The sequence below is a fragment of the Bacillus sp. AFS040349 genome, assembly GCF_002577655.1.
Taxonomy (GTDB): domain Bacteria; phylum Bacillota; class Bacilli; order Bacillales; family Bacillaceae; genus Metabacillus.
The window spans coordinates 1-45,222 of sequence record NZ_NUMC01000037.1 but is presented as its reverse complement, the minus strand read 5'-3'; the positions used below and the strand labels follow the sequence as shown (position 1 = coordinate 45,222).

The following is a 45,222-nucleotide window of genomic DNA, read 5'->3' as shown; positions in this document are numbered from 1 at the left end:
TAATCGGGACAAACCTCGGTGAATTGGATTTAGTATCTGTAGACTGCAAATTTAATGGTAATTATTTTGACTTATCAGCTGGAGAAATCAGGAAAATCGCTGTTAAAAAAGAAAGTTTAAGTGAACACCTTAGACTTGATTCTTTTAAAGTGCAGTTAACATTAAGGGGTGTTTACGACATTTCATCTTAACTTACTTACAAGCTCAATTAGGATAGACGGCTTACATATGAATTTAGCCGGTAATATGCTAATGGCTATCACTTGGGTTAAGCATGTTCGTTTAAAGTGATGAATTAGTTGAAGCACAGCCACAATCTCTTGGGAATTAAGAGGTTGTGGCTGTTTTCTGTTTTTTAAAAAAGCAAAATGAAGGAAATGATTTCTTAAGACCTAATCCTAATTACCTAAAAAATTATCTATCATACTTATTTCCTCTTTTTCTAAAGATAGGAAAATTCCACCGAAAAATACAGTAATATGTAATCATTGTTATTTTGTTACAGGGTGGAAGGAGAGAGAGTAAATGAAGAGGCTATTGATTGGTTTAGCGATATTATCGTTCATGCTGACAGCTTGTTCTTCTGGTGATGGTAGCCAGTCGGCACAAACAGATGCTGAACCAAAGGAAACAGAACAAAAAAATGACAGTGAAAAAGAAGAAACATATACACCTAAGGAAGCAAGCTATTATGAAATGGAAGATTTAGATCGTGAGCTAACAGACGTAGAAAAGGAAATGCTTCGAAAACCTGGAGTTTTTAGTGGTGAACAATATGATGAAGCGAAAGTGAAGGAAGCGCTCGATCAATTACCTGATAATCTCACAGAAGAGCAATATATGGAGGAGCTTTTATATTTATTTGCTGAAGATTATCATGAAGAAATGCAAACAATGCTTACTTTTGATTCAACGGTTGATGTTTCAATTGAACGTCCAGATGAAACTGTGGATAATCCTACTTTGAAAACAGCTCATTATGCTATTTTAGTAGATGCAAGTGGAAGTATGGCAGCAAAAGTGGGAGGTAAAACGAGAATGGATGCTGCAAAGGAAGCTGTTTTGGAATTTGCTAAGCAAGTACCGGAGAATGCAACCATTTCGTTACGTGTATACGGTCATGCAGGATCAAATAGTGAAGCTGATAAAAAAGCTTCGTGTAGTAGTTCTGGCAACTTATATAATGCCAGTTTTGATGAAAATGCCTTTCAAAAGGCACTAAGTCAGGTAAAGCCTGTTGGTTGGACACCGATTGCACTTGGGTTACAATCTGTAAAGTCTGATATCCCTGAAAATGCTGATGATGTAGTTGTATACGTTGTGAGTGATGGAATTGAAACATGTAATGGAGATCCAGTGCAAGAAGCTAAAAACCTAGTTTCAGCAGATATTCAAACAGTTGTTAATATTATTGGGTTCGATGTTGATAATGAAGGTCAAACTCTTTTAAAAGAAGTGGCAGCTGCAGGGAATGGTGAGTTCACATATGTTAATTCAGAGCAGGAACTGAAGAAATATATGAGGGCTCAGTATGAAGAAATCCAGAAAAAATGGCTGGAGTGGAAAGAAGCTGGTAAAGAGCAGGCATTCAAATTGAAGGAAGAAAAAAAGAAGCTAGCTTTTGACACAAAAGAGAGTATGAAAGAAAAGAGCATACGTGAGAAAGAGCGTTTGAAGGAAGCACAAGCTTATTTAAAAGAGAGATTCGATGATTATGATCACCCTGCATCAAAAATGTTTTCAACGATTGTAGATTATGGAAATGAAAAATGGCGTTATGCTGTGGATACAGGAAATAGACTGTATAGGGAAAGTGTAGATAGTGGAAATCAGGAATATCGTGAATATGTTGACGAAGGAAATGAAAAAATTAGAGAAACAATTGATAAGAAGAATGGAAACTAATAGATTCTTTTATTCTTAGCACATGTTCACTATAAGATCAAAGAGTTGCTTTTCATATTTTGAAGGCAACTCTTTTGGTTTTCATTTTTTTCCGAGTTTACGAATGATTGAATTATAGGTCGCAATAAGCTACACTACTGATTGAATATCTGAGCGAGGTGCAACCATGAACGTGAATGATCGACAAAAGGAATTACTAAGAACTTTATTAGTACAAAACGGACAAACTTTAAATATAGTAGATTTGTCAGGTCAATTAAGATGTTCGGAAAAAACGGTTCGTAATGACTTGAGCATAATCGAAGATCTTCTTGCTGAATACCCTAATACTTTTATAAAACGGCAACCAGGTATAGGGATTACACTTGAGACACAAGACCACGATATGTCTGAAATTTTTCAAAAGCTACTATCTACTGAACCGAAAACTCAGGAAGATCGTTTTATCGAAATGGCCTATCATTTATTGGTAAGTAATAAAGCTATTACATTGCAGGAACTATCTAAGAAGTATTATGTTCCCAAAGTAACCATAAAAAAAGAATTAGATACCATTGCTGATTGGCTTACAAACTATCAATTAGAGCTCATCTCTAAACCAAGACTAGGTAATATTGTTCAAGGATCTGAACTGCAAAAACGTAGTGCTTTGGCGCATTTAACAGAACTTCTTTCTTCCTTATCGGATCATAAAAATTACGTTCTTGAGCTTTTTTTACCCTATGAGATAGCAACCGTTAAAAATGCCCTAAATGAATTACAGCATAAATATTCGATTGCTTTTACCGATGCTGCGATGGAGAGTTTACTTGTTCATGCACTTATAATGATGAAAAGAACAAGGCAGAAATCTCCTGTAACTGTTCCTAATAAGGAAAAGGAGGCTGTATATTCTTACAAAGAATACAAATATGCGTTATCCTTTTTTGAACAATTAGAAGCTGTTTTTCGAATTAAATTTCCTGAAGATGAGCGAATCTACTTTACATGGCATTTGATTAGTGGGAAAAGAAAAAATGATATTATAGAGGATCCCTTTATTAAAAATGAACTTTTATTAAATATTATTTCTGACTTAACAACAAAGCTTAGTAGTATTACGTTATTTCCCTTTGAAAAGGATGAGATCTTAAAAAGTGGATTAATCGTCCATGTGCATTCGGTTATTAACCGAATTAAGTACGGCTTTCCTATTACAAATCCACTACTCCCGAATATCAAAAAAATGTATCCTTATTTATTTAATATGGTTTTGCTAGCTTTGAATGAAATAAAAGAAACCTATGAATTGGAAGTTCCTGAGGATGAGGCAGCTTACTTGGTTCTTCATTTTCAAGCTTCAATCGAGCGATTAAAAGAAAGTCGAGAGAAACAACGAAGAACATTAATTGTTTGTCATATGGGTGTTGGGATGTCTCATTTATTGCAGGCTAAAATTGAGCAACATTACCAGGATATACAAGTTTCTGCTTGTATTGGAAAAGCTGAATTACGTGATTATTTGCAGAATCATAAAGTTGATTTCATCATTTCTACAGTAGAGTTAGAAAAGGTGGATATTCCTTATATCACAATTTCTCCTTTATTAGAAGGAAAGGATAAGGACAAGCTAAATCAATTTTTAACTGAAATGGAAAATCACCAGCAAGCGGGAAGTAAAGAAAAAGTTCTAACACAATTAGTTAGAGGTGATTTAGTTCATTTACATGTGGATAAGGAACATCCTTTTCAAGTTATTGAAATGCTAGGAAATGTACTATATGAGAAAGGTTTCGTTCATAAAGAGTTTATACATAGTGCGCTTCTAAGAGAAAGAAAATCTACAACATCCATTGGTGGATCTATAGCTATTCCACATGGTAGTCCAACAATGGTTAATAGATCAGCTATAGCCATTGCTCTTCTAAAAGAGCCTTTAGATTGGGGAAGTGAACAAGTTTCCATCGTGTTCATGCTAGCCATTACAACTGGGGATCCAAAACTAAATCGCCATGCTGTTGGACAAATTGTAGGTTATAGTGAGACTCCGTCGCTTATCCAATCTCTAAAAGAATCAAAGAATGTAAAAGAGTTCTTGGAGAAGTTAAAATAAACAACTTTCTTTAATAAACTTCTGGTAATAATTTATTTTTACCGGAAGTTGTGGTAAAAACAAAAATCAATTCATGACTGAATTCCCATTACAATGAATGTAAGCAATTACAAAAAACATTCTTAGGAGGAAAGGTACATGAAGATCTTAGCTGTCACAGCATGCCCAGTCGGTATTGCTCATACATATATGGCTGCTGAAAATCTACAAAAAGCAGGCGAAGAATTAGGTGTTGATATTAAAGTTGAAACACAAGGATCAATTGGTGTTGAAAATGCCTTAACTGATCAAGATATTGCAGAAGCAGACGGAATTATTATTGCTGCTGATAAAGAGGTATCAAAGGATCGCTTTGTTGGTAAAAAAGTAATCGTTACAGGCGTACAGGATGGGATTCGTAAGCCAAAAGAATTAATTGAAAAAATTCAAAGTGGTGATGTGCCACTATACAGACCCGACTTAAAGTCTGCAGAAGAAATCAAGCAAAAGAGTAAGCAAAAAGAAAATCCGATTTATAAGCATTTAATGAACGGTGTATCGTATATGGTTCCATTCATCGTTGTAGGGGGACTGTTGATTGCATTAGCTTTAACTCTAGGTGGTCAACAAACACCAGGTGGAATTGTGATTCCTGAAGATTCCATTTGGAAGCAAATTGAAACACTTGGTGCAACATCATTTATGTTCATGATTCCAATATTAGCTGGTTTTATAGCTGTTAGTATAGCTGACCGTCCAGGTTTAGTTCCAGGTATGATTGGTGGGTATATTGCAGCGAATGGTAGCTTTTATGGAAGTGAAGCTGGTGCTGGTTTTATCGGAGGAATTATCGCAGGTTTCTTAGCAGGTTATCTTGCACTCGCTATTAAGAAAATCAAGGTTCCAAAAGCGGTACAGCCAGTTATGCCGATCATATTTATTCCGATCTTCTCATCTGTTATCGTTGGACTTTTATTTATTTTCGTGATCGGTGCCCCAGTGGCGCAAATCTTTGAAGGTTTAACATCAATGCTTGCTGGAATGCAAGGAGCTAGTTCTATTTTATTGGCAGTCATCCTTGGTGCGATGATTGCAGTTGATATGGGTGGACCATTTAATAAAGTAGCATTCTTATTCGGCTCTGCCATGATTGCTGAAGGAAACTATGAAATTATGGGACCAATTGCAGTAGCAATTTGTATTCCACCAATTGGGATGGGTCTTGCAACATTAATGAATAAGAAAAAATACCTTCCTAACGAAAGGGAAGCTGGTAAAGCATCATTTACAATGGGCCTTTTTGGTATTACAGAAGGGGCAATTCCTTTTGCAGCGCAAGATCCACTTCGTGTTATTCCTAGTATTGTTGCAGGTTCAGTTGTTGGATCTGTTATTGCGATGCTTGGTAATGTTGGTGACAAAGTAGCACACGGTGGTCCTATCGTTGCGGTTTTAGGAGCAGTAGATAATGTTGTAATGTTCTTTATCGCAGCCATTGTAGGTGTTCTTGTTACTGCATTTATGGTTAACTTTTTGAAAAAAGATGTAGAAAGTGCAACTAGTGGTAAGGGGAAAATGGAAAGTGCTCCAACACCACCTGAAAAAGCTGAGGAACTAGTAATAAAAAAATTGGTGGATATTACAAGTGAAGATTTAATTCATATAAATCTTGCTGGAACAACTCGTGATGATGTTATTGATGAATTAATCGAAACATTCAATTCACAAGGTATCTTAGATTCTAAGGAAGATTTTAAACAAGCAATTTTAAATCGTGAAGCTCAAAGCTCAACAGGTCTTGGAATGAATATTGCGATTCCACATGGTAAGTCAAATGCAGTAAAACGACCTGCTGTTGCTTTTGGAATCAAGCGTGAGGGTGTTGATTGGAGAAGCCTTGACGGTACGGACGCAAAACTTATTTTTATGATAGCTGTACCTGAAGAAAATGCTGGAGACGCACATCTGAAAATTTTACAAATGCTTTCTCGTAAGTTAATGGATGAAGAGTTTAGAAATCAACTATTAAAAGTAGCTTCTAAGAACGAAGCAATAGCGGTATTAGAAGAAATAAAATAAAGTAGAGTACCATATTGGAGGTAGTGTATGTATAAAGAGCCAATATTTTTAGAGCCTGTTTTTCAAGAAAGAATTTGGGGTGGCCAAAAGCTGCAAACTGAATTTGGGTATAAAATTCCCAATGAAAAAACTGGGGAAGCTTGGGTAATCTCTGCACATCCAAATGGTCCAAGTGTTATCAAGAATGGACCTTTAGCAGGAAAAACATTAGAGGAAGCTTGGGAAGAACACGGAGAGCTATTTAATAAAAATGCATCTAATAATGAAGAATATCCTTTGCTTGTTAAAATTTTAGATGCGAATGCAGATTTATCTGTTCAGGTTCATCCAGATGATCATTATGCACGAGAAGTAGAAGGTGTTCCTTATGGAAAAACAGAGTGCTGGTATGTTCTCAGTGCAGAGGAAGGTGCCGAGCTTGTTTTAGGACACCATGCAAAATCAAAAAAAGAGCTTGAAAAGATGCTTCAAAATCAAGAATGGGATTCATTTTTACGTCGTAAAAAAGTAAAAGCGGGTGATTTTGTTTATGTACCAAGTGGCACCATTCATGCAATCGGTAAAGGAATTGTCATTTTAGAAACACAGCAAAGCTCTGATATTACTTATCGCGTTTATGATTATGATCGCACTGATGCTAATGGTCAAAAGCGTGACCTACATTTAGATCGTTCAATAGAAGTGACGACAGTCCCTCACCAGGATTATGAAACAGCGCAAAGTGAAAGGATTGTAGGTGATCTTACCGAGAAGAAATTAGTAGAGGCCGAATATTTCACAGTCTATCATTGGAAGTTGAGTGGCGAGGCATCATTGACACTTCAGCATGATTTCTTACAGGTTAGTGTAACGGCAGGAAAAGGAACAATTACAGTAGATGATCATGTTTTCTTAATTGAAAAAGGAACACATTTTGTTCTTCCACATGGAGTTGGAGAATACCAGCTGTCTGGTGAAGCAGAGTTTGTTGTATCACACGTTTAATATGGGAAAGGCCAAATCATTTTGATTTGGCTTTTCATATTAAAAGACACCGCGGTTTCAACTATCTTACTTGGAGATGGTCTTCACTGGCGGAATGAAGACCACGGTTGCAGTAAATTTACTCGGAAATGGTCATCATGGGAGTAATGAAGACCAACGTGGCAGAAATTTTGCTTTGAAATGGTCATCATGAGAGTAATGAAGACCAACGTGGCAGATATTTTATTCGGAAATGGTCATCATGGGAGTAATGAAGACCATCATAGCAGAAAATTTGTTCGGAAATGGTCATCATGGGAGTAATGAAGACCAACGTGGCAGAAATTTTGCTTTGAAATGGTCATCATGAGAGTAATGAAGACAAACGTGGCAGTAAATTTACTTGGAAATGGCCTTCATGACCTTCAATATATTTTTCAAAAACGAATTAATTCCCAATAATATGTAAAGGATCTATTTCCATTTAGAAATAGATCCTTTTTCGTTTAACTTCCTATTTTTAAGGGTTAGTCGACCACAATCCCGCACCCTTAAGAACAACTCTTGGATTAAGCTTTAATCCAGCTACAAGTAGTTCTGCCAGATCTTCAGGCTGCATTACATTCTCTGGATTTCCACTTATTAAATTTGTTTCTACTGCTAAGTCTGTTGCAACAGTACTTGGTGTTAAAGCTGTTACACGAATGTTTTTCTTTCTTACTTCAAGCATGAGTGATTCTGTTAACCCTAACACAGCAAATTTAGATGCACTGTATGCACTTGTTACAGGAGCTCCTTTTTGGCCAGCTGTTGAAGAAATATTAACAATATCTCCGGAGTTTTTCTCAAGCATATCAGGTAACACAGCTCTTGTTACATTATAAACACCCATTAAATTAACTCGAATAATGTTTTCCCACTCTTCAGGAGATAAGTCAAGGAAGCCACCAAATTTAGCAATACCAGCATTGTTCACTAATATATCAATAGAACCTAGTTCCGATTTGATATGCTCTACAGCATGAGTAACTGCTTCAAGGTCAGAAACATCAGCTGTTGCAGCAGAAATTGTGATATCGTATTGCTCTAATTCAGTTGTAAGTTTTTCAAGATTTGACATAGTTAATCCGATTAATCCAAGATTAACTCCTTCTTTTGCTAAAGCAATGGCAGTTGCTCGTCCAATTCCTCTGCCTGCTCCTGTAATTACAGCATTTTTCCCTTTTAATGAAGTCATATCATCATTCCTTATACAAATTTTTATGTAGTCATACTGAAGACCGCAAGTAAAAGATTGCGGTCTTCACATACCTATTATTCAAGATTGGCATGTTTGCCATACATCTTATTTGTATCATACCCCTTTTTCTCCATGAACCTCAAGATAATAGCATCATAGAAAAGTAACAAAGTTTGTTCAAAAAGGGATCCCATAGGTTGAATCGTTTGATAATCGCCTTCAGATTGGTCTTTCGGCGATCCAGGCATTTTGATTGTAAAATCAGCTAATTGTCCAATTGTAGATTCTGGGATTATCGTGACAGCAGCAATTTTACCGCCTATGTTGTGGGCTTTTTCAGCCATCGAAACTAAGCTTTTCGTTTCTCCTGAGCCAGACCCGATGATTAAAATATCATCTTTTTCAAAATTAGGTGTGGTGGTTTCACCAGGAACATATGCATCAATTCCCATATGCATCATTCGCATTGCAAAGGATTTTCCCATGAATCCTGACCTACCAGCTCCTGCAACAAAAACCTTCTTGGCTCCTAAAATCCCATTAACCAATTTTTCAGCATCTTCATCTAAAATAAGGCTTGAAGATTGCTGAAGTTCATTTAGAATTTTAGTTAGATATTGGGTCGTTTGCATTCCTGCGTTACCCTACTGATACATTTTCTTTAATCATTTGTTGCATTTTTGCCGCTGCAGCCTTTTTATCTTCTTGACCAGTAATACCGCCACCAACAATAACAAGATCTGGTTGTACGTTAATTACTTCAGCAAGAGTATCTAATTTAATTCCGCCTGCGATAGCAGTTTTTGCGTTCTTTACAACACTTTTAATTGTTTGAAGATCTTCAAATGAATTTTTACCAACTGCTTGAAGGTCATAACCTGTGTGTACACAAATATAGTCAACGCCTAAAGCGTCTACTTCCTTTGCACGGCCAGCAAGATCTTTTACAGCAATCATATCAACAAGAATCTTTTTCCCTTGCTTTTTCGCTTCTTCAACCGCACCTTTAATTGACATATCTTCAGCTGCACCAAGAATTGTTACAATATCTGCTCCTGCTTCAGAAGCTTTCATCACTTCATAACCAGCTGCATCCATAATTTTAAGGTCAGCTAGAACCTTTAAGTTAGGGTATGCTGCTTTAACTTCCTTCACAGCACGAAGGCCCTCATTGATCACAACTGGTGTTCCAATTTCAACGATATCAATATGATCCTCAACTTCTTTTATCAATTCAATTGCTTCTGGGATATTGACTAAATCAAGTGCTAATTGTAATTCCATTTATATTCCCACTCCCTTATTTAAAATTAAGCTTACCGTACTAATGTTTCCAACGGTTTATGTAAATCTACCGGTAACTTCACCCATGATTCCATTAATAGCGGTACAACATTAGTGTAATATGTATATTAAACTTTATAAAGTACGCACTTTTTTCTTACATAGTGACAAAAAGTATACTATATGCTATTCTATGTAAAAATTGGAGGTGGTTAAGTGTCACGTATGAATGATAAGACGTTTAACTGTGAAAAAGAATTAACCCTTTCGGTTATCGGTGGTAAATGGAAAATGCTTATTTTATGGCACTTAGGCAAAGAGGGAACAAAGCGTTTTGGGGAGCTAAAAGCACTTATGCCAGGCATTACTCAAAGAATGCTTGTTAATCAATTACGCGAGTTAGAAGAAGACCTTATTGTAGAGAGAAAAGTGTACCCTGTTGTGCCTCCGAAGGTTGAATATTCATTGACAAAACAAGGAGAAACACTAATGCCAATTCTCGATTCTATGTACGAATGGGGAAAGAATTATATGAATAATGTTATTGATCCTGAAGATAAAAATGTATCGGTAAAATAACAATAAAACCCCAAGTGGCAGTGTACTACTACTTGGGGTTTTTACGTGAGAAAAGAACTTTTTCAGCATTTAGGAAGGAATCTCTGGAGGCTTTGTTTAAATTAAAGAGGAATAAACGGGCTTAGATCGAAAGAAGAAGGAAAGTAGGGAGGATATCATGTCTCACATTATTAACCGTTCACAGCCAATATATGCTTTTAGTAAAGAGCATGCTCCAATTTTGAATATGAAATCTGGAGAAACAGTGATCATTGAAACCTATGATTGCTTTGAAAACCAAATCACTTCAAATAATTCTACATATGAAAGTTTGGACTGGAGTAAGGTCAATCCCGCGACAGGTCCTGTTTATGTGGAAGGTGCAGAAGTGGGAGATGTTCTAGAAGTGACAATTGATGATATAAAATTAGAAGACCAAGGTGTGATGGCAGTTAGTCCAGGAATGGGCGTTTTAGGTGAAAAGATCACTAAATTTGAAGCTAAGCTTATTCCAATTGAAAACGGGAAAGCTATTTTTAATGAAAACATCCACATTCCATTAAATCCAATGATTGGTGTAATTGGAGTTGCTCCACAAGATGAACCAATCTCTTGCGGCACACCAGGCTCTCACGGTGGAAATATGGATAATAAAATGATTACAAAAGGAACAACCCTTTATTTCCCAGTGTTTCAACAAGGTGCGCTCTTTGCATTAGGAGATCTTCATGCTGCAATGGGCGATGGTGAGGTTTGTGTAACTGGTATTGAAATAGCTGGACAGGTTACTGTTACTATAAAGATGATTAAAGGAAAATCACTAAGTAATCCAGTTTTAGAAACAGAAGAATTTATCGGGACAATTGCATCAGCAAAAACAATTGATGAAGCAGTTAAGATGTCTGTAGAAGATATGGTTGAATTACTTCAGGATCAAACAAGCTTACCACTTAGTGAATTAACGATGCTATTAAGTGCTGTAGGACAAACTCAAATTTGTCAGGTCGTTGATCCACTAATGACAACGAGATTCTTAGTTCCAAAATGGGTTTTGGAAAAGAGCAATGTCTCCTTATTTTAATAAGGGGGTGTTGTTCTTTTTTGCATTCAGGTACAACCTATGATTCATTGATGAATTTATGAAGGATGTTCTTAAGTTGAAAGATGTTTACTTAGGTGAATATGTTTTCTTGAAAAAGTAGTTGTTTTTGTTAGTGTTAATTTTAGAATAAGAGCATTGGGAAACGCATTGTTCACTGGAATGGAAATAGCTAGTATGTATTTCCTGATTAGATCAGAAGCGAGACAAGATGAGGTAGAGAATTCGATAACCTGGGAATCGAGACAGGAATGAGGAAGAAGTGTGAAATCTTGTCCCAATAGTCGGGGAATCGAGACACACCGGAGAAAGAAAAGCGAAAATGTGTCTCGATACTAGAAGAATCGGGACAAGATCAAGCAAGAAAAGTGTAATTGTGTCCCAATAACTGGAGAATCGGGACACAGCAGCGGAAGAAGTGTGAAATCGTGTCCCGATAGCCGGGGAATCGAGACACACCAGGGTAAGAAAAGCGAAAATGTGTCTCGATACCAGGAGAATCGGGAAAAGATCAAGCAAGAAAAGCAAAATCATGTCCCGATAGCCAGAGGATCGAGACAAGACCGAGTAAGAAAAGCGAAATCATGTCTCGATAACCTTAGAATCGAGACATGATCAAGCAAGTAAAGCCAAACCATGTCCCAATACAGCTGCATGAAATACAGCAAAATATCCATATAAACAAATCAGATATTCCTCTCAATAACTAAACCACAACTAACCGACCCCTTAAACCAGAAAACTACTCTATAAAAAACATACTTCCCTCAACGAAAGAGCACCCTAGATGTAACAGTAAATATAGGAGGAGTTATGTTTGAACTTAAGTGATTTTTTCAATGCCAGGGAAAAGTTTAAAGGAATTGTTCACACCACTCCGTTAGATCATTCGAAAACTTTTAGTCATCTTGCACAAAATGATGTGTATTTAAAACTTGAGAATCTACAAAAAACAGGTTCCTTTAAAGTAAGGGGGTCTTATAATAAGCTTATTTCTCTTACAAAAGAAGAACTAAATAAAGGGGTCGTTGCAGCATCAGCTGGGAATCATGCTCAAGGTGTTGCGTATTCAAGTCAAATGCTTGGGATTCCTTGTACGATCGTAATGCCAAAGGGAGCGCCGTTAAGTAAAGTGCTAGCAACAAAGCAATATGGTGCAAAGGTCATTTTAGAAGGAGCTGTCTTTGATGAGGCTCTTGCTTATGCATTAGAATATTGTGATTCAATTGGAGGTACATTTATTCATGCTTTTGACGATGAAGAGGTTATCATCGGACAAGGAACAGTTGGAATTGAGATTATGGAACAGCTTCCAGACGTGGATGCCATTGTTTGCCCAGTTGGTGGGGGAGGGCTTATTGCGGGTGTTGCTAAGGCCGTGAAAGAAAGTAATCCAAATGTTTCAGTTTATGGTGTTCAAACTCTTGCCTGTCCAAGCATGAAGCAGTCACTTTTGGAAAAAAAACCGGTAATGGTTGAAGCGACCCCAACAATGGCAGATGGAATTGCTGTTAAAAAACCAGGACTGAAGACGTTTGATATTATTAAAGAGTATGTTGATGATATTGTTTGTGTGGATGAAATGGAAATTGCACGTACAATGCTAATGGTTTTAGAGAGAAGTAAACTGTTAGTCGAAGGCTCTGGTGCTAGTTCGTTAGCAGCACTTCTTTATCAAAAACTTGGATTGAAGGATAAAAAAGTAATAGCGGTATTAAGTGGTGGAAATGTGGATGTTAATTTTATTGCGAGAATTATTGAGCGGGGGTTAGTTGAATCAGGTAGGTATGCTCATTTTTCCATAACGCTAAAAGATAAACCAGGTGAGCTTCAGAAAGTATTAAGCGAGATAACCGATTTAAATGCAAATGTTCAATATGTTAATCTCCAGCATATAGGAAAACATATTTATCCAGGATTTGCTCAGCTCGAAATGTCAGTTGAAACAAAAAACCATAATCATATTGAAGAGCTTCATAAGGTGTTAAAAGATAAAGGCTATAATGTTCAGATGGATGAAACACTTTTCGATCAGTATCCTGCGGGATTTGGAACACCTTTAGAGTACCGTGTATGATTGTTTAGCCCCCAAACAAACGGGGGCTTTTTGACAAACCGATGTTAATAAAATTATTCAAGTGTATAATGAAAGAAAAAGATAAAATATTCGTTAAGTCTACAAAGCCTGGGGGGATTTTGTTGAGATCTAGTGAAGGTTGTAGAGTGGTCATTGTGGATGATGAACAGTTAATCAGGCAAGGAATTAAGCACTATATGCAGTGGGAGCAGGAAGGGTTTCAAATTGTAGGAGAAGCTTCCAATGGTCAGGAGGCTCTTGAATTAATTGAAAAAACGAAGCCCCATATTGTGTTAACAGATATTGTGATGCCGATTATGGATGGTGAGGAATTAACTCGAATTGTTAAGAGCAAGTATCCACATATAGAAATGATTATATTAAGTAGTTACGGAGACTTCGATTATGTGAGATCTACTTTTCAAAATGGAGCAGTTGACTATATTTTAAAGCCAAAGCTTGATACAGAATCATTGCTTACCGTATTAAAAACTGCGGCGAGCCGAATTCCCTCTTTACAAGGAGAAAAAGAAGAATCAACTGTTGAAGTAAATATTGGGCATATCATCGAAAAATTCATCTCAGGTTATGATACTCAATATGACGAAAATATCATTTTAGAGGCTTTTCCTTATTCAAGTTTCATTCTAGCTGCAATTGATTATAGGTTGATAGAAGGGAAGAGTGTCGATTATATCAAAACAATAAATTCTGAAATGGAAGTGCTTTTCACATCACATAGAAACGAAGTGAAGCTTGAAATCTTCAAAATAGAAGAAGATGTAAGCGTATTCCTGATTAATGGTCATGAAGACTATTTAAGTAAAATTGGAGAACTTGCTCCAAATAGATTGGCACGTCATTCTCAGCTTTCCGTACTTATTTCAGAGCCTTTTACAAGCTTTTCACAAATTTGGTTGAAATACAATGAAGTGATTAAGAAAATGCTGCAATATCGGTTTTATTTTCCGGAAGCTACTTTGGTAAGAGAGGAGCATCTTCAAAAGGAAGCACCTAAGATTGCTTCCTTTAACCTTGATAAATTTACAAATGACTTTAAACATGAACGCTTTGATTTGGCATTTTCTTATTTAGAGGAACATGTAACAGAATTATCATCTAGCTTTACGACAGATATCTTTGAATACAAATCATTTTTCGGAAATGTTATTTTTACGATTTCGGTTTTATTAAGCAATTTAGATTTTGATGTAAAAAATTTAGAAAATGAAAAGTTTAGTTTTTTTAATAAAATTGATGAAGCAAAGTCAGCAAGAGAAGCTGTTGATCTGCTTCAATTCTTTATTAAAATGGCAAAAGAGGTTATTTCTGCAAAGAAAACTCAATCTGGATCCAATATTCAACTGATCCTAGATTATATCGAAGAACATTATGCGGAACCACTTAGTTTGACTGACGTTGCGAATACATTTCATTTCAATCCTTCTTATCTATCAAGCTATTTTACGACGCACAATAAAGAAGGATTTAATGAGCATTTAAATAAAATTCGTATTGAGGAAGCCGTGAAACTATTACTGAATACATCAACTCCGATCTCTGAGATTAGTGGACTTGTAGGGTATTCCGATCATAGTTATTTTTGCAAGGTGTTTAAGAAACAGAAGGGTCTGTCACCTAGTCAATATCGTAGAAATCAAAAATTGAAATAAGTGATGTGATTCAGTATGAAGGTTTTTCAAAAGTATTTTAAACATAACGGATTATTTGTCATTATGTTTATGATATCTGTTATCAGTATTATAAGTGTTTCGATTATTATAACGTGGACAACGTTTCGGATGTCTGAGCAGTTTTTCATTGATAAATTTAGCATTACAAATGCAAAGGTAATGGATCAAATTAAGGATAGCTTTGAATCGTATAACTATTCAATTGTTCTAGCCTCAAATAATATTTTGCAAAGTGGAACAATTAGAAGAATTATGACGGAAGAGCAATCAAATCGTCAGAAAATGAATTCATTTTATCAAATGAGTGAGCAAATGAAGCGAATTAAATCAAATGTGGATGCCTATGAAACGGAAATTATTGTTACTGGTATAAATGGGATGAGCTATGCAACGAATCGTCCTTATTGGATGATTTCTGATGAAGAGTTGAAAACACATAACATAACAGCTGTTTCATTACAAAATCCCAAAAGGCTGATTTATCAACATGATCAACGATTAAAAGAAACGGATAACAAAGAAGATAAGCAATACATTATCGCGACGAAGCCACTAATGGAAAGGATTTCAGGAACAATATATGGAATGATGTATTTTCCTATTCATGAAAGTGAATTTAGGAAATTTTATAACAACTATACAAGCACAGGTAATGATGTGTATGTTCTTGATAAAACCGGCATGATTATTTCAAGTAATCAAACTGATATTATTGGCCAAAAAGCAGAGGAGCTTTTGCGATATGTAAAGGAAAATGAGGGTAAAAGTGAAAACTATATTGTGAAAGAGTTTATGGGGACAGATTCTATTATCTTTTGGGAATACATTCCCTCCCTTGATATGTATTTATTTAATTTATTGGATCAAAAAACAGCGGTCGGAGATTTGATTAATAAAAAGCAAATTGCGATTATTATATTTTGTATCGTTGTCCTTGCTCTTATTATTGTGTTTTTCATTTCAAGAAGAATGACAAATTCACTTTCAACATTAGTTAAGCAAATTTCTGACGCATCTAAATATGATTTTGATCAATATGTTTCGGTGAGCGGAACATATGAAACAAGGCAGATTGGCAGGGCATTTAATATGATGTTAGATGAATTGCAGGATTATTTAGAGAAGCTTGTACTTTATCAAAAGCAAAAGCGTAACGCTGAACTAGCAGCATTACAACAGCAAATTAATCCGCATTTTCTTTATAACACACTCACTTCTATTAAATTCATGATTCAGCAGGGGGGGAAGGGTGAAGCAGAGGAAACAATAAACTCCCTCATATCCTTACTTCAAAATACCGTTGGCAATGTATGTGAAACGATTACTGTTGAGCAGGAAATAAATAATCTGAAAAACTATGTTCTTATTAATCAAAAACGCTATGGAGACAGAATTAAAGTGAATTACTTAGTTTCACCTGATTGCTTGCAGCATCGAATTCCAAAGCTTATTTTACAGCCATTTATAGAAAATTCATTTTTTCATGGTTTTAATAGCAAAACAACAGGCTTTATTAATGTGATGGTTTGGCAGGAGAGGGATACACTTATTTGTGAGGTAATGGATAACGGAGATGGCATGGAGATTTCAACGAATAAGCTGCCGGCTACCAAAAGTAAGAAGCAGCATTTCACTGGAATTGGTGTGAAAAATGTTCATGAACGAATTCAAATTTTATATGGTCATCAATATGGTGTAACGATATCAAGCGAAGTTGGACAAGGGACAAGAATAAAATTGACACTTCCAATCGAAACCATTTCATGATGTAGCATAAGTTAAGAAAAATATCCTTACTACTACCTCAATCACCTAAAAAAATGACTAAAATCAAAAAAAAATACAATTCCACATGTTTTGTAAGTGGATACATTCTATAAAAAAATCACAAATTTATAAAAATATAGTCCTAAAGAAAAAGAGAATAAAGATGCTAACATGATAGGTGTAAGGGAGAGATAACGCTTACAAAAACAAAAAACATGGGGGTATTTTTATGAAAAAGCTACTCGTTTTAATGATGGCTTGCATGATGATCTTGGCTGCATGTTCTTCTGGATCAAAAGAAACAGTAGATTCAGAGTCAAGTGAATCATCAGGTTCAAACGAAATCACAATTTGGGCATGGGATCCTAACTTTAATATTAAAGCTTTGAATATTGCAAAAGAGTATTATCAAAAAGAAAATCCTGATGTTGAAATCAAGATTGTTGAAAATGCTCAAGCTGATATTATTCAAAAATTAAATACAAGCTTAAGCTCTGGTACAACAAAGGGATTACCAAATATCGTGTTAATTGAAGATTATCGTGCGCAAAGCTTTCTTCAGGCATATCCAGATTCTTTTCACGAAATTACTGGATCGTTCAATACCGAAGATTTTGCGTCTTATAAACTAGCACCAACAAGTCTTGATGATAAAAACTATGGTTTACCATTTGATACTGGTGTAACAGGTTTATATGTAAGAACAGACTACTTAGAACAAGCTGGTTACACAGTTGATGATTTAAAAGGAATTGACTGGAACGAATATATTGAAATTGGGAAAAAGGTTAAGGAAGCAACTGGAAAGAACATGATTACGCTTGATCCAAATGATCAAGGGATTATCCGTATGATGATGCAATCTGCTGGTGCTTGGTATTTGAAAGAAGATGGTGTAACACCATTTATTGCTGGAAATGAAGCACTTAAAAAGTCATTTGAAATGTACAAAGCAATGCTTGACGCTGATATTGTGAAACCAAACTCTGATTGGAGTCAATTCTTAGCGGCATTTAATAGTGGTGAAGTAGCATCTGTTCCGACTGGAAACTGGATCACTCCTTCTGTTAAAGCTGAAGCATCTCAATCAGGCAAATGGGCAGTTGTACCACAACCAAAGCTTCCTGATGTTGAATCAGTGAATGCTTCGAACTTAGGTGGAAGCTCATGGTATGTGTTAAATGTTGATGGGAAAGAAGATGCTACTGATTTCTTAGCAAAAACATTTGGTTCAAATGTTGATTTTTATCAAGATTTAGTAACAGAGATTGGAGCAATTGGAACATACATTCCTGCATCAAATGGAGAAGCATATAAAGCAGCTGATGAGTTCTTTGCGGGTCAAACGATTATTTCTGACTTCTCAACTTGGTTAGAAGAAATTCCACAAGTGAATTATGGATTACACACATATGCCATTGACGACATCTTAATTGTTGAAATGCAAAACTACCTTAACGGTAAGGATATTGATCAAGTGCTTGAGGACGCTCAACAGCAAGCTGATGCACAATTACAGTAATAATCCTGCCAACTTTTCCTCACATCTGAAGTGAGGAACGAAGCCTTGAAATTTTAATCTGCTAGAGATGCAGAGGAGATTTTCAAGGCTTCAATTCTATTGATTAAGTTAAGGAGTTGACTTTGAAATGATATCAGCAAAACCAAGTACAAACACATCCGTTTCCTATTCAACCAAGAAGCGGTTTAATAAAACAACCCTCATCGGTTGGTCTTTTATCACATTAGCTTCTGTATTAATCTGCATTTTTTACTTTTATCCAATGGTTCATGCGTTAATCATGTCTTTCCAATCAGGATCAGGGACGAATTTGAAATTTACAGGGCTTGATAACTATGCACGATTATTAAAAGATCCGACGTTTATTACAGCCGTAAAAAATACCGTTATATACCTAATTATTCAAGTGCCGGTCATGATATTTCTAGCTCTATTTTTATCAGTGCTATTAAATGATAAAAATTTAAAGTTTAAAGGATTTTTCCGTACCGCGATTTTTTTACCATGTGTAACATCGCTTGTAGCTTATTCAGTTATTTTTAAGTATTTATTTAGTGTCGATGGCATTATTAACATGATGTTAATGAAGCTTTCCTTTGTTTCAGAGCCCATTCAATGGCTAACAGATCCTTTCTGGGCAAAAATCACAATAGTAATTGCGATTACTTGGCGTTGGACTGGATATAATATGATTTTTTATTTATCATCACTGCAAAACATTGATTCTTCCATCTATGAAGCGGCAAAAATTGATGGAGCATCTCCCATTCAACAATTTTTTAAGATTACAATCCCAATGTTAAAGCCAATTATTCTTTTTACATCGATTACTTCAACAATCGGAACTTTGCAGCTATTTGATGAGGTTATGAATATTACAAAAGGTGGTCCTGGTAATGCAACAATGACAATCTCTCAATATATTTATAATCTTTCGTTTAAATATACGCCAGACTTTGGTTATGCAGCGACCGTGTCGTATGCGATTGTCATTATGATTGTGATTTTCTCGATTATTCAGTTTAAAGTGGCAGGTGATCGAAATGCTTAAGAAAGTATTTAGTTACGGAGTTTTAATTGTTGCGACGATTGTATCGGTTTTTCCGTTTTTATGGATGGTTGTTTCGGCAACAAATAAGTCAGTTGATGTGACGCAAGGAAGATTATTGCCAGGTGCACATTTTGTGGAGAATTTTAAAAATCTATTAGCTACAGTCGATATTGTTCCTGCTTTGATTAATTCTGCTAAGGTATCAATTTCAACAACAATTCTATCGCTATTAATTGCGTCACTAGCAGGGTATGGATTTGAGATTTTTAAAAGTAAATCAAAAGATGTTGTGTTTAATATTTTACTTCTATCTATGATGATTCCATTCGCTGCGTTAATGGTTCCGTTATTCCGTATGTTTGGTACGATTTCACAAACAGCCCCTTTTTTAGGGATTGATACATTAACAGCTGCGGTATTACCAACACTTACAACTGCTTTCTTAATCTTTTTCTTTCGTCAAAGTACGAAAATGTTTCCAAAGGATATTCTTGAAGCAGGTCGAATTGATGGATTAAGTGAGTTAGGTGTATTTTTTAGAATTTATGTCCCAACAATGAAAACAACGTACGCAGCAGCAGCGATTATTACGTTTATGGCGAGCTGGAATAACTATTTATGGCCTCTTGTTGTGTTGCAATCTCCTGAAAAGCAAACGATTCCATTGCTTATCTCAACATTAGGCTCAAGCTATGCCCCAGATTTTGGCGTTATTATGACAGCGATTGTTATTGCAACATTGCCTGCTGCGCTTATATTCTTCATCATGCAAAAGCACTTTGTTGCAGGTATGATGGGATCAGTAAAATAAAGAGAGAGGAAGTTGGAAATGAGGACGAATCCAGATATAAATTGGTTAACAGATGTAAATACGTTTGCCGTAAATCGACTACCGGCACACTCTAGTCATGTGTATTACGAAACAATGGAAGAGGCGAAGGGGTCTGTTCCAATGGCGATGAGAAAAAGTTTAAATGGAAATTGGAAGTTTCATTATGCGATCAATCCAAGCACACGTCCTGAACGGTTCTATCATGCTAATTTTGACTGTAGGAGCTGGAGTGATATTAAGGTTCCAGGTCATATTCAATTACAAGGCTATGGTAAACCGCAATATGTTAATACGATGTACCCTTGGGACGGAATCAATGAGATACGCCCACCTGAAATTCCGATGGATAAAAATGCAGTTGGAAGCTATGTTAAGACTTTTCATGTACCTGACAATATGAAAGGAAGCCCTGTTTTTATCTCGTTTCAAGGTGTTGAATCTGCTTTTTATGTTTGGCTAAATGGCGATTTTATCGGATACAGCGAAGACAGCTTTACACCTGCTGAGTTTGAATTAACTCCTTTTTTACAGGAAGGGGAAAATAAGCTTGCGGTTGAGGTGTACCAAAGAAGTACAGGAAGCTGGCTTGAGGATCAGGATTTCTGGCGGTTTTCGGGAATTTTCCGTGAGGTCTACTTGTACACTGTGCCGAAAATGCATGTATATGATGCCTATGTTCATGCAGATCTTGATGAAACCTATACAAAGGGAACGCTGAAGGTTGATCTTCAATTAAGTTCACCTGCTGCTGCTGGTTCAAAGGTTTTCGCTGAATTAGTGGATAAAAAGGGAGAATTTGTTGGATCAACTAGTGTTGATTTAAATGGAGAAAAACTGACGTTTACGATGAATGTTGAGTCACCAGAATTGTGGAGTGCAGAAAATCCTTATTTGTATAAGCTTTATATTCAACTTATTGATGAAACAGGAGAGATCGTTGAAGTTGTTCCGCAAAAGCTTGGCTTTAGACGATTTGAACTTGTTGATAAAGTGATGAAGCTAAATGGTAAGCGTATTGTTTTTAAAGGAGTAAACCGCCATGAGTTTCATCATCGAACAGGACGTGCTATTACAAAGGAAGATATGCTTTGGGATATAAAAACATTAAAGCAAAATAACATCAATGCAGTCCGCACATCACATTATCCAAACCAAAGCTACTGGTATGAATTATGTGATGAATATGGTGTTTACGTGATTGATGAAATGAACTTGGAAACACATGGTTCATGGCAAAAGATGGGTGCTGTTGAACCTTCCTGGAATATCCCGGGAAATAAACCAGAATGGCAGGACATTGTGTTAGATCGGGCAATATCAATGTTCCAACGAGATAAAAATCATCCTTCTATCCTTATCTGGTCATGTGGAAATGAGTCATATGCAGGTGAAGTGATTCTGAATGTAACGAAATACTTTAAATCTGTTGATTCTAGTAGACTCGTTCACTATGAAGGTGTGTTCTACGACCGTACTTACAATGATACTAGTGACATGGAAAGCCGCATGTATGCAAAGCCGGCAGATATCGAGGAGTATTTAACAAACAACCCAGAAAAACCGTATATAAGCTGCGAATATATGCATGCGATGGGAAATTCTTTAGGCGGTATGAATTACTACACAGAATTAGAGGATAAATACCCGATGTATCAAGGTGGATTCATTTGGGATTATATGGACCAATCTCTTGTCCAAAAAGATCGTTATGGAAATGAGTTTTTAGCTTATGGCGGAGACTTTGGAGACCGCCCAACAGATTACGGCTTCTGTACGAATGGAATTGTTTATGCTGATAGAAAGCTTTCTCCTAAGATGCAGGAAGTTAAATTTTTATATCAAAATATTAAGCTTGAAGCAGATGAAACAGGTGTAACGATTAAGAATAAGAATGTGTTTAAAGATACCTCAGATTATTTGTTAAAGTACACTCTTTTTCTTGAGGGGGAGAAGGTGTGTGAAAAAACAGATGAGGTGAACGTATTACCGCAAAGTGAACAGCGATTGAATATTGCTTGGTGTGATGAGAATCTTGTGAACAAATTTGGTGAGTATTATGTTCAAGTTGCTTTTCTATTAAAAGAAAAAACAGATTGGGCAGAAGCGGGGCACGAGGTGGCATTCGGGAAATATGTTTTTGATAAAAAAGGTGATGATACCCTTCCGACCCAATCTGATGAGACTGTTAGATTGGTAGAAGGTGACGTTAACATCGGTGTTCATGGTAGAGATTTTAGCATCATTTTCTCAAAGCAAGTTGGGAGCTTAGTGTCTATTACTTATTCAGGTAAAGAAATGATTGCCTTCCCCCCTGCACCATTATTCTGGCGGGCAACCACAGACAATGATAGAGGGTATGCTCAAGCTTTTGTTTCAGGCTGCTGGTTATCGGCAAGTATGGCACGGAGATGTACAAAGGTTGAGCTATCAACTCATGAAAATACCGTTGTGGTCGCATTTACTTATAAGTTTTCCATTCATACAGATATTGAAGTAAACACGATTTATACGGTAAGTCCTAATGGAAGCATTCATGTAAAGTCATCGTACAAAGGAGTAGAAGGGTTACCACAGATGCCGATCTTTGCCTTATCCTTTAAGGTTCCAGCTCGCTATGATCACTTAGAATGGTATGCAATGGGACCGGAAGAAAACTATTCCGATCGAGCTCAAGGGGCAAGACTTGGTGTGTTTAAGAACACAGTAAAAGATAATATGGCTGCGTATTTGAAACCACAAGAATCTGGAAATCGTACAGGAGTCAGAAGAGTTCGGATAACAAATGAGGATGGCGAAGGACTGATGATCGCCGCAAAGGACACTCCAATTGAGTGCAATGTCTCACCGTATACAGCTTTTGAGCTTGAAAATGCACAGCATCATTATGAACTACCTAATGTACATTACACTGTGATCACCGTTGCCGGGAAGCAAATGGGTGTTGGTGGAGATGATAGCTGGGGTGCTCCTGTCCATGAGGAACATGTGATAAAAGCAAATAGAGATATGGAATTTGAATTTGTGATTCAGCGTGAAGGGATTTAACAGGGGTGAGCTTGAAATTCTTTTCAAGCTCACTTCGGTTTCGAAATAGGTGGGATTGGGACAGGAACCGGTAGATAGAATAGGCTACAGTCTCGATACAGGTAGAATCGGGACATAAACCGGTAGAAAGATCAGACTACAGTCTCGATACAGGCAGAATCGGGACATAAACCGTCGGCTAGAACAGGCTACTGTCCCGATACAAGTAGAATCGGGACATAAACCGGTAGAAAGATCAGACTACAGTCTCGATACAGGCAGAATCGGGACAGAAACTGGTGGAAAGATCAAGCCATAGTCTCGATACAGGCAGAATCGGGACAGAAACTGGTGGAAAGATCAAGCCACAGTCTCGATACAGGCAGAATCGGGACAGAAACTGGTGGAAAGATCAAGCCACAGTCTTGATACAGGCAGAATCGGGACAGAACCCGTTGGAAAGATCAGAATACTGTCTCGAACTAGGCAAAACCAAAACCGGGACAGAAACTGTTCCCGAGACCAAAATCCATTCCCGATAACAAAGGTAATCAACCAATGAAAGACTGTCAATCAGAGGAGTTGAAACATGTACATTCATATAAACGATCAACTGCAACAATTTCACTTAACAAATGGTCAAATTAGTTATATTTTTCAAGTGTTAAAGAATGGTAGTCTTGGGCAGCTTTATTTTGGAAAGGCCCTTCGTCATCGTGAGGATTTTTCACATTTTCAGCGAAATGATCTTCCTACAGCCGCAAGCTGTCATTTTTATCAAGATGACCCAGCTTTTTCTCTTGAAACAACACGTCAAGAGTTTCCGGTACCAGGTAAAGGGGATTTTCGTGAGGCTGCGATTGAGGTTGTTGATTCTGAAGGCAGACTTGGAAATTTATTTGCATACCAAGGATATGAGATAGTAAAAGGAAAGCCAAAATTAACAGGACTACCTGCTACATATGCTGGAGAAGAAGAAGCTACGACACTTATTGTGACACTAGAAGATCACCAGGTAAGCGCAAGTCTTCAATTATTTTATACCGTTTTTCATCATTTGCCGGTTATTACCCGCACTGTAAAAATTGAGAATATAGGAGAACATACACTTTCATTAAATAAGCTCATGAGTTCATCTATTGATCTTCCAGACTCAGACTTTAAAATGGTGCATCTATCTGGAACATGGTCTAGAGAAAGACATATAAAAGAAAGAGAACTTGTACAAGGCATATCTTCCATCTCTAGCATTAGAGGCGCTAGCTCACACCATGATAACCCTTTTATTGCCTTAAAACGAGAAAATACAACAGAGCATCATAATGAAGTGTATGGATTTAATTTTGTGTATAGCAGTAATTTTCTAGCGCAGGTTCAGGTTGATCATTATGAAACATCAAGAGTGATGATGGGGATTCATCCACATCAATTTCAGTGGAATCTGAAGGAGAATGAAAGCTTTCAAGCGCCAGAAGTAGTGATCGCTTACTCTCATAAAGGGTTAAACGGGATGAGTCAGGCTTTTCATCAATTATATCGTCAGCATTTAATTCGTGATCCATGGAAAAAAGAAGAAAGACCTGTTTTAATCAATAACTGGGAAGCAACTTATTTTGATTTTAATGAAGAAAAGCTAGTGAATATTGCGAAAAGTGCTAAAGATTTAGGGATTGAGTTATTTGTTTTAGATGATGGTTGGTTTGGCAAACGAAATGATGATACATCATCACTTGGTGATTGGTTTGAAGATGAAGACAAACTTCCGAATGGCTTGGAATCATTAGCGAGCAAACTAAAGGAATTGGATCTGAAGTTTGGTTTATGGTTTGAGCCGGAAATGATAAATCCGGTAAGTCAGCTGTATAAGGAGCATCCTGATTGGATTGTTGGAAGACCTGGGGAGCACCTTGTCTTCGGAAGAAATCAACTTGTGTTGGATTTTTCAAGATCTGAAGTAGTGAACTATTTATATGAAAAAATGGCGGGTATCATCCGCAAAACAAAGCTTTCTTATATTAAATGGGATATGAATCGAAATATAACAGATGCCTACTCATCTGCCCATAACCAAGAACAACAGGGGGAATTTTTTCATCGCTATATTTTAGGTGTTTATGATTTATATGAAAAACTAACATCTGAATTTCCTGATGTTTTATTCGAATCTTGTGCTGGTGGTGGAAGCAGATTTGACCCAGGTATGCTTTATTACGCTCCACAAGCTTGGACAAGTGATGATACCGATGCAGTGGAACGTCTTAAAATTCAATACGGAACATCACTTGCCTATCCTATTTATAGTATGGGTTCACACGTTTCAGCTGTTCCAAATCATCAAACATTGAGAAAAACACCAATCGAAACAAGAGCAAATACTGCCTATTTTGGTACATTTGGTTATGAGTTAAATCCACTAGAGCTAAAAGAGGAAGAGCGCGAAATCATCAAAACTCAAGTGCAATTTTACAAAAGTCACCGTAAACTTATTCGAGATGGAGAATTTTATCGTCTTCAAAGTCCTTTTGAAGAAAACGAAACAGCATGGATGATTGTTTCAAAAGATAGAAAGGAAGTGTTGGTTGGATGGTATAAAGTCCTTGCGACTGCGAATCCAAAGAAGCAGCAGGTGCTGCTTTTAAAAGGACTTGATGTTAACTTGTTGTATGAAGTGAATGGAGAAAAAGCCTATTATGGTGATGAACTAGTTTATCGAGGTTTACCTTTGCCTGTTGAATTTAATGGAGTAAACGGAAAATTGGCTGAACGAGGCGGAGATTATCAGTCAGTAGTGTTTTATTTAAATGGAAGGGAGAAATAAACGTAATAAGTGACCCTTCCACACAGAATAAACAAGGAAGCAGAAAGAAGAAGTTCCTATGAATTTCTTCTTCTGCTGTTATACATCTTTGTATCGTTCTGAAAAGATTCATAGGTTTGAACAATCAAGTTTTCCGTTTTCTTTGATATCGGTTTTTTGGCAGTCTGAGATACTTTTCGAATAAAGGTTCGAAGCTCTTGTTCCTTTTGGAAATCCGTTTGTTTGAAAAATTCCATCATTTTAACAAGATCGTTCACCGTTAATCCTGTTCTTTTTTCAATTTCATCAAACATGAGCATACCTCCTGACAATTCCTTGATACCATTCTATTTCTTTGTTTCCCTTCTTATTACAGGTGCTACTTCAGTGGCTAAGCGTTCAATGTTTTCAACCACAGTTTTAAAAGGCATTCCTCCAATATCAATTTGCGCCATAAAACGCTGATGTCCAAAAAGTTCATATTGATGTAAAATTTTTTCGATAATTTGTTGTGAGCTTCCCACAAATAGTGATCCTTTCTCACTGGTTATCTTTTCAAAATCATTTCTTAGCCATTCCTGATTTGAATTCATTGATCTCCAATAGCTTGAATGATAGGGAAAGAATTCTTTTTTTGCTTTTTCAGCTGTTTGTGAAAGGTAGGCGTGTCCGCTAACTGCTACTTTAATCTCTGTAGGAGACACTCCATATTTATCTGCTTCTTTTCGATAGATATCTACAAGCTCTTTATAGACCCGATAATCTTTTCCAAAGGTAACGACAACTAATCCGGTACCTAATCTTCCCGCACGTGCAGCACTTTGCGGTGTACTACCAACACCAACCCATAACGGAAGTTTATCTTGAAATGACCGTGGAACAATATCTGCATGTTGCAGAGGAGAGCGGAACTTCCCCTCCCACGTTACATTTTTTTCTTTATTCAACTTTTGGAATAGGATAATATTTTCCTCGAATAATTCATCATAATTTTTTATATCATATCCAAAGAGAGGAAATGATTCCAAGTAGGCTCCTCGACCGGCAATGATTTCGGCACGGCCGTTTGATAAAAGATCAAGTGTTGAAAAATCTTCATATAAACGAACAGGATCGTTGGTATTAAAGACTGTGGTTGCGGTTGTTAGTTTTATTCTCTTGGTTACGCGAGAAATCGAAGACAATACAACAGAAGGAGATGACACTGCATAATCAAATCGATGGTGCTCACCTAAACCAAAAACTTCAAGTCCTGCCTCATCTGCAAGCTTTGCGGCTTCAATGATTTCTTCGATTCGCTGCTTAGCACTGATCGTTACTCCTGTATAGGGATTAGGACGTAAATCTGCTAAAGAATAAATTCCAAGTTCCATTCCATGAGAGTGAACAGTTTCATCATCCTTCATAATTCTCCCTCCAACATTTTCATACATAAGCTTCGTGCACTCCTTGTTTAGTTTATGTACAAATGTCATAAGTTGTAATTTGATTTATTATAAATAATCAATTGCCTATGTCTAGAAATCTTTTTTATCCCTTATTAATATATAGGGTGGTATAATCAGTTTAAGAACATAGGAAAGGAGGAGAGGAATATGGAAGAGATTTTAAGGCAAATGTTAAACGAAATAAAAGAAATGCGTGTAGATATAAATGAATTGAGAAAAGACACAAATGAATTGAAGAAAGATACCAGAGAGTTAAGAAAAGATACAAATGAATTAAAGAAAGATACTTATGAATTGCGGGAAGGTCAGAAAAGACTAGAAGCTGGCCAAGAAAAGTTGCAAAAAAACCTTGTTGATAGTTTAGGCCTATATACTGATAAGATTGTTGATTATGTTGATGATCGAACAGAAGTATTAAACAAAAGAGTCTATAAAGTAGAATCTGAAATAGAAAAAATGAGTAGACAGTAATAGTAAAAATCTTCACTTGTGAATCGATATGCCGTTCTATTTACGAATCACAATTCTACAACTTCTACGTATACCCTCATGAATAATTCCCTAGAAATAGATGCTTCATCTAAATCACTAATTGAATTTTAACTATAACAGGACACCCGAAAAGATTTTCAGGGCTTGTTTTTTGGCTTATTCTTAGTACGCAGTCCAGCCCGCGTCAGCTGCGATCACTTGACCATTTATGAAACTTTGGATAAATTCGCACCAATTTTTGCATTTAAAATAATTCGGGCTTAATATGATGATATAAAGACGTAAAAGAGGTGTTTTCATGAAAACAGAAGAACAGTATTTTAGAGAAGGCAAGTCAATTCAACAATATATGGAGGATATGGGCAATTTAAGAGAGGAAAGCTTCAATGTTTATCAATCCTTCCAACTACCAGAAGATGGGTTTGGCAACGAATTAGCAAAGCATTCACTACACTTTTTAATTATTACAGAAGATTGGTGTGGTGATGCTATGATGATTAATCCTGTGATACGAAAGCTGGCTGAGGCTTCAGATATTGAGGTTCGTGTTACATTAAGAGATGCTGATACAGAACTTATTGACCGACATTTAACAAATGGTGGACGAGCGATACCGATTGTTTTAATTTTGAATGATGAAGGTACACTAATTGGAAAATGGGGTCCTCGTGCACCAGAAGTTCAGCAGATTGTAGATGATCTCAGAGCTACACTTCCAGCAAAGGATGATCCTTCTTTTCCGGAAAAACAAAAAGAAATGATTTCATCATTACAAAGACGGTATAAAGAGGAACAAGCACTTTGGCTGTATGTTTATCAAAGTTTTAAGAAAACCCTATTATCAGTTTTAAATTAAAGTACAATTCTTTTTATTACATATAAAACTTACAAATAACTACCAAAGTAATTTTGGTAGTTATTTTTTTATTTTCCTAAAAATATAAAAATGTTGATGTTGTTGTGATAAAACTGGTTTCAGCGTTTTTTAGTAATCTAGCAAAACATAATAAAAGAAACCCTATTGACCACAAGTCATTAATTTTTTATAATGAAAGTGGAAATAAACGAACAAAAGTGGCACTAAATAAACATAATAAATAAAAAAGAAACGTTGAATAACAGAGAAACAAAAGGTTATGACCAATCAAAGAGAACTTTAAATGAAATTGAAAACGTTTTATCTTTTTGAGATTTAAAGCTATTACAATAATTTTTGGAGGGATTACAATGACTCAAAAACAAGCTTTTCTAGAGAAAACTGAGATTATTAACTACATAGATGTATTGATGGATAATCTTTCACAAATAAAAGATAATACAGGTGAATTTTTATTAAACTTTGATGGTTTAGTTGTTGATGATAAGAGCTGGAATGTTTGGAACTGGCCGCAAGGTGTTGGGTTGTATGGAATCTTTAAATATTGGAAACTAACAAATAGTCAGAAGGCATTAACTATAATGACCGATTGGTTTCAAGCTAGATTTGAAGAAGGGGTACCACCAAAAAATGTGAATACAATGGCTCCTCTATTAACGCTAGCGTTTCTATATGAAGAAACGAAGGATCAGACATTTGTTCCTTATTTAGAAAATTGGGCAGAGTGGGTTATGCATGATATGCCACGAACTGAGGAAAACGGTCTTCAACATATGACATACGGCCCTGAAAATAAAAATCAGCTATGGGATGACACCTTGATGATGACGGTTTTGCCTTTGGCCAAGATCGGAAGACTTTTCAATAAACAAGAATATATTGAAGAAGCGAAAAGACAATTTTTAATTCATATAAAGTATTTAAGTGATCGTAAAACAGGATTATGGTTTCACGGCTGGACTTTTGAAGAAAACCATCATTATGCAGAAGCATTATGGGGAAGAGGGAACTGCTGGATTACCATTGCCATTCCGGAATTTATCGAAATTCTTGATTTAAAAGAGGGAGATTTCTTAAGAGAATATCTTCTTGATACATTAAAAAGACAAATTGAAGCATTAGCTGAATATCAAGATGAAAGCGGATTATGGCATACATTAATCAATGACAAAACATCTTATTTAGAAGCTTCTGCAACAGCTGGCTTTGCTTATGGCATTTTGAAGTCTGTTCATAAACGATATATTGGTCAAGAATATAGAGAAACAGCTTACAAAGCAATTCGTGGAATTGTGAAGGAAATTAATGATGAAGGTGCTTTGCAAAAGGTATCAGTTGGAACAGGTATGGGTGATACATTAGAGTTTTATAAAGAAATCAAAACGACAACAATGCCATACGGACAATCGTTAGCTGTTTTAAGTTTATCTCAATTTTTATATGAATTTTTCTAAAAAGTTTACTCTTTGAATAATAGATTTGGCTAGTGGCGGAGTAAGCGGCTTTCAGCACAAAAGATGATAACTAGTTTAGACAGCTTTTAAGATAAGCTTGTTTTTGCCTAATTTGTTTGGGTTGTAGAAGCAATAAAAAGGCAACAANNTTGTTGCCTTTTTATTGCTTACAAGAAATTATGTATTACAGAGATTGTGGATTGTACTTTGACATCCAGCTCCAGTACTTTTGTTCTTAATGCTGAATAAACTCTACAAATTGAGAAACACCTTCTCGATGAAACCGCTGCGGCTTTTTAACGAGCCATAAGCTTCTTTCAATATGTACATCTTTAATTTTTATTTCTTGTAAATAGCCTTGTTCTAATTCTCTGGCAACAGTTAGTTTAGAAAGTATGCTAATTCCAAGACCTGACTCAACGGCACTTTTTATGGCTTGTGTGCTACCGATTTCCATATAACTATTTATCTTTTCCAAAATTCCATACTCTTTCAGGGCATTTTCTGCGATGAGTCTTGTTCCAGAAATTGATTCACGCCAAATCATTTTTTCATTTGCTAATTCCTCAATTTGAATTTCAGATCGGTCCTTCCATGGGTGATCAGGTGAGCAAACGAGGATGAGTTCATCATTGGCAAATTTCTCAACAATTAGATGTTTATCTTCAACAATTCCTTCAACTAATGCAATATCTATCACATCGTTCGTTAAATCCTCTAACACACTTGGTGTGTTTCGAATCGTTAAGGTTACTTTTATTTCTGGTGCATGTTTTTTAAATCGACCAAGTAAACTTGGTAATAGAAACTCACCAATTGTCAGAGAAGCACCTACCCTAAGATTTGAATTATACTCTCCGGTAGCCTGAAGGATCACTTCTTTAGATCTATCAAAATCATTAATAATGGCTTTGGCAAAAGGATAGAGCATTTTCCCTGTTTCTGTAACTATAAGCTTTCCTTCTGTCCGATCAAATAATAAAGTACCATAAAAATTCTCTAATTGGCGGATTTGTCTTGTCACAGCCGGCTGAGACACAAAGCTTAATCTTGCTGCTTGACTAATGCTTCCTTCATCAACGACTAAGCAAAACATTTTCAGGTTTTCTATATTCATACATACCCTCCCAATTAGACATTTTTATCTTATCTTTATATAATACCCTAGGTCGGCTTATCAGGAAAATAAACTAGCTATAACAATCTGTTATATGCTATGCATTTGTTGCAATATGCCTCCGTGAAAAAGCGTGTTATCGTATAGATAAGAAGAACTTTAAAAGTAAAGGAAATGGTAAAGATGACCATTAAAAAATATATACCACCAGGCTTAGAACAACCATATAACAAAAGTCTAATGATGAAAGATTTGATTGCAGGCTTAACCTTATTTGTGATGCTCGTTCCTCAAGGTATGGCATATGCGATGTTAGCTGGTTTACCACCCGTTATGGGGTTATATGCTTCAACCATTCCTTTAATTATTTATGCATTATTTGCCTCTTCAAGGCATTTATCGGTTGGACCAACAGCCATAACTTCTTTACTTGTTTTTTCAGGAATATCAAGCATAAGTGAGCCAGGGTCACAGGATTATATCACGCTTGTTATTTTATTGGCACTTATGGTGGGGACGATTCAATGTTTACTAGGAGTATTACGACTGGGTTTTATTGTGAAATTTATCTCACCATCTGTGCTGGGTGGCTATACTTCAGCCGCAGCTATCATCATTGGTCTAAGTCAGTTAAAGCATCTGATTGGAATCGATCTTGGTACGTATTTTCAAGCCCATCATTTACTAATTGGAATAGGTAGGGAATTGACGAACTTACATGGGATGACTGTTCTCTTAGGAGTAAGTAGTATCATTTTCTTAGTTATTCTCAAAAAAATAAACTCTCGTTTTCCAGCTGCTCTTGTCTTAATTCTGTTGTCTTCACTTAGTGTGTACATTTTTTCATTACAAGAAAAAGGTGTTCAGATTGTTGGTACGGTGCCAAATGGATTTCCGTCTCTTTCATTGCCAACGATTTCATTAGAAAGTGTGAAGCAATTAATTATACCAGCAGTCATCATTGCTTTGCTTGGCTTTATGGAGTCATTGGCAATAGGAAAAACAATTGCGGATAAAGAAAAATATAAACTTAACCCAAATCGCGAGTTAAAGGCATTAGGTTTAGCTAATATGCTAGGTTCGTTGTTTCAGATTTTCCCTGTTAATGGAAGCTTTTCAAGAAGTGCAGTGAATCATCAAAGTGGTGGCGTTACGCAATTAGTGTCAATTTTCACTAGTTTGTTTATGATCATTACATTGATGTTATTTACCTCTTATTTTTATTATTTGCCGAGTGCAGTTCTAGCTGCGATTATTATCGTTGCCGTCTATAAATTAATTGATATTGAACAAGCAAAATTCTTGTTCAATGTAAGATCAATAGATGGATGGAGCTGGATTGTCACCTTTTTTGTCACCTTATTTGTTGGAATTCAGTGGGGAATTTTAGTTGGTGCTATTTTTAATTTCTGTTTGTTGTTAGCAAGAATAACAAGGCCAAATATTATTGAAATGGGATATCTTGAAAAGGAACAAATATTTCGTGATATAAAGAGATTTCCTCAAGCGACAACACTTGAAGATTTAATTATGATTCGAGTTGATTCTTCCATTCACTTTGCAAACATTTCTTATTTGGAAGAAAAGATCAGGGAGTTTCTTTATTTAAAGCCTCTGGCTAACATGATTATTATCGATTTTTCTGGAGTTAATGATATGGACACTCCATCGTTTGAGGTAATAGAAGACTTGAAGGAACAACTAAAAAAGGAAAAAGATATTAGCATGTTCTTTGTCGGAATGAAGGGGACTGTTAGAGAAACAGCAAATAAATTAGGCTGGGATCGTAAATTTAATGAAGAAATGAATTATTATACGATTGAAAAATTACTTGAAAATAAGAAAATAAAGGTATCAACTTCTTCTGATAAAAACCATCAAACGCCGTATATGTATTATATTTAAAAGGTGAGTAGCAAAATGTATTATTTGCTACTCACCTTTTTCTTATGTTAAAGTTTTGTACTTCTTAGGTGTTATACCGGTATATTTCTTAAACACCTTTGTGAAATAACTTTGATCATGAAAGTTTAAGATTGTCGAAATTTTTAAAAGTGAATAGTCCGTAAAAGTTAACAATGTTTTGGCTTCATCGATTTTCGTTTTATGAATATATTCCGCAATTGATATTCCTACTTCTTTTTTAAAAAGAGAAGATACATAATTTGGGTGCATATCTACTAGTTCCGCAAGTTGTGTTAGGGTCAATTCTTCGTAAAGATGTGTATAAATATAATTCATACACTTGTTTATTGGCTTAGAGTAGCTTTGTTGTTTCTGCTTACGTACATGATCGGCAAATTCACTTAATGCTTGTTCTATAAAAGGATCAATCAATGAACAATCTGTTAATTCCTCTAAGCTTTGGATATACAAATCGCTAAGTGTATAAGCAATTTCATAATGAAGACCACCTTCAATTGCGGCGCGTGTTGCTAAAGTAATCGCAGTAATACCAAGGTTTTTACTATGACGTAACTGACTTTTTTTAGAAAGAATTCCAACCTTACCGTTTTCGGGACTTATTTTAAATATCTTTAAGAATTCTTCCTTCCTACCTTCTTTAATGAATTGAAATAGCCTTTTCTCATACATAAAATCATGATGAAATGAGACATTTTCCCGTTGTTGCGAAATGGTTACTTGGGGATCTTCAATTTTGAATGGAAGATCTCCAACTTTACTATTTTTTAAAATGATTTCTGCCGGGTCCAGTGTTTCCTGGTAAAGCATATAGTATATTTGCATGCTAATATTCATTAATTTCATATGAGAAAGTCGGGGAAGGGTTTCAAAATAATAAACGAGTTTTTCACCTAGACTCTTTTGAACATTCATATCATTTATGAGTGCTGTTAGTCTATCATTTGTTAGCTCGGGTGCAAGAGTTGGACCGACAATGATCATTCCTTTATACTCATTTTCCTGTCTAATTTGAATGAAAAAAAATTCTTCATAGTGTTCTGTTTTGACGAACAGTGGGAATAGAAATGTTTCTTTTCTAAAGTTAAATTGCTTGAATATGTTGTGGTGAAACGAGCTGTTAGGATTTTTAAAACTAAGAGAAGACTGTTCAAATTTAACCATATCGTTGTGATCTATGAAGGTAATAGGAATGTTAAAGGATTCATAAATCAGTTTGCAAATATAATCTACGTCCTTAAGTATCATCTTTGTCTCCTCACATTTTATTTGAATGATACCATACAGAATATAATATTAAAATATAGCTAAAAATACTAAAATAATACCAAAAATATATAGGCTTGTTATTTATAATAAAACATATAGTTTACTAGAAAGCGTTTACTTTATCTATTTTATGGAGGGATTATGGTGGCAAAAGACATTAAAGCTCTTATTTCTCAGATGACATTAGAAGAAAAAGCCGGGCTATGTTCCGGTAAAGATTTCTGGAACCTAAAAGGAATTGAACGATTAGGAATTCCATCAATTATGGTAACAGACGGCCCACACGGATTACGAAAACAAAGAATGGGGGCTGACCACTTAGGGTTATTCGACAGTGTACCAGCGACATGCTTTCCATCTGCTGCAGGAATGGCGAGCTCATGGGATCGTAATCTAATCCAGCAAGTTGGGGTTGCGTTAGGAAAAGAATGTCAGGCTGAGGATGTAGCTGTTCTTCTTGGACCTGGTGCAAACATTAAGCGTTCGCCTTTATGTGGTCGTAACTTTGAGTATTTCTCTGAAGATCCGTACCTTTCATCAGAAATGGCAGCAAATCATATTATAGGTGTTCAAAGTCAAGGTGTTGGAACATCACTAAAGCATTTCGCAGCGAATAATCAGGAGCACCGCAGAATGTCAACGGATGCGATTGTTGATGAAAGAACATTCCGTGAAATCTATCTAGCTAGCTTTGAAGGAGCAGTAAAACAATCACAGCCATGGACAGTGATGTGCTCTTACAATAAAATTAACGGTGAGTTTGCTTCTGAAAATAACTATTTATTAAATGATATCTTGAAAGATGAGTGGGGCTTTGAAGGCTTTGTTGTTTCTGACTGGGGAGCAGTAAATGAGCGTGATGTTGCCTTGGCTAATGGGTTAGAGCTAGAAATGCCGGCTTCAAAAGGAATCGGTGAAAATAAAGTGATCGAAGCGGTTCAAAATGGTACTTTACCTGAAGAAAAGCTTGATGCTGCTGTGGAACGTATTCTCCGTATTATTTTTAAAGCAGTTGAAGAAAAGAAAGAAAATGCAACATATGATCAAGAAGCGCATCATCAGTTAGCTAGAGTAACTGCGAGAGAAAGCATGGTGCTATTAAAAAATGAAAACAGCATTCTACCACTTAAAAAAGAAGGTAGTATCGCAGTAATTGGAGAATTTGCCAAAGCACCAAGATATCAAGGTGGAGGAAGCTCTCATATTAAGCCAACAAAGCTTGAAAACATTGTAGAGGAAATTGAAAAGTCTGCTGGACCAGAAGCAAGTGTTACTTATGCCCAAGGATACTATCGTGATAAAGATGAGATTGATGAAGCATTAATCCATGAAGCAAAAGAAGTGGCAGCACAAGCAGAAACAGTTGTCTTGTTTGCAGGTTTACCAGATCGTTACGAATCTGAAGGCTATGATCGTGTACACTTACACATTCCTGAAAATCAAAAGCGTTTACTTGATGCCGTTGCTGAAGTGAACTCGGATATTATTGTTGTGTTAAGCAACGGTGCACCAATTGAAATGCCATGGTTAGATAAAGTAAAAGGATTACTTGAGGGTTATCTTGGAGGTCAAGCACTTGGCGGAGCCATTGCAGATATTCTTTTTGGTGATGAAAACCCTAGCGGGAAACTTGCTGAAACATTCCCAAAAAGATTAAGTGACAATCCTTCTTATTTATTCTTCCCAGGTGAGGGAGATCGAGTGGAGTATCGCGAAGGAATTTTCGTTGGTTACCGCTATTATGATACAAAAAATGTAGAAACTTTATTCCCATTTGGATTTGGACTTAGCTATACAACATTTGAATATAGCAATCTATCAGTAAGCTCAAACCAACTAAAAGATACAGAAACACTTACTGTTACAGTAAATGTGAAAAATACAGGTGCTATTGCTGGTAAGGAAGTTGTTCAACTTTATGTAAAAGATGTAGAAAGCAGTGTAAGCAGACCTGAGAAGGAATTAAAAGGGTTTGAAAAAGTAGAATTACAACCTGGCGAGGAAAAAGCCGTTAAATTTACGTTAGATAAACGTGCTTTTGCTTACTACAATACAGAGTTAAAAGATTGGCATGTAGAAAGTGGAGAGTTCAAACTATTAGTAGGAAAAAGCTCAAAAGAGATTGTTTTATCAGAAAAGGTAAACGTTGAATCTTCATTAGAGCTTCCATTAGTTGTTCATCGTAATACAACAATTGGAGATCTGCTTGCAAACCTTAAAGTTGCACCACTAGCGAAAGAAATGTTAGCAAGAGCTCAAGAAGGAAGTCCGTTTGCAGCAGCTGCTGATGACGAAGGGGAAGGTACAGAAATGATGGCAGCGATGATGAAATATATGCCATTACGTGCTTTATCTAATTTTAGTGATGGAAAGTTTACAGAAGAGATGCTGCAGGGAATGATTCATCAGTTAAATGAGGTACAGAAGAATCCTGTTGTGAAATAGATGATAAAAAGTCACCACTCATTCTTTGAGATGAATTCCCAGCTATTAATGATTGACCATTATCACATATTTTGCTAGAATTAGCTCAACTAAATGATCGTATTCCTCAAAGGGGAGTAGCTGTTAAACAAAGTCGTCATTTCGGGATATTATTGCCCCGGCTTTGTTGGCAATTTATATTGTTAGCGAGACCTTTGCCAATTTTATTAATTGGTGAAGGTCTTTTTTTAGACCTTTACTAAATAGTAAGGGTCTTTTTTTGTGTGCCAGGCATGTTCATCAACTAGACGGTGAAAGTCCGTTATGGGCGTTGGGATAGCGAACCATTAGTCGAAGGCAAGGGTGTCCATGGCGACATGGAATCTGAAGGAAGCCCTAGGCAAATCCTTGGTCTGAGGTATACGAATCACATTAGAGGTCGTTATTTTAGGACGAGTTTGCAAAACAAAACAAAGTCCAAAATATCCTCGGTAGAATAGCGATAAATGTGGCAGATATATGAGGAGAAAGTGGATGAACTTACCCTGGGAGATCTCTTAGACACCCTTTAAAATAGGAACTTACATAGTGATATGTAACTGAACTAAGAGAAGTCAGCTGAAGTCATAGTACCATCTAACGATGGGAAGGACGGAACGAAAGGAGGAACCCTGTTAGAGTAACATGACAAGGAAACAAAGACACAGCCAATCATTAGATGACTAAAGATAGAGGTGATACTCGGAAAGTAAGAGTCTATCTTTAGAGTGGAGTTATCCTTGTGCAATCTCAAGAACATGGGAGCCAATATGAAATCAGATAAAACATTAATTGAACAAATTCTCGATAGAGATAATCTAAACTCAGCCTTCAAGAAGGTTAAGAAGAACAAAGGAGCAGCAGGTGTCGATGCGAAAGATGTAGAAGCTACTCGCCTTTATCTGAAGGAAAACGGGCTAGAGATTATCCACTTAGCGAGAGAAGGAAAATACAAGCCTCAACCAGTTAGAAGGGTAGAGATACCAAAACCTAATGGCGGAAAAAGAAAACTAGGAATCCCTACTGTGACGGACCGAGTGATCCAACAAGCAATCGTTCAAAAGTTAACTCCTATCTTTGAAAAGCAATTCAGTGAATATAGTTATGGTTTCCGTCCTAATAGAAGTGCCCATCAAGCAATTGGACAGGCAAGAAGTTATATTGAGGAAGGTTATAGGTATGTGGTGGATATCGACTTGGAGAAATTCTTTGACAAAGTGCAACACGACAAACTAATGGCACTAATCGCAAAGACGATTGATGACAAGCCAACCTTGAAACTGATTCGAAGATTTCTACAAGCTGGAATCATGGAAAACGGTGTGGTAACAGTAAATAGAGAAGGAACACCACAAGGTGGTCCATTAAGTCCACTTCTTAGTAACATTATTCTAAATGAATTGGATAAGGAACTTGAGAAACGAGGACACAGATTCGTCCGGTATGCGGACGACTGTAACATCTATGTTAAAAGCATAAAAGCTGGAGAACGAGTCAAGGTTGGGGTAACTCAATTTATTGAAAGAAAGCTTAAACTACGGGTAAATGAGGAAAAGAGTGCAGTGGGAAAGCCGAACGCACGTGTATTCTTAGGGGTGAGCTTCTACCGAAAGAAAACGAGAGTATACGTGCCAATAAAGTCGAAGGAAAGATTCGAAATTAAATTAAAGAAGCTAACGAATCGTAATTGGGGAGTAAGTATGGAATTTCGGATTATGAAGATAAATCAACTCATTCAAGGCTGGGGCAACTATTTTAAAGTGGGGGACATAAAGAAATATGCAGAAAAGATAGATGCCCATACAAGACGCAGATTAAGAGCTTGTAGATGGAAAGAGTGGAAGAAACCGAAAACAAGATACAAAAACCTAATTAAACTTGGTGTCTCAAAAGACAAGGCAAAAAGATGCGCCAATTCAAGGAAGAAATATTGGCGCATCTCCAAAAGCCCTCAACTAGATTTTGCCTTAAACAATGAATATTGGCAAAAGTTAGGCTTAAAATCTTTGTATAATGTGATTTCATAAACTTTCGAACCGCCGTATACGGATCCGTACGTACGGTGGTGTGAGAGGTCGGCGCCGTGAGGCGCCTCCTACTCGATTATTGAAAAATGAATGAATGGAGAATGTGGATGAAATCTGTTCTGAAACATGAGATTAAGAGAAAACACCTTAATATGTCAAAGATATGGTTATTAACAATACTTTTTGGACTAGCTATGAATGTAGTTGTTTTTTTTCAATTGTCACTTACCTTATTGGAGAAAAATTCATTTTCATTTGATTCAGTGTTGATACGTGCTGTTAGATCCTACTCTTCTCAGTTATTGGATCCAGTGATGGTGTTTATTACTCATCTTGGCTCTAGTACAATGCTTGGATCCTTACTTATTGTTGGAATGGTATGGTTTTACTTAAAATACAAAGATTTATTAGCTACTCTATGCTTTTTGATTGTTGTGGCAGGAGGAGGATTACTTAATTCACTATTAAAGATCTATTTCAATCGAGATCGTCCTGATGATAATAGATTGATTGATGTTGATGGTTTGAGTTTTCCAAGTGGACATTCAATGGGAAGTATGTTGCTTTATGGATTCTTAGTTTATTTGTCTCTTCGATATGATGGAAGTAAGATTCGTAAAGTTGTCGTCGTGGCTGCGCTCATTTGTCTTATCTTATTAATTGGAATCAGTCGTATTTATTTGGGAGTACATTATCCATCTGATGTTTTCGCAGGTTTTCTTGCAGGGTTTGTTTGGCTTGGTGGGTGGGTCATAGCCCTAGAACTAGCATATATATGGAATAACAAGAAACGTATAGAATACTAAAGTACTCAAGAAAAAGGGTGAAGCTATGGAAAAGGAATGGTTAGTTGTTGATAAGCTGTTGTCTAAAATTAAAATCACATCAAATCCAAATAATAAGCCTGTAACAATTCACGGCAGCTTGGATGATTTAAGATGCATTGGTGTTGGGACGGATGCTGCTGTGTTTCAATATGCACATAAACCACAATACGCCTTTAAGCTTTATGCAGAGGATAAAAAGGAAAAAATTCAAACAGAAGCAGAGGTATATCAAAGGTTAAAGAATTCACCATTTTTCGCTACTTGTTATGCTGTTCATGAACGTTACTTAGTTTTAAGCTTTGAAGAGGGTATTACTTTATACGACTGCATTTTGCAAGGAATTCATATTCCACATCAAGTTATTTTGGACGTTGAAGATGCTAGGGATTTTGCAAAAGAACAGGGACTGAACCCACGAGATATTCATTTGAAAAATATCTTGCTTCAACAAGGGAAAGCGAAGGTTATTGACGTATCTGAATATAGTAAGGATGGAAACGATCTTCGGTGGGAGCACCTGAAAAACGCATATTATCAGTATTACGATCTAATTGACGGTAAAGCCATTCCATTTTGGTTAATGCAGACTGTTCAAAAGTGGTATAATCAGAAGAATTTCGGGACGTTTGATGAGTTTATGAAGGATGTTTTGAGGTTAACGTTTTTTAGGAAGTGATACTCGTTGGATAATTACTATTATTAAATCTCCATTCATAGAGTTATTCTCTATCTATAAGCTAGCTACTATTCTTGTTGTCAAAGGAGCATAATAAAGCAATTTTTTAATAAGTGTATAGTTATTTGAGTAGAAAAGATATGAAAGAGTTTTAAATAAAATACTTTATAACATAGCTTCAGTCCAAATGGGATTGAAGTTTTTTTATTCAACTCTTTCCACAAATTTAACGAAACAAATTTCCTTTTTTCCTACATAAAGTAGCTAACTATTCTTTTCTTATTCTATTACAATATGGATAAGAAAACTGAATATTTGAAAAGGGAGGTAAAATTGAAAGCGTTTACTAAAATATCTAATAGGGGGCTAACAAAATGAAAGTGATTAACCCGATGAATGTTATTGATAATAGTAAAATTTCTTCGTTTCATGTATGGCTGATAACTTGGTTGTTTTTGGTTATTGCTTTTGATGGTTATGATGTTGTCGTTTATGGTGCGTCTGTTCCATCATTAATTCAGGAGTGGGGAATTTCAGACGTAACGGCTGGTGCAATAGGCAGTTACACTGTTATCGGAACCGCTTTGGGGGCAGTTATTTTTGGGATGCTGTCTGATAAAATAGGTCGTAAAAAAATTATTTTGCTAACAACGTTCTTATTTAGTTTCTTTACCATGATATCAGGTTTTGCAACAGGTCCAATTTTATTTGCTATATTTAGAATCATTGCCGGAATTGGTTTGGGTGGGGTAATGCCGAATGTTATTGCTCTTGCTACTGAGTTTTCTCCAAAACGAGTTCGATCTGCTATTATTTCTTTCATTTTCTGTGGATATTCTATTGGAGCACTTACAGCAGCACTTACTAGCCGTTCTCTATTACCAACAGTTGGATGGGAGCCTGTTTATTGGTTAGCGGGTATTCCACTTTTGTTTATTCCATTTTTATTAAAAAGTATCCCTGAGTCGGTAGGGTTTCTTATTGAAAAAGGCAATGAAGAGGAAGCTAGAAAAACATTAATGAAAATTGATCCAAGCTTAAGAACTGGTGGGGAGTTTGAATTTGTAAAGCCACCGGCAAAAGAACCAGGTTCACCAGTTGTGAAGCTATTTGAAGATAAACGTGCGTTAAGTACCATTATGTTCTGGATATCTTGCTTTAGTGCATTTGTTTTAATTTATTCTATGAACACATGGTTACCTCGACTTATGATGCAATCAGGTTATGACCTTAGCTCAAGTCTAGCATTTACGGCTGTCATGCAAATTGGGGCAATTGCAGGTACGATTATTTTTGGTCGTTTGGTTGATAAAATTGGATTTAAAAAGGTTCTTGTTCCTTTATTCTTCTGCGGTGCTATAGCGCTATCCTTTATCGGATTAACAAATAGTATGGCAATTGCTTTCGTATTAATTGCGATCATTGGTGCAGCTTCAGTTGGATTACAGAACATCTCCAATGCATTTGTTTCTCAATACTATCCTTCTAGCATGCGTTCCACTGCACTTGGAAGCACAATGGCATTTGGTCGTATTGGAGGAATTGTTGCACCAACCTTTGTTGGGTTCCTATTAGCAATGAATCTATTACCGCAGTTTAATTTTGTTGCAATCGGAGGAGCTGCATTACTCGGAGGAATCGCGATGCTGTTTGTCCAAGAAAAACATGGAGATTATTACGAAGCAAAAGAAGAGATTAAACCAGCAAATCGCCCAGTGAATGTAGCAAAATAAATTTGTCAGGTTTTAGCTTCAAATGGGTTAACTTCGCTACTATTCTTTAAGAAATTTAAGAATGGTAGAAGGTTGCCCATTTTCTATTTTTGTTTAAGTGTCTAAAAATTTTCAGCAAAGAAAGGGATTTTATAGATGGAAACGACATTTGTTTTTAAGGCAAATATTCAGGTAGCTAACCCAATTGAAGTTGGGGATGTTGGAACAGGCATAAGGAGAGTTATTCCGATTATTGGCGGTACTTTTGAAGGTAATGGTATAAAAGGCAAAGTCCTTTCAGGAGGCGCAGATTACCAGATGATAAGATATGATGGTGTAACAGAAGCTCTTGCTCACTATGTAATTGAAACGGACGATGGTGTACCCATTTATGTGATTAATAAAGGATACAGACATGGTCCTAAAGAAATCATAGATAAAATTATTCGTGGTGAGCAGGTTCCTGATGGTTCTTATTATTTCAAAACTACTCCGTCTTTTGAAACGAGCAGTGAAAAATACTCTTATTTGAACCGAATGATTTTCATTGGTGAAGGAATTAGAAGACCAAATGATGTTCAAATTTCATTTTATCAAGTTGATTAATCGTTTAAACGATCACGATTACCTTTTCAATTAAGTTTTTCTTCTTTTATACTATTAGTATCAAGAAAAACGGAAATAGGGGGTTATTGTGTGTCAAACAGTAAGAGAGAAATACTAATGAAAAAAGTAGAGCATCATCTACGAACCACATCCCGGCAGCTAATTAAAATTAATACAGAAGATGAAGTGCTTCAATATTTAGCTGATTCGTTCCGTTCTGAATTATATTGTGATTTTGTTGGAGTCGTTTTGAGTGAGGGAGATTCTTTTATTCCTAAGGCATGGAGTGGAAATATTCCTTCAGTCCTTAAGCATTTCCCTCTTTTAGCGGCAAGCTGTTCCTCCAAACTTCTTCGTCAAAGCTTAACATATAAAGCTTCTGCAACAAATGATTCTTGCAGGTTAACAGAGATACTTAAGGAAGAAAATGTGAAAACATGGTTTACTGTTCCGTTAAATGATGACATTCAACACTTTGGTTTTTGTATCGTAGGCTTTTTAAGTTATGTTCCACTTCTAGAGATGGAAAGTCATTTTGAGGAATTTGGAAAAGATATGGCCGTCGCTCTATCTGTGGCTAGACAAAAGGAAAATCAGTTGAAAAAGCTAGAGGGAATTGAATGGATTAGCAAAAATCAGTCTCTTGATTCTTCTCTAGACCAGCATTTTTTAGAAGTAACACACAGAGCTGGGAATTCAACAAATGCTGATTTTGCTTGTATGTATTTATATAATGAGAAAGAGAATTGCTTTGACTTACAAAAGCCTGTTTATGGTGAAATGGAATATCCCGATATAATGATGATTGAGGATAACTATGCACTTAAGGAATACTTTCCATTTCTTGAGGAAATTGGATGCGCCCAAATGACAGTACCACTTTTAATTGATCTTAAGCCAATTGGTGTGCTTCATGTTCAGAATAAATACGAAAGACCTTTTTCTGAAGAAGACTTAAAAATATTAGAAATGCTATCAACACATGTTGCGACTCTCTTAGAGAATGCACGATTATATAAAAGTGAAAAAGATAATAAAAACCGTCTTCACTTTTTACTAGATTTTCAACAATCACTGGTGAAAAAAACAGTTGAAGATGATGATTTTGAAGGAATTACATTAAAGCTCTCAGATCTATTTCAAGAAACAGTTATTTTATATGATCGATTTATGAGGCCGATTGCTTTTAATTTCCGAAATTGTGATAACGATTACAATTTACCTGATAACCTTGCACTACAAGCGAAAAGGTTAAGGCAAAATCTGAAAAAACAAGAGAAGTTTACTGTCGTACACCCTGAAAGAGACGACTGTGTGTTTTCTTTTTGGGTGATAAACGGCGGAGGCAATTTATTAGGATATCTTGCTGTTTGCAATACAGCAAGCGAGATGAATGAATTTGACCAGCTAACGGTTGAGATGGCACGAAATATATGCTCGATTCAGTTTATTAAGCAAAAGCTTGTTCTCGATACAAAAGAGCAGGTTAAGGATAGCTTTATTAGTAAATTGTTGGTGGGAAAAATCGAAGATCAAGAGAGCATCATTCAATATGCTAACCTGTTTCAATGGGATATTTTTAAATGTCATCGTGTCGCGGTATTGACGATTTCATTAAATGAAGATGATCTTTTAGAACAGCAAGCAAAAAAAGTCCTCGTATGGGATGCAATTAAGTCACATCTTGCAAAGTTTGATTCTCGGATATTAACTGTTTCACATGATGAAAACTATATCCTGCTAATTCCAGTGGATGATGATGTTCAAAGTAAAAAGTATTGGAAAAACCTTTATGACAATATTGATAAATGGTCACTAGAAGTGTTTTCTGGTTGTAAGATTTTATTGGGGATTGGTACATCAACAAGCAATATGAAAGATTATTATGTAAGTTACCAACAGGCACTTTTAGCATTAAATGTTATGAATATTAGGATGAAGCATATCTCTTTTTCACTATATGAAGATCTTGGAGCTTATACAATTCTCCACCATCTCGATCAATCTAATGCGGTTAACTTGTTTATAAAAAGTCAGCTGGATCCTTTATTAACTTATACAGAAAATAAAAACATAGATTTATATCATACTTTATACGTTTTTCTACAAAATAACGGAAATATTAAAAGTACTTCAGATGAGCTTTTCATCCACCGGAGTTCCCTGTTATACAGACTTGAAAAAATTGAATCACTACTAAATGTTGATTTGAATGATGCTGAAATCAGGTTTAATTTAATGATGGCTTTCAAGCTGCATGATATGCATGGGGAGCGATTGAAGAAGAGCTAGATTAGTAGTAGAAGCAGTCCAACTTGTGTAAGTTGGGCTGTTTTTTCGACAAATTCCGGGAAGTGACAGCGTACTA

At 36.1% G+C, this 45,222-nt stretch carries 33 protein-coding genes; 26 read left to right on the top strand and 7 right to left on the bottom strand.

What is annotated here, in order from left to right:
• From COD11_RS26775 to manA, 5 genes are all read left to right on the top strand, one after another.
• A partial coding sequence (locus tag COD11_RS26775) for a glycoside hydrolase family 2 protein (protein WP_176551028.1) occupies positions 1-191 on the top strand: 191 nt, incomplete at its 5' end.
• Between the two features lie 334 nt (positions 192-525).
• Positions 526-1,905 (top strand): VWA domain-containing protein, encoded by a 1,380-nt coding sequence (locus COD11_RS09370; RefSeq protein ID WP_098796496.1) that lies wholly within the window; start codon positions 526-528, stop codon positions 1,903-1,905.
• A 166-nt stretch (positions 1,906-2,071) separates the two neighbouring features.
• Positions 2,072-3,997 (top strand): BglG family transcription antiterminator, encoded by a 1,926-nt coding sequence (locus COD11_RS09365; RefSeq protein WP_231309177.1) that lies wholly within the window; start codon positions 2,072-2,074, stop codon positions 3,995-3,997.
• 138 nt (positions 3,998-4,135) lie between these two features.
• Positions 4,136-6,055: a PTS fructose transporter subunit IIABC gene (locus COD11_RS09360; RefSeq protein ID WP_098796495.1), complete on the top strand. Its 1,920-nt coding sequence runs from the start codon at positions 4,136-4,138 to the stop codon at positions 6,053-6,055.
• Between the two features lie 27 nt (positions 6,056-6,082).
• Positions 6,083-7,039 (top strand): mannose-6-phosphate isomerase, class I, encoded by a 957-nt coding sequence (gene manA / locus COD11_RS09355; protein WP_098796494.1) that lies wholly within the window; start codon positions 6,083-6,085, stop codon positions 7,037-7,039.
• 499 nt (positions 7,040-7,538) lie between these two features.
• On the opposite strand, the gene COD11_RS09350 is transcribed toward manA, so the two are convergent.
• The 3 genes from COD11_RS09350 to hxlA all read right to left on the bottom strand — a co-directional run bounded on the left by COD11_RS09350 (position 7,539) and on the right by hxlA (position 9,542).
• The gene (locus COD11_RS09350; protein ID WP_098796493.1) at positions 7,539-8,255 is read right to left on the bottom strand and encodes a 3-ketoacyl-ACP reductase; all 717 of its coding nucleotides are present in this window, start codon (positions 8,253-8,255) and stop codon (positions 7,539-7,541) included.
• 77 nt (positions 8,256-8,332) lie between these two features.
• Positions 8,333-8,890, bottom strand: coding sequence for a 6-phospho-3-hexuloisomerase (gene hxlB, locus COD11_RS09345; protein ID WP_098796492.1), 558 nt, complete (start codon positions 8,888-8,890; stop codon positions 8,333-8,335).
• 7 nt (positions 8,891-8,897) lie between these two features.
• Positions 8,898-9,542 carry a 3-hexulose-6-phosphate synthase gene (gene hxlA, locus COD11_RS09340; protein ID WP_098796491.1) on the bottom strand — a complete coding sequence of 215 codons (645 nt, stop codon included), beginning with the start codon at positions 9,540-9,542 and terminating at the stop codon, positions 8,898-8,900.
• Positions 9,543-9,758: 216 nt separating this feature from the next.
• Here hxlA and hxlR point away from each other — a divergent pair, with 216 nt between their 5' ends.
• The 10 genes from hxlR to COD11_RS09290 all read left to right on the top strand — a co-directional run bounded on the left by hxlR (position 9,759) and on the right by COD11_RS09290 (position 25,984).
• Positions 9,759-10,121 carry a transcriptional activator HxlR gene (hxlR, locus tag COD11_RS09335; RefSeq protein ID WP_098796490.1) on the top strand — a complete coding sequence of 121 codons (363 nt, stop codon included), beginning with the start codon at positions 9,759-9,761 and terminating at the stop codon, positions 10,119-10,121.
• Between the two features lie 157 nt (positions 10,122-10,278).
• Complete coding sequence (locus COD11_RS09330; protein WP_098796489.1) at positions 10,279-11,181, top strand: acetamidase/formamidase family protein; 903 nt, start codon at positions 10,279-10,281, stop codon at positions 11,179-11,181.
• 835 nt (positions 11,182-12,016) lie between these two features.
• Complete coding sequence (gene ilvA, locus COD11_RS09325; protein ID WP_098796488.1) at positions 12,017-13,276, top strand: threonine ammonia-lyase; 1,260 nt, start codon at positions 12,017-12,019, stop codon at positions 13,274-13,276.
• A 122-nt stretch (positions 13,277-13,398) separates the two neighbouring features.
• Positions 13,399-14,949, top strand: a complete 1,551-nt coding sequence (locus tag COD11_RS09320; protein WP_255301576.1) for a response regulator transcription factor — start codon at positions 13,399-13,401, stop codon at positions 14,947-14,949.
• 15 nt (positions 14,950-14,964) lie between these two features.
• Positions 14,965-16,737, top strand: a complete 1,773-nt coding sequence (locus tag COD11_RS09315; protein WP_098796487.1) for a sensor histidine kinase — start codon at positions 14,965-14,967, stop codon at positions 16,735-16,737.
• A 229-nt stretch (positions 16,738-16,966) separates the two neighbouring features.
• The gene (locus COD11_RS09310) at positions 16,967-18,259 is read left to right on the top strand and encodes an ABC transporter substrate-binding protein (RefSeq protein ID WP_098796486.1); all 1,293 of its coding nucleotides are present in this window, start codon (positions 16,967-16,969) and stop codon (positions 18,257-18,259) included.
• A gap of 127 nt (positions 18,260-18,386) precedes the next feature.
• Positions 18,387-19,310: a carbohydrate ABC transporter permease gene (locus tag COD11_RS09305; RefSeq protein WP_098796485.1), complete on the top strand. Its 924-nt coding sequence runs from the start codon at positions 18,387-18,389 to the stop codon at positions 19,308-19,310.
• Positions 19,303-20,121, top strand: coding sequence for a carbohydrate ABC transporter permease (locus tag COD11_RS09300; protein ID WP_442920017.1), 819 nt, complete (start codon positions 19,303-19,305; stop codon positions 20,119-20,121). Before COD11_RS09305 ends, COD11_RS09300 begins: the two co-directional genes overlap by 8 nt.
• 18 nt (positions 20,122-20,139) lie before the next feature.
• Positions 20,140-23,187 (top strand): beta-galactosidase, LacZ type, encoded by a 3,048-nt coding sequence (gene lacZ / locus COD11_RS09295; protein ID WP_098796484.1) that lies wholly within the window; start codon positions 20,140-20,142, stop codon positions 23,185-23,187.
• Positions 23,188-23,755: 568 nt separating this feature from the next.
• Positions 23,756-25,984 carry an alpha-galactosidase gene (locus tag COD11_RS09290; RefSeq protein ID WP_098796483.1) on the top strand — a complete coding sequence of 743 codons (2,229 nt, stop codon included), beginning with the start codon at positions 23,756-23,758 and terminating at the stop codon, positions 25,982-25,984.
• Positions 25,985-26,040: 56 nt separating this feature from the next.
• Here COD11_RS09290 and COD11_RS09285 read toward each other — a convergent pair whose 3' ends face one another.
• Positions 26,041-26,277: a stage VI sporulation protein F gene (locus COD11_RS09285; RefSeq protein ID WP_176551027.1), complete on the bottom strand. Its 237-nt coding sequence runs from the start codon at positions 26,275-26,277 to the stop codon at positions 26,041-26,043.
• Positions 26,278-26,310: 33 nt separating this feature from the next.
• Entirely contained in the window at positions 26,311-27,369 is a 1,059-nt protein-coding gene (locus COD11_RS09280; RefSeq protein WP_098796498.1) for an LLM class flavin-dependent oxidoreductase, read from the bottom strand.
• A 189-nt stretch (positions 27,370-27,558) separates the two neighbouring features.
• On the opposite strand from COD11_RS09280, the gene COD11_RS09275 reads away from it, so the two are divergent.
• The 3 genes from COD11_RS09275 (at position 27,559) to bglB (ending at position 30,234) form a co-directional block, all read left to right on the top strand.
• Positions 27,559-27,882, top strand: a complete 324-nt coding sequence (locus COD11_RS09275) for a hypothetical protein (RefSeq protein WP_098796481.1) — start codon at positions 27,559-27,561, stop codon at positions 27,880-27,882.
• 319 nt (positions 27,883-28,201) lie between these two features.
• Positions 28,202-28,759, top strand: coding sequence for a thioredoxin family protein (locus tag COD11_RS09270; RefSeq protein WP_098796480.1), 558 nt, complete (start codon positions 28,202-28,204; stop codon positions 28,757-28,759).
• 371 nt (positions 28,760-29,130) lie between these two features.
• Positions 29,131-30,234: a beta-galactosidase BglB gene (bglB, locus tag COD11_RS09265; protein WP_098796479.1), complete on the top strand. Its 1,104-nt coding sequence runs from the start codon at positions 29,131-29,133 to the stop codon at positions 30,232-30,234.
• Positions 30,235-30,469: 235 nt separating this feature from the next.
• Here the strand turns inward: bglB and COD11_RS09260 are convergent, their stop codons facing one another.
• Positions 30,470-31,351 (bottom strand): LysR family transcriptional regulator, encoded by an 882-nt coding sequence (locus COD11_RS09260; protein WP_098796478.1) that lies wholly within the window; start codon positions 31,349-31,351, stop codon positions 30,470-30,472.
• A 183-nt stretch (positions 31,352-31,534) separates the two neighbouring features.
• Here COD11_RS09260 and COD11_RS09255 point away from each other — a divergent pair, with 183 nt between their 5' ends.
• Positions 31,535-33,256: a SulP family inorganic anion transporter gene (locus COD11_RS09255; RefSeq protein WP_098796477.1), complete on the top strand. Its 1,722-nt coding sequence runs from the start codon at positions 31,535-31,537 to the stop codon at positions 33,254-33,256.
• A 42-nt stretch (positions 33,257-33,298) separates the two neighbouring features.
• Here the strand turns inward: COD11_RS09255 and COD11_RS09250 are convergent, their stop codons facing one another.
• The gene (locus COD11_RS09250) at positions 33,299-34,522 is read right to left on the bottom strand and encodes an AraC family transcriptional regulator (RefSeq protein WP_098796476.1); all 1,224 of its coding nucleotides are present in this window, start codon (positions 34,520-34,522) and stop codon (positions 33,299-33,301) included.
• A 165-nt stretch (positions 34,523-34,687) separates the two neighbouring features.
• Here COD11_RS09250 and COD11_RS09245 point away from each other — a divergent pair, with 165 nt between their 5' ends.
• From COD11_RS09245 to COD11_RS09215, 7 genes are all read left to right on the top strand, one after another.
• Positions 34,688-36,988 (top strand): glycoside hydrolase family 3 C-terminal domain-containing protein, encoded by a 2,301-nt coding sequence (locus tag COD11_RS09245; RefSeq protein ID WP_098796475.1) that lies wholly within the window; start codon positions 34,688-34,690, stop codon positions 36,986-36,988.
• Between the two features lie 788 nt (positions 36,989-37,776).
• Positions 37,777-39,033 carry a group II intron reverse transcriptase/maturase gene (ltrA, locus tag COD11_RS09240; RefSeq protein WP_098796497.1) on the top strand — a complete coding sequence of 419 codons (1,257 nt, stop codon included), beginning with the start codon at positions 37,777-37,779 and terminating at the stop codon, positions 39,031-39,033.
• A 107-nt stretch (positions 39,034-39,140) separates the two neighbouring features.
• Entirely contained in the window at positions 39,141-39,839 is a 699-nt protein-coding gene (locus COD11_RS09235; RefSeq protein WP_176551026.1) for a phosphatase PAP2 family protein, read from the top strand.
• Between the two features lie 25 nt (positions 39,840-39,864).
• Positions 39,865-40,536 (top strand): serine/threonine protein kinase, encoded by a 672-nt coding sequence (locus tag COD11_RS09230; RefSeq protein ID WP_098796473.1) that lies wholly within the window; start codon positions 39,865-39,867, stop codon positions 40,534-40,536.
• Between the two features lie 374 nt (positions 40,537-40,910).
• Complete coding sequence (locus tag COD11_RS09225; protein ID WP_098796472.1) at positions 40,911-42,269, top strand: MFS transporter; 1,359 nt, start codon at positions 40,911-40,913, stop codon at positions 42,267-42,269.
• A gap of 135 nt (positions 42,270-42,404) precedes the next feature.
• Positions 42,405-42,854, top strand: coding sequence for a DUF3237 domain-containing protein (locus COD11_RS09220; RefSeq protein ID WP_098796471.1), 450 nt, complete (start codon positions 42,405-42,407; stop codon positions 42,852-42,854).
• A 90-nt stretch (positions 42,855-42,944) separates the two neighbouring features.
• Positions 42,945-45,146 (top strand): helix-turn-helix domain-containing protein, encoded by a 2,202-nt coding sequence (locus COD11_RS09215; RefSeq protein WP_098796470.1) that lies wholly within the window; start codon positions 42,945-42,947, stop codon positions 45,144-45,146.
• Positions 45,147-45,222 lie beyond the last annotated feature (76 nt).

What these genes read in the sequence shown, in the direction of transcription:
- COD11_RS09370 (WP_098796496.1), top strand. Translation starts at nt 526, where the DNA reads ATGAAGAGGCTATTGATTGGTTTAGCGATATTATCGTTCATGCTGACA.
- COD11_RS09365 (WP_231309177.1), top strand. Translation starts at nt 2,072, where the DNA reads ATGAACGTGAATGATCGACAAAAGGAATTACTAAGAACTTTATTAGTA.
- COD11_RS09360 (WP_098796495.1), top strand. Translation starts at nt 4,136, where the DNA reads ATGAAGATCTTAGCTGTCACAGCATGCCCAGTCGGTATTGCTCATACA.
- manA (WP_098796494.1), top strand. Translation starts at nt 6,083, where the DNA reads ATGTATAAAGAGCCAATATTTTTAGAGCCTGTTTTTCAAGAAAGAATT.
- COD11_RS09350 (WP_098796493.1), bottom strand. Translation starts at nt 8,255, where the DNA reads ATGACTTCATTAAAAGGGAAAAATGCTGTAATTACAGGAGCAGGCAGA.
- hxlB (WP_098796492.1), bottom strand. Translation starts at nt 8,890, where the DNA reads ATGCAAACGACCCAATATCTAACTAAAATTCTAAATGAACTTCAGCAA.
- hxlA (WP_098796491.1), bottom strand. Translation starts at nt 9,542, where the DNA reads ATGGAATTACAATTAGCACTTGATTTAGTCAATATCCCAGAAGCAATT.
- COD11_RS09330 (WP_098796489.1), top strand. Translation starts at nt 10,279, where the DNA reads ATGTCTCACATTATTAACCGTTCACAGCCAATATATGCTTTTAGTAAA.
- COD11_RS09315 (WP_098796487.1), top strand. Translation starts at nt 14,965, where the DNA reads ATGAAGGTTTTTCAAAAGTATTTTAAACATAACGGATTATTTGTCATT.
- COD11_RS09310 (WP_098796486.1), top strand. Translation starts at nt 16,967, where the DNA reads ATGAAAAAGCTACTCGTTTTAATGATGGCTTGCATGATGATCTTGGCT.
- COD11_RS09305 (WP_098796485.1), top strand. Translation starts at nt 18,387, where the DNA reads ATGATATCAGCAAAACCAAGTACAAACACATCCGTTTCCTATTCAACC.
- COD11_RS09300 (WP_442920017.1), top strand. Translation starts at nt 19,303, where the DNA reads ATGCTTAAGAAAGTATTTAGTTACGGAGTTTTAATTGTTGCGACGATT.
- lacZ (WP_098796484.1), top strand. Translation starts at nt 20,140, where the DNA reads ATGAGGACGAATCCAGATATAAATTGGTTAACAGATGTAAATACGTTT.
- COD11_RS09290 (WP_098796483.1), top strand. Translation starts at nt 23,756, where the DNA reads ATGTACATTCATATAAACGATCAACTGCAACAATTTCACTTAACAAAT.
- COD11_RS09285 (WP_176551027.1), bottom strand. Translation starts at nt 26,277, where the DNA reads ATGTTTGATGAAATTGAAAAAAGAACAGGATTAACGGTGAACGATCTT.
- COD11_RS09280 (WP_098796498.1), bottom strand. Translation starts at nt 27,369, where the DNA reads ATGAAGGATGATGAAACTGTTCACTCTCATGGAATGGAACTTGGAATT.
- COD11_RS09275 (WP_098796481.1), top strand. Translation starts at nt 27,559, where the DNA reads ATGGAAGAGATTTTAAGGCAAATGTTAAACGAAATAAAAGAAATGCGT.
- COD11_RS09270 (WP_098796480.1), top strand. Translation starts at nt 28,202, where the DNA reads ATGAAAACAGAAGAACAGTATTTTAGAGAAGGCAAGTCAATTCAACAA.
- bglB (WP_098796479.1), top strand. Translation starts at nt 29,131, where the DNA reads ATGACTCAAAAACAAGCTTTTCTAGAGAAAACTGAGATTATTAACTAC.
- COD11_RS09260 (WP_098796478.1), bottom strand. Translation starts at nt 31,351, where the DNA reads ATGAATATAGAAAACCTGAAAATGTTTTGCTTAGTCGTTGATGAAGGA.
- COD11_RS09255 (WP_098796477.1), top strand. Translation starts at nt 31,535, where the DNA reads ATGACCATTAAAAAATATATACCACCAGGCTTAGAACAACCATATAAC.
- COD11_RS09250 (WP_098796476.1), bottom strand. Translation starts at nt 34,522, where the DNA reads ATGATACTTAAGGACGTAGATTATATTTGCAAACTGATTTATGAATCC.
- ltrA (WP_098796497.1), top strand. Translation starts at nt 37,777, where the DNA reads ATGAAATCAGATAAAACATTAATTGAACAAATTCTCGATAGAGATAAT.
- COD11_RS09235 (WP_176551026.1), top strand. Translation starts at nt 39,141, where the DNA reads ATGAAATCTGTTCTGAAACATGAGATTAAGAGAAAACACCTTAATATG.
- COD11_RS09230 (WP_098796473.1), top strand. Translation starts at nt 39,865, where the DNA reads ATGGAAAAGGAATGGTTAGTTGTTGATAAGCTGTTGTCTAAAATTAAA.
- COD11_RS09225 (WP_098796472.1), top strand. Translation starts at nt 40,911, where the DNA reads ATGAAAGTGATTAACCCGATGAATGTTATTGATAATAGTAAAATTTCT.
- COD11_RS09220 (WP_098796471.1), top strand. Translation starts at nt 42,405, where the DNA reads ATGGAAACGACATTTGTTTTTAAGGCAAATATTCAGGTAGCTAACCCA.